Source organism: Pseudonocardia yunnanensis (genome assembly GCF_039534065.1).
GTDB classification, from domain to species: domain Bacteria; phylum Actinomycetota; class Actinomycetes; order Mycobacteriales; family Pseudonocardiaceae; genus Pseudonocardia; species Pseudonocardia yunnanensis.
The window spans coordinates 169,122-226,116 of record NZ_BAAAUS010000064.1; the positions used below are offsets into that span (position 1 = coordinate 169,122).

A 56,995-nucleotide genomic window follows, 5' to 3' on the forward strand; every position below is an offset into this window, starting at 1 on the left:
TGAAGGGGCGGAACCGGGCGAAGGTGCGCACCACGGAGACGATCTCCCGGAAGGAGCCCTTGCCGCCCTTCTCCAGGTCGACGGCGACGACCGGCGTGAGCCCGACCCCGATGTAGGAGTGGGCATGGTGAACGCGGGCGTCGGCGCCGGTGCCGACGGTGAGGCGGAGCAGGTCGATGCGGCGCACGTCGCCTGCCACCACCGCCTCGACCAGCGGGCGTTCCCGGGTGGTCCGCCGGTGGTCGTTGGCGTTGCCCGCCGCCATCACCGCACACACGGCGTCGTCGTTGCCGGCCTGCATGACGCCGTCGACCACCTCGTTGTACCCGCCGTCGCCACTGACCGAGACGATCAGCGGGCGGCCGCCACCCGCGGCCGCCTCCCGTGCCAGGTCACGGCCGTGCCCGGCCCGCTGCGTCGGACTCATCGTCACGGGCAGCCCGGGCAGCCGCTCGGCCAGGCAGGCCCGCAGCTCGTCGGCGAGCTCGGGTGCCTTGCCGGTGCTGTTCGGGTTGAAGATCACGACGACGCGGTCGAACGCGGGGAGCAAGGACCGCCGGGCCGGCCCGAATCGATTCACACCGGCGTATACCCCGGTGCGGTCCGATTCATCCGGCCCGAGCGCTTCGTGCGCCCGTCACTCACCCGCCGGTGCGTTCAGCTTCCCGATCCGGATCGCGTTGCCGAACGGGTCGCGGATCCCGAAGTCGACGCCGTAGGGCTTCTCCGTGGGCTCGTCGGTGATCTCCACCCCGCGTGCCTTGAGCGTCTCGTACGACTTCTGCGCGTCGTCGGTGCTGATGCACAGCCAGCCGCCCATCGCGCCCTTCGTGACCAGCTCGCGCACCTGCGCCGCGGTCGCCTCGTCCATCGCCGGGGGTCCGGGCTTCTCCAGCAGGATCTGCCGGCTCGGGTCGCCGGGGACGTTCACGGTGAGCCAGCGCATGAAACCGAGGTCCTGGTCGGTGTTCAGCTCCAGCCCGAGCTTGTTGACGTAGAAGTCGAGTGCCTCGTCCTGGTCGAGCACGACGATCGAGGACTGCGTGATGTTCTTCAGCATGCGGATCACGCTAGGGCCTGGGATCGGCGTCCTGCTTATCCGAAACTGCTCCGTCCGACGGCATCGTGGCCGCGGGGCGCAGCCACGCCTTCGCGAAGCAGGTCGGCACGGCATCGATCGTGCCGCCGCCGCGCCTGCGGTACTCCGACGGCGACTCCCCGACGATCTCGCGGAACGTCCGGCTGAACGTGCCGAGGCTCGAGAAGCCGACGTCCACGCAGATCTCGGTGACGCTGCGGTCGGAGGTGCGGAGCAGGAACATCGCGCGTTCGACGCGGCGGCGCTGCAGGTAGCGGTGCGGTGTCTCGCCGAACGTCGCCCGGAACGTGCGGATGAAGTGGGCGGGGGACACCAGCGCGATGCGGGCGAGTGCGGCGACGTCGAGCGGTTCGGCGTAGGTGCGGTCCATCGCATCCCGCGCGCGGAGCATCCGCCGGTTCGAGTCCTCCACGGCGCTGCGCTCACCAGGCCGCGTCACGGAGGCAGAGTAGCCCGCCGTGCGCCGTGATCCGACGCGCACCTCGCAGCGCGTGGGGCTTCCTCGCAGCGTGCCGGCCTGCTGCGAACACGCGCGAGACGCTGTGACGACTTAACGGGCCGGTTCCAGCTGGAGCTCTCGTTCCTGGCCCGGTGCCAGCTCGACCGGCTGGCCCTGCACGAGGAGGTTGACGGGTGTGGTGCCACCCGGTCGCACGCTGAGGTGGATGCGGGTCTCGCCCAGGTCGACGTCCAGCCGCTGGCCCCGGTAGTGGACGCTGAAGCGCAGCTGCTTCACCTCCGGCGGCAACGCCGGGTCGAAGCGGAGCACCGGCCCGAGGGCGCGCATGCCGGTGAGGCAGCGCAACACGATGTCGACCGTGCCCGCCATCGCCCCTAGGTGGATGCCTTCGGCGGTGGTGCCGCCCTGGACGTCTGCCACGTCGCTCTCCAATGCGTGCTGCAGGAACCGCCAGGCCTCCTGCGGGCGGTAGCGGGCCATCACCCAGGCGCTGACCACGCCACTGAGCGTGGAGCCGTGCGAGGTCCGCTCGAGGTGGTATTCGACGGTGCGGGCGAGCTGTTCCTGGCTCACCTCGTAGCCGAGGTTGTGCAGCAGCCCGCGCAGCTCGTCACGGGAGAGCAGGAACAGCAACATCAGCACGTCGGCCTGCTTGGCGAGCTTGTACCGGTTGGTGCTGTCGCCCTCGGCCTCGAGCAGCCGGTCCAGCCGCTGGATGTTGCCGTAGCGCTCCCGGTAGCCCTCCCAGTCGAACTCGGGCAACGCCTCGTAGCCCTCGAACTGCGTGAGGACACCGTCGTCGTGGAAGACGACCTTCATCTTCGTGGTGATGTCCCGCCAGCGCTCCGGCTCCTCGTCCCGGATGCCGAGCTCCTGGACGAGCTCCTCGCGGTAGTGCGGCGGCATGACGTCGAGAGTCTCCAGCGCCCGCTGCAGCACCCATACGGCCATGACGTTGGTGTAGGTGTTGTTCCGCAGTCCGGGCTCGTCGGAGTCCGGGTAGGCCTCGTGGTACTCGTCCGGGCCCACCACGCCGTGGATCTCGTAGCGGTCCTCGCCCGGGTTGTAGGTGGCGACGCTCGCCCAGAACCTGGCGATCTCGATCAGCAGCTCGGCACCGGTGAAGCGCAGGAACCCGATGCTGCCGGTCACCATGTAGTGCTGCCACACGTTGTAGGCGATCGCGATGTTGACGTGGCGCTGGTTGTGCGAATGGTCGGGGAGCCAGCGCCCCGACTTCGGGTTGAGGTGGACCTTCTGGGTCTCTTCGCGGCCCGTTGCCCCGCTCTGCCAGGGGAACATCGCGCCCTCGTACCCCGCGGCGCGGGCGGCGGCGCGGGCCGTGTCGAGCCGTTCGTAGCGGTACCGGAGCAGAGCTTCGGCCAGGCTCGGGCGTTCGAAGTTGAAGAACGGGAAGATGAACATCTCGTCCCAGAAGACGTGACCGCGGTAGGCCTCCCCGGTCCAGCCGCGCGCAGGGACGCCGACGTCCAGGTGTTGCGTGTGCGGCGAGATGGTCTGCAGCAGATGGAAGATGTGCAGGTGCAGGACCGTCTCGGTCCACTCGTTGGCGCTGTCGAGCTCGATGTCGAAACGGTTCCACAGGCTGTTCCACGCGCCCTCGTGCCGGGCCAGCAGCGGGGAGAAGTCCTCCGCTGTCGCGGCGGCGAGCCTGGCGTCGTCGCGGCTCTCGGAGATCCCGCGGTCCCGCGACGTGAACAGCGCCACCACCTTCTCGACGCTCACCGCGCGGCCTTCTTCGAGGTCGAGGACCAGCTCGTGGGCGATGAACCCGCGCTCCTCGACCAGCCTCCTGTAGGCGATCTGCCGCTGCCCGTCGCGCACCACGCGCGTGCGTGCCGCGACGGCGACCCGCACGTGCGACTGCAGCGTCTCGACTTGCAGATCGACGGTTTCCGCGGCGATCTCGCCCTGGACCAGCACATTCAGGTGGCGGCTGTTGAGGTCGCGGTAGCGCTTGACGCCCGTGTTCTCGACCCGGCCGTCCAGCCCGGAGACGACCTCCATACGGCCCGACCAGTTCTCCGCCGTGAACGTGGTCTCCAGACCGGCGAAGTGTTCGTCCTTCATGCTCACGAACCGGCGCTGGACCATGCTGGTCCGCCGTCCGTCGGCGTCCTGCCAGGTCATGTGCCGGGTCAGCACGCCGCGGCGGATGTCCAGCTCGAAGCGGTGCTCGCTCACGTCCGCGCGGCGGGCGTCGAACCATTCGCCGCCCTCGATGCGGAAGCGCAGCGGCAGCCAGTTCGGGACGTTGACCAGGTCCTCGTTCTCGACCATGCGCCCGGCGACCTCGGTCTCGGCGCGGTCGTAGAGCCCCGCGACGTACGTGCCGGGGTAGTTCACGTCGTCGGCGTCCGCCTCGGGCAGGGCGCCGCGGGTGACCATGTACCCGTTGCCGAGGGAGAGCAGCGCCTCCCGCAGCCCCTGCCGGGCGGGGTCGAAGCTCTCGTACACGAGCGTCCAGACGCTCGGCGGCTGCTGCGTGTGCCGCTGCCTCATCTCACCCGCTGCCCGGCGCTCCTCCAGATATCCATGGAGGACAGCACGCCGGGAGACGTCGTCCAACGTGGTCACGACGAGATCGGCGCCGGCGTCGAGCAGCAGGTCGCGGTCGTCCAGCCGGGCCACGCCGAGCCCGGCCATGCCTCCGGCCTTCGCGGCCTGGATGCCGCTGGTGGCGTCCTCGGTGACGAAACAGTCGGCCGGGTCGACACCCAGCTCCTGCGCGGCGGTGAGGAAGATCGTCGGATCCGGCTTGCCCTTGGGGAAGTCACGGCCGGAGATGTCGGCGTCGAAGACCTGCGCGAGCGTCATGCCCGGCGTGATGAACTCGTAGTCGATCCGCTGCTCGGCGGCGAACAGGTCCAGGCGGATCCGATCCAGGAACAGCTTGGCGTTCTTCGACGAGGACGCCGCCGCGATCGGGATGCCCAACGCCTTGACGTCCAGCACGAACCGCAGCGCGTCCGGGAACGCCATGAAGCGGCCCTCGTCGATGAGCCGGAGCACGTGCTCCTGCTTCGCGTCGGCGTACTGCTGGATCCGGGAGTCGATGTCGGGCACCCCGAAGTGCTCCATCGCCGCCCGGGCCCCGGCCATGCGTGGCATCCCGGCCATCACCTGCTGGTAGACCGCAGGCGTGAAGCGCTCGGGGGTCCAGCTCGTCTGGTCCCGGATGTCGCTCCATTCGGTCTCCATCAACGATCGGAAGGCCTCGCGCCAGGCCAGCTCGTGGGGGGAGTCGACGAGCACCCCGTCCACGTCGAAGATGGCGCCACCGAAGCCTGAGGACCGATTCATCGCTGACTCCCTTGTTCCGGTGCGACCCCCGGTGACGCGGCGAGCTCCGGGTCTCCCATCGGCGGTGAGATCCCACGTGAGGTACCGAGCGGCGCCGTCCTGGTCGTGGACGTCCGCGCGGCGTGGGTGGCGTCGACCTCGGCACGCGTCGGCGGATCCGCGCCCGGGCGTGAGCAGGTGATGGCCGCGACGAGAGCGGCCGCATCCAGGACGCTGATGAGCGTCGACTCGTCGATCGACGCCAGCGCCGTGCGGCGCGGACCGCCGATCAGGTCGGCGCGGCGGAGCCCGTCGAGCAGCCCTGAGGTGAAGGAGTCGCCCGCGCCGACCGTGTCCACCAGGTCGATCGGCAGAGCGGGGCGACTCAGCTCCAGGTCAGCCGTGGTCGCGTACACGCCCTGACCGCCGCGGGTCACGACGACGACGGCGGGCCCCCGCCCGAGCCACTCCCGGGCGACCTCCTCGTCCCGGCGATCGGGGTAGAGCCAGTACAGATCCTCGTCGCTGACCTTCACGACGTCGCACAGGCCGACGATGCGCTCGATGGCAGGGCGGGCCTGAGCCGGCGAACCGAGCAGTCCGGGACGCACGTTGGGGTCGTAGGAGATGGTGGCCCGGCCCCGCTTGCGCTCCCGGCCCATGAGGTCCTCGACGTTCGTGGCACCCGGAGCGAGTGCGGTCGCAAGGGAGCCGGTGTGCAGGCAACGGGCCTCGATCGGGAGCGGGGCGAGCGCACCGACGTCCCACTCGATGCGGAAGTCGTAGGTCGCGATCCCCGCGGCGAGGGTGGCGATCGCGAGGCTCGTCGAGGTGCCCTGGCCGGGGCCGCCGTCGACCCGCACGCCGTTCGACCTCAGATGCGCCGAGACCATCTCGCCCAGTGCGTCCCGGCCCAGCCGCGTCACGAGCGTCACCTGGTTGTCGAGCCGGGCGAGCCCGAGCGCGACGTTGGCCGGGCTCCCGCCGGGATGTGCCACGAGCGTGCGGCTGCCGCGCTGCCCGACCAGGTCCACGAGCGCTTCCCCGACGACGACGAACATCCGCCCACTCCTCTCGAGGAGAATCGACGTTCCGGGTGCCCGAATCCGGCCCGGGTCACGTGCTCACGGTGGCGCGCCCTCACTCACGACTGCACCCCCGTGGCGGGTGGTTCGGAGGTCGAACAGCGCATAGCAGGCCACGAGTCCGAGGCAGACGGCCGGCACGATGAAGGCCGGCGCGGCGCCCGCGGTGTCCATGATCCGGCCCTGGACCAGTGGGAGAAGTGCCCCACCGAGGATGGCCATGACCAGGCCCGCCGCACCGAACTTGGTGTCCTTGCCCAGACCCTGCAGTGCGACGCCGTAGATCGTCGGGAACATCAGGGACAGCGAGAGCGAGATGGCGACGACGGCGATCAGGCCCAGCATGTTCGGCGAGAACACGGCGACGAGGGCGAACACCACTCCGAGTGCGCCCATGGCGAAGAGCAGCTTCGTCGGCCGGAAGATGCCGAGCAGGTAGGTCATCACGAACCGGGAGATGAGGAAGAGGATCAGGCTGGCCTGCAGGTACCAGCCGGAGGTCGCCGTGGGGACCCCCACCACGTCCTGCGCGTACTGGATCGTGAACGTCCAGGTGCAGACCTGGGCGCCGACGTTGAGGAACTGGGCGGCCACGCCGTACCGATAGTGCCGGTTGCGCCAGAGGCGGCCCAGCGCCCCGGACTTTCCCCCCGCGTCCAGCCCGAACGCTGAATGCTCTTCCGGCACGTTGATCTTGCGGAACGCGATCAGTAACCAGATCAGCAGGAGCACGAACGCGATGCCGGTGTAGGGCCCCAGCACGAGTGACAGATCCTGCTCCTGGGCGGCCCTCAGCTGGTCCGGCGTCATCGACGCCTTCGCCGATTGCGGCGTGATCTGGGGGAGGATCAACACCGCGCCGAGAAGAACGCCGATGTTCGCGCCCACCGGATTGAACGACTGGGCCAGGTTCAGCCGCTGGGTGGCGCTCTCTTCCGGGCCCATCGCGATCACGAACGGGTTTGCCGACGTTTCCAGGATCGAGAGTCCGGAGGCCAGCACGAACAGGGCGAGCAGGAAGAACCCGTAGGTGAGCAGCATGCTCGCCGGAATGAACAGGAGCCCGCCGACCGTCGCGCAGGCCAGGCCGGTGAGCACGCCGGCCTTGTAACCGAAGCGTTTGTTGATCAGCGCGGCGGGGATGGCGAGCGAGAAGTACGCGCCGTAGTACGCGAACTGCACCAGTGCCGACTCGAAGTTCGACATCGAGAAGATGTGGCGGAACACGCCGACGAGGACGTCCGTGAGGTTGGCGGCCGACCCCCACGCGGCGAAGCAGAGCACGACCAGGATGAACGGGATGGTGAGGCCCGGGTAGACCAGGCCCGGCTTCCGCGCACCTTCCTCGTGTGGCTGTACCCGGGTGACCGAGCTCCGGGCCATGGGATCACCCCTCCCGGACCGCTGATCGAATGCGCGTGTGACATGGGACACATGCCGGCTCGAACGCTAGCCCGCGCCTCTACGGGATTCCAGTTGGGCGGTCACAAATTACGTTCTGTGTTCGTTCGGGTGGGCTGGGCGACGTGATGGCCCAATGGTTCGGTCGAGAATCCCCCACGTGCCCTGAGTGGCTACTTCTCGTCGAGCAGGCGGAGGTCCGACGGTTCCCGGAGCAGATCCTGCAGAATGATGTTGCCCTCCACGTTGTAGGGCTGCTGCATGTGCTCGTCCCACGCGGCGCGGGAACGGAACATTTCCAACATCACCCAGGTGTCCGGGTCGTCCTGCGGCTGCGTGAGGTGCATGAAGACGCACCCCGGCTCGGTGAGCGAGTTGCTACGCATCGACTGCAGCTGTGCCTCGGCCTCCTCCATCCGATCCGATCTCGGCTTGATCGTGACAACGAGGAAGAGTGGGCGGTCAGGTTCGCTCATGTGGGCCTTCCTACCGTCTACTGCTGGTTTTTCGAGGTCATTCTCACCCCCTGCGATGAGCGGTACTGTTCCCCGCGTCGGCGTTGTGCCGGAAACCGCTCATCCGCGGCAGGGCCACGCCCGATACCGAGGAGGCGTCATGCACCGTTACCTCGTGGTTGCGAACCAGACGCTCGACAGCGACTCCCTCATCGACCTCGCCAGAGAGAGGATCGCCGCCGGTCCTGCCGAGTTCTGGCTCGTCGTGCCGGCCACCCCCGTGAAGGACCTCGTATCCAGCGCGATGGCCATCCCGATGCCGGTCATGGGCGGGGTCCCCACGATCCCGGGGCCGCACGCGGAGGCGCGCAGGCTGGCGCAGGTCAAGCTCGACGCCGCGCTGAAGAAGCTCACCGCCGCCGGCGCCACGGTGGGTGGTGAGGTGTGCGACCCCGACCCCATGCGCGCGGTCGAGGCGGCCATGTCCGGCCGGGAGTTCGACGAGATCATCGTGTCGACGCTGCCGAAACGCTTCTCCCGCTGGTTGCGCCAGGACCTGCCCGACCGCCTCGTGCACAAGTTCCACCTGCCGGTCACGCACGTCGCCGCGAAGGACATCTGAACCCCGCTCAGCCCGCGCCGCCCTAGGGTGGCCGCATGGCCAGCACGAAGGAGTGGTTCGAGTCGGTCGCCGAGGCGCAGCGGCGGGCGAAGAAGCGGCTCCCCAAGTCGGTCTACATGGCATTGGTGGCGGGGTCGGAGCAAGGCATCACGCTCGAGGACAACGTGCGGGCGTTCGGCGAGATCGGGTTCCGCCCGCACATCGCCGACCTCCCGCAGCAGCGCGAGCAGGCCACCTCGGTGCTGGGCCAGGCGATCGCGTTCCCGGTGGTCATCTCACCCACCGGCGTGCAGGCGGTGAGCCCGGAGGGCGAGGTGGCCGTGGCGCGCGCCGCCGCGGCGGCGGGCACGGCCATGGGGCTGAGTTCCTTCGCCAGCAAGCCCGTCGAGGACGTCGTCGCCGCGAACCCGGCGACGTTCTTCCAGACCTACTGGGTGGGTGGGCGCGACCGGATCCTGCAACGGGCGGAGCGCGCGCGGGCCGCGGGAGTCACGGCCCTGATCGTCACCCTGGACTGGACGTTCGCCACCCGGCGGGACTGGGGGAGCCCGCCGATCCCCGAGCGGCTCGACCTCAAGGCGATGCTGCGGTTCGCGCCGGAGGGCATCCTCCGGCCCCGCTACCTGCTCGACTGGGCACGCCACGGCGCCCTGCCCGACCTGACCACCCCCAACCTGGCGGGGCCGGGAGAGGACGCGCCCACCTTCTTCGGGGCCTACGGCGAGTGGATGCAGACCCCGCTGCCGACCTGGGAGGACATCGCCTGGCTGCGCGAGCAGTGGGGCGGCCCGTTCGCGATCAAGGGGATCATGCACCCCGACGACGCCCGGCGCGCCGTCGACGCCGGTGCCACCGCGATCAGTGTGTCCAACCACGGTGGCAACAACCTCGACGGCACCCCGGCGTCGATCCGCGCGCTGCCGGCCGTGGTCGAGGCCGTCGGCGGGCAGGTGGAGATCCTCGTCGACGGCGGCGTCCGGCGTGGCAGCGACGTGGTGAAGGCACTCGCCCTCGGCGCCCGGGCCGTGCTGATCGGCCGGGCCTACCTGTGGGGGATGGCCGCGAACGGCGAGAAGGGCGTCGCCAACGTCCTGCAGATCCTCCGCAGCGGGATCGACGAGGCACTGCTCGGCCTCGGCCGGTCGTCGGTGCACGACCTCTGCCCCGAGGACCTCATCGTCCCGCCGGATTTCACGCGGTTGCCTCAGAAGTAGCGGCCCGGTGGGAGCCCGGCACCAGCTGCAGGGTCACGCCGAACCGGTTCCATGCATTGATCGTCGCGATCGCGGTGACGAGCGCGGCGAGCGTCTCCGGGTCGTAGTGCGCGGACGCCTCGGCCCACACCTCGTCGCTCACGCCGTGCTTGCCGAGCTCCGTGGCCTCCTCCGCGAGGGCGAGCGCCGCGCGCTCGGCGGGTGTGAAGAACGGTGCCTCCCGCCAGGTGACGACGGAGAAGAGGCGCTCGTCCGCTTCGCCGAGCGACTTGAGATCGTGGCTGTGCATGTCGACGCAGTAGGCGCAGCCGTTCATCTGGCTGACGCGCAGCTTCACCAGGTCCAGCGTGATCTTCGGCAGCGGGCTCGCCGCCAGGTACTTCTCGAGCGCGAACATCGCCTTGTAGGCCTCGGGTGCGAGCCGACTGACGTCCATGCGCGGTTGCATGTGTGCTCTCCTCTGTCGCTGGATCTTCCGCACGATTGTGTGCAGCACGGGGACGAGATCACGACCGCAGATGTGACGGCGTGGACGCCCGGTCCTGATGTGACATGAAACGCATTCGGGATGTGTCGGGCGATGTCGATCTCCCCGTGCGTCGATGCGCGTGTCGAAGCCTGATCGGCGGCTAAGCTCGGTCAACTCGTCGGGAAGGAACGACCAGCGTGATGCAGATCGGCGAGGTCGCCGAACGGGTGGGCCTGTCACTGCGGACGATCCGGCACTGGGACGAGGTCGGCCTGGTGGTGCCCTCGAAGCGATCGGCGGGGGGCTTTCGTCTTTACGGCGAGGCAGACATCGACCGTCTGGTCCTGGTGAAGACCCTCCGACCGCTCGACCTCAGCCTGGAGCAGATGCGCGAGCTCCTCGCCACCATCGACGGTCTGGAGGACGACGAAGGCGACGATCCTGCGCGCACAGCCGAGCTGGCAGGGCGGCTCACCGTGTTCCGGGCCGCGGTCGACAGCCGGATGGAGGCCCTGCGTGCGCAGGTGCAGAGCTTGGAGATGCTCTCGCGGGACCTGCGCCGCCTGGCCGGGGAGCGTCGGCGCCCGGCGCCCGGGTGACCACCCGCGCGGGAACGGTCAGCGGGCCATCGAGCGCGTGAGGAACCGGAAGGCAGGGGTCGGCACCTCCGGGGCGAGCTCGACCGAGCAGGTGCGGGCGAGGATCTCCAGCGTGGCCGGGCAGGCGTCCGGCCCGTAGTCGATCTCCCGGTGAGCCCAGGCGTGCGGGTCGAACCGCGGGTGGAACGAGCGCTTCGCGATCACCGACTGCCAGTTGGTGTAGACGTGGCGGCCGCTCTCGATCAGTCTGCGGGCCCCGCGCACCTCGCCGAACCGGCGGGCCTGCGCCGGGTCGTCGAAGGTCAGGGCGAGTCCGACGGCGTCGGCCTCGTCGTGGTGGCGGGCCGTCGTGACACCGGTCCACGACCCGGAGGCCACGCGGTCGAGCACCATCCGCCTGCGCTCGCGCCTGCGGTCCAGCTGGGCGTCGAGCGCGGCGAGCTGCGGGCGCAGCACCGCGGCGGAGAGCTCCGGCATGCGGTGGTTGACGCCGGGGAACAGCGCCTCGGTCTCGATCCAGCCGGGGCGCTCGTAGCTGCCCACGTCGTGGTGCATCGCGGCCCGCGCGTAGATCCGCCGGTCGTTCGTGACGACCGCGCCCCCCTCGCCCGAGGTGATGTTCTTGTGCTGGTTGAAGCTGAACGCCCCGACGTGGCCGATCGAGCCGACCCGGCGGCCGTGGTGGCGCACGCCGATGGCCTGGCAGGTGTCCTCGATCACGACGAGGTCGTGGTCCGCGGCCACCTTCATGATCGCGTCCATGTCGCAGACCAGGTTGAGCATGTGCACCGGGATCACCGCCCGGGTGTGCGGGGTGATCTTGCGCGCCAGGTCGGCCGGATCCATGGTCAGGCTGTCGTCGATCTCGACCAGCACCGGCACGGCCCCGACGGCCAGCGGTGCCGCGGCCGTGGCGACCCAGGTGTAGGCGGGCACGAGCACCTCGTCACCAGGCCCGATCCCGGCCCCGACCAGTGCGCCGATCAACGCGCTCGTGCCGCTGTTGACCGCCAGCGCGTGTTCGACGCCGAGCATCCGGCCGAGCTCGCTCTCGAACCGGGCCGTCTCGGACGCCCCACCTCCGCTGTACCGGGCCAGGTCGTTTCGAGCCAGCACCCGTACTGCAGCGGCCATCTCCCGAAAGCGCATCTCGTACCTCCGGGGCCCGAGTGTCCACGGAACCGGAACCGGGGCATGAACCGGGCTCCTCTACCCTCGTCGATCGTGCTGATCGATGCTCGCGGGATCGCGCCGGGAGGCCGTGTCGCGGCTGATGTCTGCGTCATCGGCACGGGCCCCGCGGGCGCGGTGGTGGCGCGCGAGCTCGCCCACCGCGGCGTCGATGTGGTGGTTCTCGAGGGCGGTGGCCAGCGGTTCGGTCCGCGGCAGGCCGATACCTACCAGGGCGAGACGGCCGAGTCCCACGACCCGCTCGAGGCTGTGCGGCAGAAGCGTCTGGGCGGCACCAGTGTCGTGTGGGGAGGTCGCTGCGCGCCTCTCGACGAGCTCGACCTCGGGCCGCGGGAGTGGCTGGGCAGCGCGGGATGGCCGATCTCGGCCGAGGACCTGGCGCCGTACTACCGGCGCGCGCAGCGTCACCTGCAGGCGGGCGAGTACGAGTACTCGGCGGCCGGTTCGGGCTTCCCGCCGGTCGAGACCCCGCCCTCGGACACGCTCGACGTCGACACGACCTGGCGGTGGAGCCCGCCCACCAGCTTCGCCGGACGGATGCGCGCGCTGGCAGGCGCGCCGAACGTCCGGCTGCTGGTGGAGGCAGGCGTGGTGCGGCTGGAGCGCCACCCGGTGAGCGGCGCGGTCGTCGAGGCCATCGTCGTGCCGCGCCCCGGCGTCGAGATCACCGTGGCGGCGCGCACCTTCGTCCTCGCCGCGGGTGGCCTGGAGTCGGCCCGGATCCTGCTGGCGTCCGACCACCAGTCGCCGGCCGGCATCGGTAACGAGTACGACCAGGTCGGCCGCAACTACATGACCCACCCCGTTGGTGAGGTCGGCACCGTCGTGCTGAGCGACCTCGGCCGCGGCCTCGCGCTCGGCTACGTCCCGACCCGTGACGGCGTCTACGCCCGCCGCATGCTCGTGCTCACCCCGGCCGCGCAGGCCCGGAACGGGCTGACCAACCTCAAGGCCGCTCTGTGGTTCCCGGACCCGATGGACCCCTCCCACGGCGATGGGCTGCTGTCGACCTTCTCGCTCACCTATTACGCCCTCAACCGGGCCCGGCTCGGCTTCAAGTCCGCCGGCACCCACGCGAGGTACGCAGGCACGTCCGGCCTGGGGCGACACGTCGGCAACGTCGCACGCGACTGGCGCAGGGTCGGCAGGTTCGCCGCGTCCTGGGCCACGCCCCGGATCATCGGCGGGCGCGTCCTGCCCTCGTTCATGCCGCTGGACGCAGCCACCTGCCGTCTGCGGTTCGACGCCGAGCAGTCGCCGGACCCTGCCAACCGCGTCACGCTGTCCCGTCAACGTGACCACCTCGGTCAGCGGCGCCTGCAGGTGCACTACGGCGTGTCCGCAGGCGACCGCAGCCGGATCCGTCGCAGCATGGAGCTGATCGGCGAGGAGTTCGCCCGGCTCGGGTACGGCACGGTCGCGATGCACGACGCGGCCCGCATCGACGACATGCCGTTCACGGACGGCACGCACCAGATGGGCCTGCTGCGCATGGCGCGATCGCCGCGGGACGGGGTCGTGGACGCCGACTGCCGTGTGCACGGCAGCGCCAACCTCTTCGTGGCGAGCAGCGCCGTGTTCCCCACCGCAGGCGCGGTCGGACCGACGCTGACGATCGCCGCGCTGGCCTGCCGGGTGGCCGACCACATCGCGGCGTCCCGCTCGGTCCGGGAGCCACTCCCCGCGGCCTAGGCGGCACGGGGGCATCCCGGCCGCGAGCGTCACGGGCCGTGATCACCGGCACGTCGGTCGGGCCCTTCTCGGGACGTAGGGTCAGCGGGGCGACGCGAGAAGGGTCCGTTGATCGTGGGTCTGCGGTTCGGGATGTTCGTGCCACAAGGGTGGAGTCACGACCTGGCGGGCATCGACCCGGCAGCGCACTGGGCCGTGATGAAGGGCCTGGCGCAGCACGCCGACGCCGGTCCGTGGGAGTCGATCTGGGTCAACGACCACCTGCACGCGCTCCCCACGCCGCCTCCTGTCGAGACGGGCACGCACGAGGCGTGGAGCCTCGTCGCGGCGCTGGGTGCGGTGACCGAACGCGTGCGGCTGGGCCAGGTGTGCACCTGCATGGGCTTCCGCAATCCCGCGTACCTCGCGAAGGTGGCCGCGACCTGCGACATCGTCTCCGGCGGCCGGGTCGAGATGTGCGTTGGTGCGGGCTGGGACGAAGGGGAGTGGACCGCGTACGGCTACGGCTTCCCACCGGCCCGTGAGCGGCTCGGCATGCTCGAGGAGGGCGCCGAGATCATGCGGCAGGCCTGGACCACGGGCGTCGCGACGCTGCACGGCAAGCATTACCAGGTCCAGGACGCGATCGTGCGTCCGCTGCCCCTGCAGGACGGCGGCATCCCGTTGTGGATCGCGGGAGGCGGCGAGAAGGTCACCCTGCGGATCGCCGCCAAGTACGCCCGATACAGCAACTTCGACGGCTCGCCCGAGGGTTTCGTGCGCAAGTCGGCGGTGCTCGCCGAGCACTGCCGGGACGTCGGCACCGACTTCGACGCGATCGTGCGCTCCTCTCTCTACTACGTGATGGTCGGCACCACGGAGGCCGAGGTCGAGGAGCGGATCGCGGCGCACGAGGCGCGGCTCGTGCCGATCCTCGGTGCCGACGGTGCGGCGCAACTGATCCGGCGGTTCCTGCGCAACGACGGTCTCACCCTCCGGGGGACACCGGAGCAGGTCGTGGAGCGGCTCGAGGAGATGCAGGCCAGGGGCTTGGCCTACGGGATCTTCGTGTTCCCCGGCGCGGCCCACGACCGCTCGAGCCTCGAGCTCTTCGAGCGTGAGGTCATTCCGGCGCTGCGCTGATCCCAGCGCCGAGTTGTGGACGACCGGCGCGGCGGTGCGGACCTATCGGACGGGTGTTCCGTTCGTCCGGGTGGCTGCCCTGCGTGGGCGGTCCGCGCCGCCGCGTAAAGTCGTTGGTCTGATGTCTGGAGCTGTGGTGGAGAAGTCTGCGGGGGAGTCGGCGCGGGTACCGGGCGAGGCCCGGGTCGAGGCCGAAGCGGGGCGGCGGCGCACGTTCGCCGTGATCAGCCATCCGGACGCGGGCAAGTCGACGCTGACGGAGGCGCTGGCGCTCTACGCCGAGGTGATCGACGAGGCCGGCGCGGTGCACGGCAAGGCGGGCCGGCGCGGCGTCACGTCGGACTGGATGGAGATGGAGCGCAAGCGCGGCATCTCGATCACGTCGGCCGTGCTGCAGTTCGCCTACCACGACTGCGTGATCAACCTGCTCGACACTCCCGGCCACGGCGACTTCTCCGAGGACACCTATCGGGTGCTCGCCGCCGTCGACGCCGCGGTGATGCTGCTCGACGCGGCCAAGGGCCTGGAGCCGCAGACGCTCAAACTGTTCGACGTCTGCCGCACCCGTGGCATCCCGGTGCTGACGTTCGTCAACAAGTGGGACCGGCCGGGCCGCGAGGCGCTGGAACTGCTCGACGAGGTGGAGCAGACGATCGGGCTGCGGCCGATGCCGCTCACCTGGCCGGTGGGCGTGGCCGGGGAGCTGCGCGGGCTGGTCGAGGTGGCCACGGGAGAGTTCCGCCGCTACTCGCGCACCGCAGGTGGGGCCACCCGCGCCACCGTGGAGCTGGTGCCGGCCGAGGTGATCGCTGCCGAGGAGCCGCAGTACTGGGCCACCGCCCAGGACGAGATCGCGCTGCTCGAGGAGATCGGCGCCGGGTTCGACGAGAAGGACTTCCTCGCCGGGCAGGCCACCCCGGTGCTCTTCGGGGCGGCGCTGAACGGTGTGGGCGTCGCCCGGCTGCTCGACGCGCTGGTGGAGCTCGCCCCCTCCCCCGAAGCCCGCGACGACGCCGACGGCAAGCCACGCCCCCTCGACGCGCCGACGTCCGGGCTGGTGTTCAAGGTGCAGGCCGGAATGGACCGTGCCCACCGCGACCGGATGGCGTTCGTGCGGATCTGCTCCGGGCGGTTCGAGCGCGGCATGGTGCTCACCCACGCGGGCACGGGGCGCCCGTTCGCCACGAAGTACGCACAAGCGGTGTTCGGTCAGCAGCGCACCACCGTGGAGGAGGCGTTCCCGGGCGACATCGTCGGGCTGGTCAACGCCGGCGCGCTGCGGCCGGGCGACACGCTCTACTCCGAGTCGCCGGTGCATTTCCCTGCCATCCCGAGCTTCGCGCCAGAGCACTTCGCCGTGGTGCGCGGCGCCGACGCCGGTACGTTCAAGCAGTTCCGGCGGGGGATCGAGCAGCTCGACAGCGAGGGCGTGATCCAGGTTCTCACCTCCGACCTGCGCGGCGACCAGGCGCCGGTGCTCGCCGCCGTGGGCCCGCTGCAGTTCGAGGTGGTTACCGCCCGGCTCGAGTCGGAGTTCCGGGCGCCCGTCACGCTGGAGCACCTCGGGTACTCGGTCACCCGCCGCACCGACGCCGCCGGCGCCGCGCTGCTCGCCGGGCAGAGCGAGGTGGAGGTGCTCACGCGCCGGGCCGACCACGCCATGCTGGCGGTGTTCAGCAACAAGTGGCGCCTGGAGACGATTCGGCGGAAGTTCGAGGGGATCATGCTCGAGGCATTGCCCGCGGGCTCCACCGCGCACTGACCTACTGCATGAAGTGGCCCGGGCCGTTGATCTGGTAGGCCGTTGCGGCAGGTTCCTTGATCGACGCGTAGTCGACGGTGAAGGTGAGCACCTGGGACGTCGACCGTTTGATGGCCCAGAGCGTCGGCTTGCTGTCGCCGGCGCGGTCCCACGCGATGGCCTGGCCCTCGACCCCGGGGAGGTGGACCGTGGCGATCCACTTCAGGTCCGAGCCGGCGTCGGGCATCTCCATGACGTAGACCTCGTCCAGGTCGTGGCCGATGATCCAGAGGCGGTTGTCGGGGCCCCAGGAACCGCCGGAGTTGCTCATCGGCCTGAAGCGGTCGAGGATCTCCCGCGGCACCCCCCAGGCCTGCTGGACCTGGAAGTCGTCGTTCATCGTGACGATCTCGGTGTTGTCGGTGCCGCCGTAGGGCTGGGTCTGCCCGTCCGGGACCTCGTCGTAGTTGGCGAAGCCTGCCCACCAGCGTCCGTCGTGGCGGTCCAGCCAGGTCAGTGAGCCGATGAATCGGCCGAAGCTGTGGGTGCCGACGTGTTTCAAGGTTCTGGTGTCGAAGATCTCGATCGAGCTCTCCTCCGGTGCGTTGTCGTAGTCGGAGGTGGCCACGTACAGCCGGTGGCCGACCACGGTGCCGCTGTCCATGTGGATGATCGGACCGCCCTCGGGCGACACGAACTGGAGCACGGGCATACCACTGTTGCGGTCGTACTTCGTGATGATCCGGTTGTCCAGCGCATAGAAGTACTTCGCGTCCACCGCCACACCCTGATTGGCGTGAAAGGCGTCGAACGTCTTTTTCACGGTGGCGGTGGACGTCGGGGGAACGGCGGCCGACGGGGTGGCCGGTGCATTCGCCGCCGGTGGCGGGACGGGCGCCTGCGCCGTCGCGAGTGCCGTATTCCAGACGAGTGCACCCGCGATCGCTATGGCGGCTCCAGCACCGATGACCGTGTTCCTGTTCTTCATCTCCATCGCTTTCCGACCGCCGCTCGTTGATCCCCGCATCGCTACGACACTGGTGTGCGGAGGACTCCGCGGCGCGAATGCGAGCCGACGCGGCGGTGAATGGGCACCGGCGATGTCCCGCATGACGTCCACCGAAACGGCGACGGTGCGGGCGGGCCCCTGTGGTGAGGAATGCACGGGATCGAGTTGCCGTGCGAGAGCATCGAGGTGGAAGGATCCGCGTACGGAGTGCGCCGGAGCCGGAGGACGCGGGTGGATCTGCAGCGGTTCAATGCCCTGCCACTGCAGGAGGTCGAACGGGAGTTGCTCTCCTGCTGCTCGGCGCCGCGGTGGGCGCGCAAGGTGGCGGCCGGCCGCCCGTACGCGTCGGTCGCCGCGCTGCAGGCCGCCGCACGCGGCGCGCTGGACGACGCCGATCTCGACGCCGCGCTGGACGGGCACCCGCGCATCGGTGACCGCGGGGCGAGCGGGGCGTCCCGCCGTGAGCAGAGCGGTGTCGCCGCGGCCGGGGCCGGCGTGCTGTCCGCGCTGGAGGAGGGCAACCGGGCCTACGAGAAGCGGTTCGGGCACGTCTACCTGGTGTGCGCCACCGGCCGCAGCGCCGAGGACCTGCTGGCCACCCTGCAGGCGCGGCTCGGCAACGACCCGGCCACGGAACGGGGCGTCGCGATCGCCGAGTTGGCCGCGATCAACGAGATCCGGCTCCATCGGCTCGTCGCGCCGGAGTCGCCGGCATGACCCTGTCCACGCACGTCCTCGATGCGGCGCTCGGGCGTCCCGCCGCCGGTGTCGGGGTTCGGCTGGAGGCGCTGCCCGGTGGTGATCTGCTCGCCGAGACGACCACCGACCACGACGGCCGCGTCCGCGAGCTCGCCCTCGACCTGGCGGCGGGCCCCTACCGGATCACGTTCGACACCGGCGGCTACTTCGCCGCCACCGGCCGGCAGGGGTTCTACCCCGAGGTGGCCGTCACGTTCGTCGTCACCGACCCGGGGGAGCACCACCACGTGCCGCTGCTGCTCTCCCCGTTCGCCTATTCGACCTACCGCGGGAGCTGAGACTGATGGGGATCGTGCTCGGAGGCCACCAGTACGGAAAGGCGGAGAACCGCCTCGTCCGGATCTACCGGGAGACCGACCGGCACGAGATCCGCGACGTCACCGTGACCACGACGCTGCGCGGCGACTTCGCCGAGGCGTACCTGCACGGCGACCAGGGCTTGGTGCTGCCGACGGACTCGCAGAAGAACACCGTCTACGCGTTCGCGAAGGAGAAGGGCCTGCGGGAGATCGAGGACTTCGCTCTCGCTCTCGCCCACCACTTCGTCGACACCGTGGAGCCGGTGCGGGGCGCCCGGATCGCGGTGGACGAGTTCGCCTGGGAGCGGGTGCCGGTGGGCGGGGAGGGCCACGCCCACACGTGGGTGCGCCGCGGGCCGGAGGTCCGCACGGCCGTCGTCGACGTGGAGGGAGGCCGGGCCGAGGTGGTTTCGGGGCTGCGTGACCTCGTGCTGCTCAAGTCGACCGGTTCGGAGTTCGCCGGCTTCCTCAAAGACGGCTACACCACGCTCCCCGAGACCGACGATCGGATCATGGCCACCGCGCTCGTGGCGCAGTGGCGCCACACCGACGGCGGCTACGAGGCGATGGACTGGGCGAAGAACTGGACCGACGTCCGGCGGATCATGCTCGAGCAGTACGCCACGGTGCACTCCCGCGCCCTGCAACAGACGTTGTGGGAGATGGGCCGGGCCGTGCTCGAGGCCCACCCCGGGATCGCGGAGATCAATCTGCAGGCCCCGAACAAGCACCATTTCGCCGTCGACCTGTCGCCGTTCGGGCTCGAGAACCACAACGAGGTCTTCTACGCGGCCGACCGCCCCTACGGTCTGATCGAGGCGACGGTCACCCGCAGCAGCTGACGGCGCTCACCGTGCCGTCAGGCTGGCTATCAGATCCTCGTCCGTGATCGTCCACGCCGCAGGACCGAGCCGGATTCCGAGCTGCACCACGTCGCCGTCGTAGTGCGCGCGGACCCACGGGAAGATCCTGCGGACGAGGCCGAGCATCGCGACGTTCTCCGGGAGCACGGCGCCGGAGAGGGCGGTGTAGCCGAGGCTCTCGGCCAGCTCGGCGATGGCGGTGACCAGGCGACTGCCGATGCCCCGCCGCTGCCAGGCGTCCGCCACGGCCACGGCGATCTCGACCGACTCCGGCCCGCTCCGGGCGAAGCGCGCGATACCCACCGGGCGCGGTCGGTCCGGCCCCCCGACCACCGCCACGACCGCGGCGCGGCACCGGCCGTCGAGATCGACGAGACCGGCCCGGACCGGACCGACGAGCCGGTGAACGGGTGAGTGGAAGCGGAGGTAGCGGCTGCGTGGCGAGAGCTGGGCGAAGACGGCGTCGACCACATGCCCGGCGTCCTCCGGGGCCAGCGGGTGCACGGCGAAGGCAGGATGCCCCGGACTGGCACGAACGATCGTACTTTTCGGAGTGGAATGAGGCATCAGCGGGCTCCAGGGTCTGCTCGAGGCGGTCGAGGTCAGGCGGGGTGAGCGGGCGGAGTCATCGGGGGGCCGCGGCGGCCAGCAGTGCCTCGAGGCCTCGGTGGGCTCGTGCGGCGGCGTCGGGATCGGCCAGGAGTCGGCTGGCGACGTGATAGGCGAGCATCACGCCTTCGATGTCCTGGGCGAACTGGCGTGGATCGGTGTCGGACCGGAAATGTCCTTCGGCCACGCAGATCGTGGCCATCGTGGCGAGTGTGTCGAACCAGGCGTGCTGGTCGCGTACCAGGCGATCACGTACGGGTCCGGGCTGATCGTCCAGTTCGAAGGCGGCGGCGACGAGCGGGCATCCGCCCTCGGTGGAGTCCCAGGCGAGCCAGCGGTCGAACAGAGCGCGCACGCGCGGCTCCCCCCGTGGCGCCGTGAGCGCCGGGCGCACCACCTCGGCGGTGAACCGCTCGGTGGCGTGGTCGAGTACGTCGAGCTGTAACGACTCCTTCGAGCCGAAGTGGGCGAACAAACCGCTCTTGGACATCCCGGTGCGGGTGGCGAGCGACCCGATCGTCAGTCCGGCGAGGCCGACCTGCCGCGCGAGACCGCCCGCTTCCTCGAGGATGGCCTCCCGCGTCGCGTCGCCCTTGCCCATGTCATCCGTTTTAGCACGATCGTTCGTGCATGCCCAGGTTCAGAGGGATCGGAGCGCCAGAAAGACGTCCACGCGGTCCGGAAGCGCACCGAGGTCGCGGCCGGTGAGCTCCTCGACCCGGCTGATCCGGTAGCGAACGGTGTTGACGTGCAGGTGCAGCCGCTCGGCGGTGCGGGTCCAGGAGCCGGAGCAGTCGAGGAACGCCTCGAGCGTGACACGCAGACCGGCACCGGTGCGGGCGTCGTGGTCGAGCACCGGGCCGAGCACGCGTACGGCGAAAGCGCGGCGCACGTCGTCGGGCACGGCGGCGAGCAGTGCGATGTGCGAGGCGGTCTCCGCGTCGGTGACGATCTGCAGCGCTCCTGCACGCATGGCCGCGACGTCGTGGGCATGGCGGGCCTCGTGCAGCGCCCCGGTGAGTGCCTCGGTCCGCGAGGACCTGCTGACGCCGACCGCCAGCCGCTCGCCCACCAGCCCGGGGACCAACCGCTCCAGCGCCCGCTGCAGCACCGAACCGGCCCGGCCGGGATCGTTGTCGGGCAGCAGCGCAACGGCCGTACCGGCGTGCACCCCGACCATCGGTGGACCGAGGTGTGCCGCGGCATCCACGATCACCGCGCACGCGATCTCCGCCCGGTCCGGCCGTCCCACGAATCCGGCCACCACCACGACCAGCGGTTCCGCCGGGTCGAGGCCGGCATGCCGTAGTCGCGCCGAGGTCTCCGGCACGTTCGCCGCTCCGGCCGCGATCATCGTGACCGCTTCGTCGGCGATCGCCCGGGCCACCCGCACCCCCTCGCCTCGACGAGCGCGGTCCAGGGCGGCGATCGCGGCCAGCTCGTTCACGACGTCGGCGGTGTCGGTGTCCCAGCCGTCCGGATCGCCCTCCACCACCACCAACCAGGACGACAACCGCTCCGCGGCGGGGCCCACGGGAAACACGGTGCAGCGGTCGCGGCGGAGGGTCGCGGGTAGCTGGTCCGCCGTGAGAAAGGTCGACACGAGGCGGTCGACCACGTCGGCAGGCAGCGGTTGTGGCCCCGGGACGATCTCGCGTCCGGTCGTGCTGATCACCCGGCACACCGTGCCGGTGGCCTGCGACACCTGCGTGGCCAGCTCGTCGAGGCCCAGTCCTTCGGCCACAGCCGAGAGGAGCCGGCGCTGGCGACCGACGGTGTGCGCCAGCCGAGCGCCTCGCGCCGCGGTCAGCTCGGTGATCACCAGCTCGGTGATCGTGGCGAACGACACGTCCTCCGGCACCTCGACGAGCGGCACGTCGTGGCGCCGGCAGGCCTCGACCACGTCGTCGGGGATGCCGTGGAACACCGCGGCCCCCGCCGCGAGCGCAGCGGCGCCCGATCGGGCCACCGCGGAGACGAAACGATCACTGTCGGACGGCTCGCGGCGCCACACCAAGCCGCTCACCACCAGCTCTCCGCCCGACAGGTAACGGCCCGGATCGATCAGATCGGTGGTGTAGACCCAGCGCAGCGGCCGGTCCAGCGCGGCATCGTCGCCGTGCAGCAGTCGCAGCCCGAGCCCGTGCTGGGCGACGAGGTCCCGCAACAGCATTGGAGGAACCTACAACGGGCAAGCAAGCCACCATCGACTATTCATCGACGCGGTGACTTTCCGTGGAAACATCCCGGCGCTGTACTTCTGTCATGGACTTCCTCGCCCCGGCGACCTGGGCCGACGCCCTCGCGGCCAAGGCGGAGCATCCGGACGCGGTGCCCGTTGCCGGTGGCACCGACGTCATGGTGGAGCTGAACTTCGACCACCGCCGACCCCCTGCTCTGCTCGACCTCACCAGGGTGGCAGAGCTGCGCGAGTGGTCTCCGGATGCGGACGGGGCGATCCGGCTCGGCGCCGGCGTCACCTACGCCCGCGTGATCGACGAGCTCGGCGACGTCCTGCCCGGCCTGGCGATGGCGTCCCGGACGGTCGGGTCACCCCAGATCCGCAACCGGGGCACGGTGGGCGGCAACCTCGGCGCCGCCTCCCCGGCCGGAGACAGTCACCCGCCACTGCTCGCGGCCGACGCGGTGGTCGAGGTGGCGTCGGCGGCGCGCGGCACCCGACTCGTACCGGTGGCCGAGTTCTACACCGGGGTGAAGCGCAACGCCCTCGCCGCCGACGAGCTCATCGCGGCGGTGCTGGTCCCCACGGCGTCCGGGCCTCAGCAGTTCTGCAAGATCGGCACCCGCAACGCCATGGTGATCGCCGTGTCCGCGTTCGGGTTCGCGCTGCACCCGGACCGCAAGGCCGTGGGCACCGGCATCGGCTCGGCAGCGCCCACCCCGCGGCGGGCAGGCGAGGCGGCGGCGTTCCTCTCGGGTGAGCTCGAGGCGGCCGGGCTGTGGGAGTCGCGGGGTGAGCTGCCCGAGAGCCTGGCCCGGGAGTTCGGCCACCGCGTGCGCGATGCGGCCGCCCCCATCGACGACGTGCGGGGCAGCGCCGCCTACCGCCTGCACTCGCTCTCGGTGATGGCGCGCCGCGCCGCCACGTGGGCATGGAATGACTACCGGAGGGCGGCCTGAGATGCGCATCGAGCTGACCGTGAACGGCACCACCCACGAGGTCGACGACGTCTGGGAGGGCGAGAGCCTGCTCTACGCGTTACGGGAACGGATGGGGCTCCCCGGCTCGAAGAACGCCTGTGAGCAGGGCGAATGCGGCTCGTGCACCGTGTACTTGGACGGGCTGCCGGTGTGTTCCTGCCTCGTCGCGGCAGGCCAGGCGGTGGGACGCGAGGTGACCACCGTCGAGGGACTCTCCGCGCAGGGGGAGCTGCATCGCGTGCAGCGGGCCTTCATGCAGGCCGGAGCCGTGCAGTGCGGCTTCTGCACGCCCGGGCTGATCGTCACCACCCACGACCTGCTGGAGCGCAACCCGCAGCCGTCCGACCCGGAGATCCGTGAGGCGCTCGCCGGGAACCTCTGCCGCTGCACCGGCTACGAGAAGATCATGGACGCCGTGCGGCTGGCCGCCTCTGCTCAGGAGCGGTCAGCATGACGATCACGGTGATCGAGGGCGCCCACGTCGTCACGGTCTCCGGCGCCGAGCACGTGGGTGGCCACGTCGTCGTCGAGGGCAACCGGATCACGGCGGTCGGTGCCGGGCCCGCGCCCCGCGTCGAGGGTGCCACGGTCGTCGACGGCCGGGGCTGCCTGCTCACACCCGGCTTCGTCAACACCCACAACCACCTCTACCAGTGGGTCACCCGCGGCCTGGCCGTCGACGCGACGCTGTTCGAGTGGCTCACCACGCTCTACCCCGTGTGGGCGGGCATCGACGAGCACGCCGTGCACGTCTCCGCGAGCGCGGCGCTGGCCCAGCTCGCGCTCACCGGCTGCACGACCAGCACCGACCACCACTACGTCTTCCCACGCGAAGGCGGGGACGTCCTCGCCGCGGAGATCAGCGCCGCGCAGGACGTCGGGCTGCGGTTCCACCCGTGCCGCGGCTCGATGGATCTCGGCCGAAGCGACGGCGGCCTACCTCCCGACGACGTCGTCGAGGATCGCGACACCGTGCTCGCCGCCTCCGAGGCAGCGATCGACCGCTGGCACGACCCGTCGCCCGAATCGATGGTGCGGGTCGCCCTCGCACCGTGCTCGCCGTTCAGTGTCACGGGCGAGCTGATGCGCGAGTCGGCCGAGCTGGCGCGGCGGCGCGGCGTGCTGCTGCACACCCATCTCGCCGAGACCGTGGACGAGGTGGACTTCTGCCGCGAGAGGTTCGGCTGCTCGCCGCTGGAGTACGTCGAGCAGCTCGGGTGGATCGGTGCGGACGTGTGGTTCGCCCACACCGTGCATCTCGACGACGACGGCGTGAAGAAGATCGGGGCGACCGCCACAGGGGTGGCGCACTGCCCGTCGTCGAATGCGCGGCTCGGGGCGGGGATCGCCCCCGTCCGTAGCCTGCGCGACGCCGGCGCCCGCGTTGCGCTCGGTGTCGACGGTGCCGCCAGCAACGAGGCGGGGAGCCTGCTGGAGGAGGTGCGGCACGCGCTGCTGTTCGCCCGCGCCGTGGGCGGCCCGCAGGCGTTCAGCGTCCGCGAGGCCCTGGAGCTGGCCACCCTCGGCGGTGCCGCCGTGGTCGGGCGGAGCGACGAGATCGGCTCTCTGGAGGTCGGGAAGCTCGCCGACCTCGCTCTGTGGCGCATCGACGGCCTCGCCCATGCCGACGTCGACGACCCGGTCGCCGCGCTCGTGCTGGGGACGCCGCCGCCGCTGGAACTGCTGCTCGTGAACGGGCGTCGGGTCGTCGAACGCGACCGCGTCCGCACCGTCGACGTGGACACCCTGGCGCGCGAGTGCGTGGCCGTCCATCGCACTCTCCTGGAGAAGGCCCGCCGATGAGTACGACCACGACGACGACGGCGGTGACCACCGCGACCATCGGCCCGGGGCGTATCGGCGACAGCGCACAGCGACCGGACGCGGCGCTGAAGGTCACCGGCGAGTTCGCGTACGCGAGCGACCTGTGGCACGACGACATGGTCTGGGGTGTGACGCTGCGCAGTCCGCACCCACACGCCCGCATCGTCCGGATCGACATCGGCGAGGCGCTCGCGGTGCCGGGCGTGTCCGCCGTCCTCACGGCCGACGACGTGCCGGGCAGCAACGCGGTCGGCCTCGAACACCTCGACACACCTGCCCTGGCCACCGGGGTTGTCCGCTACGAGGGCGAGCCGGTGGCGCTCGTCGCGGCCGATCATCCCGAGACCGCGCGGCGGGCGGCCAAGAAGATCGTCGTCGACTACGAGGTGCTGCCGGCGCTCACCGACGCGCGCCGCGCGCTCGACGCCGACGCTCCTCTCGTGCACGAGAGCAGGCGCGACGAGGGCGGCAACCTGGTGCGCCGGGCGCAGATGCGCCGCGGCGAACCGGCCCCGACGGCGCCGGTGGTGGTGGCGCTCGACTTCGAGGTCGGCATGCAGGACCAGGCCTTCCTCGGCCCCGAGTCCGGGCTCGCCGTCCCGGACGACGAGGGTGGCATCGACCTCTACGTCGCCACCCAGTGGCTGCACGTCGACCAGAAGCAGGTCTGCCGGGTGCTCGGGCTTCCGCCGGAGAAGGCGCGCCTGCACCTGGCCGGGGTCGGTGGCGCCTTCGGCGGGCGCGAGGACCTCTCGATGCACGTCCACGCCTGCCTGCTCGCCCTGCACACCGGCAAACCGGTGAAGATGAGCTACTCCCGCGAGGAGTCGTTCTTCGGGCACGTGCACCGGCACCCGGCGTGGATGCGTTACGAGTTCGGCGCCGAGCCGGACGGCAGACTCGTCTACGCGAAGGCCGACATCCTCTTCGACGGCGGCGCCTACGCCTCCTCCACCGGCGCGGTGGTCGGCAACGGCGCCTCGATGGGATTGGGCCCGTACCGGATCCCGAGCATCAGCGTCGACTGCACCGGGGTCTACACCAACAACCCGCCCTGCGGCGCGATGCGCGGTTTCGGGTGCGTGCAGGCCGCGTTCGCACACGAGGCGTTGATGGACTCACTCGCCGACGCCGTGGGCGTCGACCGGGTGGAGATCCGCGCCCGCAACGGCATGCGGGAGGGCGACCGGAACATCACCGGGCAGCTGGTCGACTCGGCGGCGCCCGTCGAGGAGCTCATCCGCATCGTCGCCGACATGCCGCTGCCCGCCGAGCACCCCGACGGCGAGTTCGACATCAGGAACCTGCCCGGGGGCGTCTCGAACACCACCCACGGCGAGGGTGTGGTGCGCGGGATCGGTTACGCCGTCACCTACAAGAACGTCGGGTTCTCCGAGGGCTTCGACGACTACTCGACGGCCCGGGTGCGGCTGCAGATCACCGGCGGCGAGCCCGTGGCGACGGTGCACACCGCCGCGGCCGAGGTGGGGCAGGGCCTGATCACCGTCGAGCAGCAGATCTGCCGCACGGAGCTCGGCGTCGACCGGGTGGTGCTGCACCCCGCCGACACGTCGGTGGGGTCCGCCGGGTCCACGTCGGCGTCCCGGCAGACCTACATGACGGGCGGGGCGGTCAAGGCTGCCTGCGAGGCGGTCCGCGCGGCCGTGCTGCACCGGGCCGCGGACCTGCTCGGGCGCTCCTCGGTGGAGCTGCGGCTGGACGGCGACAAGATCGTCGACACGACCGGCGAGGTGGGCGCCGCCCTCGCCGAGGTGCTCGGTGACGACGTCGTGGAGGAGACCGTCGAGTTCCGGCACCGGCCCACGGTGCCCTTCGATCCGGAGACCGGCGCGGGCAACGCCCACGTGCAGTACGCCTTCTCGGCGCACCGCGCGGTGGTCGACGTCGACGTGGATCTGGGGCTCGTGAAGGTCGTCGCGCTGGACACCGCCCAGGACGTCGGCAAGGCGATCAACCCCGACGCCGTGGTCGGCCAGATCCAGGGCGGCAGCGCGCAGGGGATGGGGCTCGCGCTGATGGAGGAGGTGGTCGTCACCGACGGGAAGGTGCGCAACCCCTCGTTCACCGACTACCTCATCCCGACGATCCTCGACATGCCGCCGATGCGCATCGAGGTCCTGGAGTACGCCGACCCGCACGCGCCATACGGTGTGCGTGGCGTCGGTGAGCCCCCGACGATCTCCAGCGGTCCGGCTGTCGCGGCCGCGATCAGAGCGGCGACGGGGAAGGCTCTGCTGCGCGTTCCCGTGCGGCCCGAGCACATCACCGGCACCTGACGAGCACGACGAAGGAGCGCAGGATGCCCTTGATGTTCCTCAACGGCACCGCCATGTCCGGCGGCGCCGACCACCATCTCGTCGGCGACGCGCCGCTGGTCACCCGCACCACCACAGCTCCGCGATACCGCTTCCACGCCGTCGGCGGGCGCTATCCGGCGCTCGAGGACGTCGGCGACGGGGGAGCGGCGGTGCACGGCGAGGTCTACGACATGTCCTACGAGCAGCTGCGCGAGGTGCTGCTTCCCGGGGAGCCCGACGGGCTGGAGCTCGGCGTGATCGAGCTGGCCGACGGCACGGGTTCGCTGGCGATGATCCTGCGCCGCGAGTACGCGCAGCTGCCGCCGTTGACCGACATCTCAAAGCAGGCGAGCTGGCGCGCCTACCAGGAGCGCGTGTGATCGTTCTGCGCGCACGGCGCGCCGTCGTCGACGGTGCCGAACGTCCCGCCGCGGTACTCGTCGAGGGCGAGCGGGTCGAGGCCGTGCTGCCGTACGACACCCCGATCGACGGCCGGGCCGATGTCCGCGAGGTGGTGCTCGCCGACGACGAGGTGCTCCTTCCCGGGCTCGTCGACACGCACGTGCACGTCAACGAGCCCGGCCGCACCGAGTGGGAGGGCTTCGCCTCGGCCACCCGCGCCGCGGCGGCGGGCGGCGTCACGACGATCGTGGACATGCCGCTCAACGCGCTGCCGCCCACCGTCGACGTGGCCGCCCTGGAGGTCAAGCGCAAGGCGGCAGCAGGGCAGTGCACCGTCGACGTCGGGTTCTGGGGCGGGGCTGTCCCGGGCAACGCCGGGGAGCTGCGGGCCCTGCACGATGCGGGCGTGTTCGGCGTCAAGTGCTTCCTGCTCGACAGCGGAGTCGCGGAGTTCCCGCCGCTGGTGGGGGAGGACCTCGCCGCGGCTCTGCGCACGGTCGCCGGGTTCGACGGGCTGATGATCGTGCACGCCGAGGACGGCACGCTGGTCCGGGAGGCGAGCGGACGGCGTTACCTCGACTTCGTGGCGTCCCGGCCGCGCGCCGCCGAGGACAGCGCCATCGCCGGGCTGCTGGCGCTGGCCCGTGAGACCGGGGCCCGGGTGCACGTGGTGCACCTGTCCTCGGCCGATGCGCTGCCGCTGCTCGCCGCCGCCCGCGCCGACGGCGTCCGCGTCACCGTGGAGACGTGCCCGCACTACCTCGCGCTCACCGCCGAGGAGGTGCCCGACGGCGACACCCGCTTCAAGTGCTGCCCACCGGTGCGGGAGGCCGACAACCGGGACGCCTTGTGGCGCGGTCTGGCCGATGGCGTCATCGACATGGTCGTGAGCGACCACTCGCCCTGCACCGCCGATCTGAAGCAGCTGGATCGAGGCGACTTCGGCACTGCGTGGGGCGGGATCGCGTCGCTGCAGCTCGGGCTCCCGGTGGTGTGGACCCAGGCGCGTGAGCGGGGGCACTGCCTTGCGGACGTCGTCCGGTGGATGGCGGAGCGGCCGGCGGCGCTGGTCGGGCTCGAACGCAAAGGCCGGATCGCAGCGGGTGCCGACGCTGACCTCACGATCTTCGCCCCCGATGCGACGTTCCGGGTGGGGAAGCTGCACCACCGCAACCCGATCACCCCGTACGCGGGGCGGGAGTTGCACGGCGTGGTGCGCGGCACCTGGCTGCGCGGCGAGCCGGTGGACGTCGGCGGGGTGCCGCGCGGGCGCCTCCTGTCGCGGGAGGGCGAGTGAACCGATGACACAGTGCTTGAAGCACGGGCCGAGCGCAGTGAGGGCGAGCGATGACTGATTTCCGGCAGCTGCCCGACCTCGCCCTGCGGACGCTCGGCGGCGGCGTCGTCTGGGCCAACGACGAGGCCTTCGCCGCGCGCGAGAACCTGATCACGCCCGGGCCCGCGGCCTACGAGCCCGCCACCTTCGGGCCCAAGGGCCAGGTCTACGACGGCTGGGAGACCCGCCGTCGCCGCGAGCCGGGCCACGACGAAGCGATCGTCCGGCTCGGCGCTCCGGGGATCGTCCGGGGCGTCGTGGTCGACACGGCGTGGTTCACCGGCAACTACCCGCCCGAGGTGGCGGTCGACGGACTCGCCGCGGCCGGGCACCCGTCGGTCGCCGACCTACTGGCCGACCCGGGCTGGGAGCCGCTGTTGCCCCGCTCGGCCGTCAAGGGCGACACCGAGAACGTGTTCGCGGTGACGAGCGAGCGTCGCGTCACGCACGTGCGCCTGCGGATCTTCCCGGACGGCGGGGTGGCGCGGCTGCGGGTGCACGGCGAGGCGCTGCCCGACCCACGGCTGCTCGACGCGCTCGGCACCGTCGACCTGGCGGCGATCGAGAACGGCGGCCGGGTGGTGGGCTGCTCGAACCTCTTCTACAGCTCCCCGAACAACCTGCTGGTCCCCGGCCCTCCCCGCTCGATGGGCGAGGGCTGGGAGACCGCCCGGCGCCGCGACGACGGCAACGACTGGGTCGAGGTTTCCCTCGCAGGCGAGTCGGTGATCGCAGTGGCGGAGATCGACACGAGCTACTTCCTGCACAACGCTCCGGGCTGGGCCACGTTGCGTGGCCGGCGGGGAGACGGCGAGTGGTTCGACCTCGTGCCACGCACAGCGCTGCAGCCCGACACCCGCCACCGCTTCGCGCTCGGGCCGCCGCCGGAACAGTCCGGGGAGGCCCGGCCCGTCACGCACGTCCGGCTGGACATCTTCCCCGACGGCGGCGCCGCCCGGCTGCGCATGCACGGCCGGCTGACCACGTCGGGCCGGGAGGCCCTCGACCACCGCTGGCAGGCCGCGACCCCTCGAGCGTGATCCACGCCCGAGGCGGTCCAACTGCCGGACGAGCGGCGCGTTCGTCCAGTAGATCCGGCTGAACGGCACTTTCGTTCAGCGGGAGGGGGTTCGTGGAGGGCTCGCGGGGGTTGGGACCAGCGGCGCGTTCATCCGGTAGGTCCGGGGCGAAGGGCGCCCTTGCTCAGCGGGAGAGGCGGGGCAACGGGCGTGCTCGGCTCGCGAGCGCGACGACCGGCGCGTTCGTCCAGTAGGTCCAGCTGAACGGCACTCTCGTTCAGCGGGGGGAGCGGGAGCAGGGGCGCGCGTCAGGCCCGCGCGTTGACGAGTGGCGCGTTCGTCCGGTAGGTCCGGATGATCGGCACTCTCGTTCGGTGGGGGTGGGCGGGGCGGGGTGGCTTTCTTTGGCGCCCGCTCGCGGTGTCGCCCCGTGCACCGCAAGGATCTGTCCCATGGCCCGCTATACCGTCAACTGCTCGATCCTGTTCACCGAGCTGCCGCTCCTGGAACGTCCGGCCGCTGCCCGGGCCGCCGGGTTCGACGCCGTCGAGTTCTGGTGGCCGTTCCCCACGGCCACGCCCGAGGATGCGGAGGTCGACCGGTTCGTCCGTGCTGTCGAGGACGCCGGCGTGCGGCTGACCGGACTCAACTTCGCGGCGGGGGACATGCCGGCGGGCGACCGGGGGCTCGTGTCGTTGCCCGGGCGGGAGACGGAGTTCCGGGCGAGCGTCGACGTCGCCGCGGGCATCGGGGGGCGCCTGGGCACCGGCGTGTTCAACGCCCTCTACGGCAACCGCATCGCCGGCACCGATCCCATGGAGCAGGACGACGTGGCGGCGGAGAACCTCGCCTACGCCACCGGCCGGGTCGACGGCGCCGTCGTGCTCGAGCCGGTCAGCGGGGTGGACCGCTATCCCCTGCGCACGGCCGCCGACGCGATCGCGGTGGCCGACCGCGTGGCCGCGCGGAATCTGAAGCTGCTCGCCGACCTCTACCACCTCACCGTGAACGGCGATGACGTCGCCGCGGCGATCGAGCGGTACGCCGACCGGATCGGGCACGTGCAGATCGCCGACGCGCCCGGCCGGCACGAACCCGGAACCGGCGAGATCCCCTTCGACCAGCACCTCGCAGCCCTCGACCGCGCCGGGTACACCGGATGGATCGGCTTGGAGTACCAGCCGTCCACCACGAGTGACCGCGCTTTCGACTGGCTGCCGTCCGCGCAGCGCGGCGCCACGACCCAGGAGAACGCATGAGTGAGCGTGCGAGCCAATCATTGAGACAGCGCCCGCGTGGAGCCGCGGCCGAGCGCAGGGAGAGCGAGCGATGACCACACCGCAGCAGACCACGATCGCCTTCATCGGGTTGGGGATCATGGGTGCGCCAATGGCAGGCCACCTGATCGACGCCGGGTACGACGTCGTGGGCTACAACCGTTCCAGTCCCGCGGTGGACCGGCTGGTCGAGCGCGGCGGGCGGGCCGCGCAGAGCGTGGCCGAGGCCGTGCGCGATGCCGACGTCGTGATCACGATGGTCCCCGACAGCCCGGACGTCGAGGAGATCGCCCTCTCCGACGAGGGGATCTACGCCTCGGCGAAGCCAGGCACGCTGCACATCGACTGCTCCACGATCCGTCCGGACGTCGCCCGCCGCGTGGCTGCGGCCGGGGCCGAGCGCGACATCCGCGTGGTCGACGCCCCGGTCAGCGGCGGCGAGGCCGGTGCGAAGGAGGGCTCGCTGTCGATCATGGTCGGTGGTGCGGCCGAGGACGTCGAGGCCGCCCGTCCGTACCTGGACGTCGTCGGCGCCACGGTGGTGCACGTCGGCCCGGCGGCTGCGGGCCAGACGGTCAAGGCCGCGAACCAGCTGATCGTCGCCGGCAACATCCAGTTGCTCGCCGAGGCGCTGGTGTTCCTCGAGGCGCACGGCGTGGATACCGAGTCCGCCACCGCGGTGCTCGGCGGCGGCCTCGCGGGGAGTGCCGTGCTGAACCGGAAGGCCGCCGGGATGCGGGCCCGCGAGTTCGCCCCGGGCTTCCGGATCGACCTGCACCACAAGGACCTCGGCATCGTGACGGCGGCGGCCCGCGAGGCCGGCGTCGCGATCCCGCTGGGTGCGCACGTGGCTCAGCTGGTGGGGGCGCTGCGCGCGCAGGGTCATGGGGGGCTCGACCACAGCGCGCTGCTGTTGCTCGTGGAGCAGCTGTCGGGGCGGGACCAGCGCGGCTGACCGGCCACGCCGACCTCATCAGCGGCGCCGGCCGGACCGCCCACGAGCGCGGGGATCGATTTCGACCTACCGGAGCGTTAGGAACTGTGTCCGGGTCCTAGAACAGCGTCCGGTCAGTGTTGATCCCACTACATGCTCGACGACGAGGAGCACCTTCAGCCATGGCTGACATCAAGGGTGTGTGCAGCGACCGCTTCGACGCTGTCCGGACCGCGCTGGAGAAGAACCTCGACTCCGGTGAGGAGCTCGGAGCATCGATCGTGCTCGACGTGGACGGCGACGTCGTGGTCGATCTGTGGGGTGGCTTCGCCGACGAGGCGCGGACGACGCCGTGGGCGAAGGACACGATCGTCAACGTGTGGTCCTCGACGAAGACCCTCACGAGCCTCTCCGCGTTGATCCTGGTGGACCGCGGGGAGCTCGACCTCTACGCCCCGGTGTCCACCTACTGGCCGGAGTTCGCGGCGAACGGGAAGCAGGGCGTCGAGGTCCGGCACCTGCTTGCGCACACCTCCGGTGTGTCGGGCTGGGACCAGCCCGTCACCACCGAGGACATGTATGACTGGGAGCTCTCCACCTCCCGGCTCGCCGCGCAGGCTCCCTGGTGGGAGCCGGGCAGCGCGTCGGGCTATCACGCGGCCAACCAGGGTCATCTGGTCGGTGAGGTGGTGCGGAGGGTGAGCGGGAAGCCGCTCAAGCAGTTCGTCGCCGAGGAGATCGCCGGTCCCCTGGGTGCCGATGTCCAGATCGGCGCCGTCGAGAGCGACTGGGCGCGGATCGCCGAGGTGATCCCGCCTCCTCCGAGCCCGATCGATTTCGGCTCGCTCGATCAGAACGGTCCCGTCTACAGGACCTTCACGGGGCCTGGTCTCAACGCTGCCACGGCCAACACACCCGCGTGGCGCCGTGCCGACATGGGCGCGGTCAACGGCCACACGAACGCCCGCGGGATGGCTCGTGCGCTGTCGGTCGTCGCCCGCGGCGGTGAGGTCGACGGTGTCCGCCTGCTGTCGCCCGCGACGATCGACATGATCTTCGACGAACAGGCGAACGGTGTGGACCTGGTGCTCGGCGTGCCGCTGCGCTGGGGCATGGGCTTCGGGCTTCCCCAGCTCGACACCCTCCCGTACGTGCCGGACGAGAAGATCTGCTTCTGGGGAGGCTGGGGTGGGTCGGTGATCATCATGGACCTCGGCCGCCGCATGACGATCTCCTACATGATGAACAAGATGGCGCCGGGCATCATCGGCTCCGTCCGCAGCGAGTCCTACGTGCGGCCGATCTACGAGGCACTGGCGGCGTAGCGTCCGGCGTCACCGCCCGCTCGTCAGCACTCCGATCTGCTCGGCCGACAGCACGCGTTCGATGCCGAGTACGGCGGCTCCGGCCAGGCCTGCGTACTCGCCCAGAACGCTGTTGGTGAGCACGAGGTTGCGGGTGGCGAGCGGCAGCGCCCGCTGATAGACGACGCTGCGCACGCCGGCGAGAAGCTCGTCGCTCGCCGCGGTGAGCGATCCGCCGATCGTCACCCGCGCCGGGTTGTAGAAGTGCACGAGCGTGGCCACGAGCTCGCCGATCAACCCGGCGGCCTCGCGCACGGCGCCGAGTGCGGTGGCGTCGCCGCGGCCGGCCAGGGCGCGGACGTCGGCGATCGAGATCGGCTCTCCGTGCATGCGCCCCAGCCGGCGGGCGATCGCTCCGGCGGACGCCACGGCCTCGATGCAGCCCACGTTGCCGCAGACGCAGGCGTCGTCGGGTGCCCCCCGCACGCGGACGTGGCCGATGTCGCCCGCCGCGCCGTCGGCGCCGTGGTGCAGCACGCCCTCGCCGGTGACGAGGCCGCCGCCGATGCCGGTGCCGACCTTGACGAACAGCAGCGGCACCTGGTCGGGCGGTAGCGCGCGCGCTTCGCCGAGCGCGCGGAGGTTGACGTCGTTCTCCAGGACGGCGGGGCAGCGGTAGGTCTGCTGCAGCCGCGCCGTGACGGGGTAGGCGTGCCAGCCCGGCATGATCGGCGGGCGGACCGGCACCCCGAGCTGCCCGTCCACCGGGCCCGGCAGCCCGATCACGACGGCGCGCACCGGGACGTCACCGGGTGCCTGCGCACGCAGCGCGGTGAGGTGCGACTCGACGATGTTCAGAACGACCTCGGGGCCTTCGGTGACGTCCACCTCGACATGCGCGTGGCCCAGCATGCGCTGGCTGAGGTCGACGACGGCCAGGTGGGCGGCGCTCGCGCCGACGTCAGCCAGCAGGACGTGCCCGCCCCGGGGGGAGAGCGCCAGCCGGTCGGCGGGCCGGCCGCGCCCGGCCGTGGGCCGTGTTCCGTCGAGCCGCAGCACGCCCCGGGCCAGCAGTTGGTCGACGGCGGTGCTCACGGTGGTGCGGGCGAGACCCGCGGCGGGGACGAGATCGGCCTTGCTCACGGCCGTGCCGGAGGCGACCAGCCGAGCCACGGTGCTGAGGGTGACGGCCGACTCGAAACGGCCCGAGAGCGCGGGTGTGCTCAGGCGCAGCGGGGGCAGCAGGGGTGGCGGGGAGGGCAGGAGCATCACGGTCCGATTTCGACGGAAAAACAGCGCAAAGACGCATTATTCGGTCGTTGTACGGCACTGGTCAATGCTCCTACGGTTCCCCCGCCGGTGAACCACATCGAGGTGGGGGATGACAGCCAGAATGGCGGAGGAACCGCTGCTCACGATGCGCGGCATCGTCAAGCAGTTCCCGGGCGTGCGCGCCCTGGACGGGGTGGACCTCGACGTCGCCGCAGGCGAGGTGCACTGCCTCCTCGGGCAGAACGGGGCCGGCAAGTCGACCCTGATCAAGGTGCTGGCCGGCGCGCACCTACCGGACTCCGGAGAGATCGTCTGGGCGGGGGAGCCGGCCTCCTTCGGCTCGCCCCAGGCCGCCGACGCGGCGGGGATCGCCACGATCTACCAGGAGCTCGACCTCGTGCCCGGGCTCAGCGTGGCCGAGAACGTGGTGCTCGGTCATGAGCCCGCGCGCCTGGGCTTCACCCGGCCCCGCGACGCCGAGAACCTCGCGCGGACGCTGCTGCGCAGGCTCGGCCATCCCGAGATCCCGCCGCGACGCGAGCTCGGGCGGCTCTCGGCTGCGGGGCAGCAGGTGGTGAGCATGGCCCGCGCCCTCGCGCGGGACGCGCGCCTGATCGTCATGGACGAGCCGTCGGCGGTGCTCGACCCCGAGGAGGTCCGCAACCTCTTCCGGGTGATCCGGGAGCTCACCGCGGACGGCGTGGCCGTCGTCTACATCTCCCACCGGCTGGAGGAGATCCGGGAGATCGGCGACCGGGTCACGGTGCTCAAGGACGGGCGCAGCGTCGCCCGCAACCTGCCGGCCCGCACCACGCCGACCGCCGACGTCATCCGGCTGATGACCGGCCGGACGATCGAGTACGTCTTCCCCGAGCGCCCGGACACGCCACCGGGCGACGTCGTCCTGGAGGTCGACGGCCTCGCGCGCACCGGGGAGTTCGCCGACGTGTCCTTCACGGTCCGCGCCGGGGAGATCGTCGGGCTGGCGGGGCTCGTCGGGTCGGGCCGCTCGGAGATCCTCGAGACGGTCTACGGGGCACGCAAGGCGAGCGCCGGCACCGTGCGGGTGCGGGGCACGGCGCTGCGCGCAGGCTCGGTGCCCGCCGCCGTCCGGGCGGGGATGGGGCTGGCGCCGGAGGAGCGCAAGAGCCAGGGCCTGCTGATGGGCGAGCCCGTGTTCCGCAACGTCTCGCTGTCGGCGCTCGCCCGGTTCGCCCGGTTCGGCTTCCTGACCGCGGACGCCGAGCTTCCCGCCGCCGGGGCGATCACCGCGCAGCTCGACGTGCGTCCGGCCGACGCCACCCGCCCGGTCCGGACGCTCTCGGGCGGCAACCAGCAGAAGGTCGTGCTGGCCCGCTGGCTGCTGCAAGGGTGCTCGATCCTGCTGCTGGACGAGCCCACCCGCGGTGTGGACGTCGGGGCGCGCAGCGAGATCTACGCGCTGATCCAGCGGCTCTCCGCCGAGGGGGCGGCGATCGTGCTGGTGTCCAGCGAGGTGCCCGAGGTGCTCGGCCTCGCCGACCGGGTGCTGGTCGTGCGCGAGGGCCGAGTGGTGCACGAGGCGCCGAGCGCCGAGCTCGACGAGGGACGGGTTCTCGACCTCGTCATGGAATCGCTCGACGAGTCTTCGAAGGAGAGAGCGGGCCATGAGTGACAAGGGCGCTGTGAGCGGCACGGAAGCCGCGCCGGCCGCGCCGCCGCCGGATCGGGTCCCCGCCGCCGACGAGCGGGGCCGGGTGGAGCAGGCCGCGCGGGCCGCCGAACCCGCCCGGTCGCGGTGGAGCCGGCTGCTCGACAGCGGCGCGGGCCGCAACCTCGGGCTCGTCGCGGTGCTCGCGCTGCTGTGCGTTGTGGGTGTCGTCTCTGCCGACACCTTCCTGACCACGTCGAACCTGCTGACGATCCTCACCTCGGCGTCGATCATCGGCGTGCTGACCGTCGGCGTGACGTTCGTGATCATCGGCGGCGGCATCGACCTCTCGGTCGGCAAGGTGATGGCGCTCGCCTCGGTGTGGGCCACCACCGTGGCCACGCAGTCCTACGGCGCGGCCGTGATGGTGTTCTGTGCGGTCGCCGTCGGCGTCGGCGCGGGACTGGTCAACGGGATCCTCATCGCCTACGGCCGGATCGTGCCGTTCATCGTCACGCTGGCGATGCTGATCTCGGCGCAGGGCCTGGCCGAGCAGATCTCCGACCGGCGCAGCCAGATCGTCACCGACCCGGTGATCGCGGGCATCGCCAACACCCGCCTGCTCGGTATCCCGCTGCTCGTCTACATCTTCGCGGCGGTGGTGGCCGTGGGCTGGGTGGTGCTCAACCGCACGACGTTCGGCCGCCGGACGTTCGCGATCGGCGGCAACGCCGAGGCGGCCCGTCTGGCCGGGGTCGACGTGCGCAGGCACACGATGCTGCTCTACGCCGTGTCCGGTCTGTGCGCCGGCATCGCGGCGATCATGATCGCCTCGCTCACCACCACGGGTTCGAGCACCCACGGCACGCTCTACGAGCTCGACGCGATCGCCGCGGTGATCATCGGCGGCACGCTGCTCACCGGCGGTCGCGGCACGCTGATCGGCTCGATCCTCGGCGTGCTCGTCTTCACGACGATCACCAACCTCTTCGTGCTCAACAACCTGGCGACCGAGGTCCAGAACATCGCCAAGGGCGTGATCATCGTCGTCGCCGTGCTGATCCAGGCTCGCGCACAGCGCTCGTCTGCTGCCGGTTGACACCGCAGGACCGAACCACAACAAAGGAGTTGATCATGCCCGACCCCATTGCCGTTCCTGGTGTCCTGCGGCGCCGCGGCTTTCTCGCCGGTGCCCTCGGCGTCGGAGCCGGTGCCGCGCTCACCGCGTGCACCAGCAACGAGGCCCCGTCCTCGGCCACGGCCCCGGCGCCCGCCGCAGCAGGCGGAGGTGACAACGCCGCGCCCGGCCAGCCGGTGACGATCGGCTTCTCCGCACCCGCCGCCGACCACGGCTGGATCGCCGCGATCGCGAACAACGCGAAGGCGCAGGCGGACCGCTACACCGACGTGACCTTCGAGGCCGTCAACCCCACCAACGACATCACGCAGCAGATCGCCGCCGTCCAGACCCTCATCAACAGGGGCGTCGACGCACTGGTGCTCCTGCCCAACGACGGCAGCCAGCTCACGTCCGTCGGGCGGGCCGCGATGCAGGCCGGGATCCCCGTGATCAACCTCGACCGTGTCTTCGACTCGCCGTTGGCCTACCGCACCTGGATCGGCGGGGACAACTACGGCATGGGTGTGAGTGCGGGCAACTACATCGGCGAGCGGCTGCGCAGTGCCGGCGTGGCCAACCCCGTGATCGGCGAGATCGCGGGCATCGACAACCTCCCGCTGACCGCGGCCCGCAGCCAGGGCTTCGCCGACGCGCTGAGCAGCTTCGGCTTCCAGGTCGGCCCCCGCCAGGCGGCCGACTTCACCGCCCAGGGCGGCCAGCGGGTCACCGCCAACCTGCTGCAGGCAGCACCGCGGCTCGACGCCGTCTGGAACCACGACGACGACCAGGGCATCGGCGTCCTCGCCGCGATCAACCAAGCCGGGCGCAACGAGTTCTTCATGGTGGGCGGTGCCGGGTCGGCCAACGCCATGCGCGACATCCAGGCCGACAACACGGTGCTGAAGGCGACCGTCACCTACAGCCCGTCGATGGCCTCCTCCGCCGTTGCGCTGGCGCGGCTCGTGGCGCAGGGTCGAGGCATGGGCGATCTCGCGGAGCAGGAGGTGCCGGCGTCGATCACGCTGGCGTCGGCAACGATCACGAAAGAGAACGTTGCGACGTACCTGCCACTCGGCTTCGAGTCCTGACCGCCGTGGGTGGAGAACGGACCCTCGGGGTCGGGATGATCGGCTACGCCTTCATGGGCGCGGCCCACTCCCAGGCATGGCGCACGGCACCGCGTTTCTTCGACCTGCCCCTCGAGCCGGACATGGCGGTGCTCTGCGGCCGCACACCCGACGCGACCACGGCGGCGGCGCAGCGATTGGGGTGGCGAGCCACCGAGACCGACTGGAAGGCGCTGATCCAGCGCGACGACGTCGAGCTCGTGGACATCTGCACGCCGGGTGACACGCACGCGGAGATCGCGATCGCCGCGCTGGATGCCGGCAAGCACGTGCTGTGTGAGAAGCCGCTGGCCAACACGGTCGACGAGGCGCGTGCGATGGTCGCCGCCGCGGAGCGTGCGCAGGCCAAGGGTGTGCGCAGCATGGTCGGGTTCAACTACCGGCGGGTGCCCGCCGTGGCGCTGGCCCGGCGGCTGGTGGAGCAGGGCCGGATCGGGCAGGTGCGCCACGTCCGTGCCCAGTACCTGCAGGACTGGATCGTGGATCCGGAGTTCCCGCTGGTCTGGCGGTTGCAGGCGGAGCGGGCCGGGTCCGGGGCGCTCGGCGACATCGGTGCCCACATCGTCGATATGGCGCAGTTCGTGACCGGTGACCGGTTCGCCGATGTCACGGCGCTGACCGAGACGTTCATCACGGAGCGGCCGCTGCCCGGGGCGTCGAGCGGGCTGACGGCGTCCGGTTCGAGCGAGCGCGGCCCGGTCACCGTCGACGACGCAGCGCTCTTCATCGGGCGGTTCGCCGGCGGCGCCGTGGCGAGTTTCGAGGCCACCCGGTTCGCCACCGGGCGCAAGAACTCGATCCGGCTGGAGATCAACGGCAGCACCGGCTCGCTGGCGTTCGACTTCGAATCGATGAACGAGCTGTCCTTCTACGACGGCACGGACGACCCGGAGACAGCAGGCTTCCGCCGGATCCTCGTCACCGAGCCGACGCACCCGTACGCCGGTGCGTGGTGGCCGCCGGGCCACCTGCTGGGGTACGAGCACTCGTTCACCCACGAGGTCGTCGACCTGCTGCGCGACATCGCGGCCGGTACCGATCCCACGCCGTCGTTCGCCGACGGCCTGCAGGTGCAACTCGTGCTCGACTCGGTCGTCCGGTCCGCGCAGAGCGGTAGCTGGCGCCAGATCCCATCCTGATCACGCTCGCGAAAGGGGCACGGCGCGATGGCGCGACCGATCACGCTGTTCACTGGCCAGTGGGCCGACCTGCCGTTCGAGGAGGTCGCCCGGCTGGCCGGGGAGTGGGGCTACGACGGGCTGGAGATCGCCTGCTGGGGCGATCACTTCGACCCATGGGCAGCGGTCGAGGACGACGGTTACGTGCAGGGCCGCCGCGACATCCTGGCCAAGCACGGGCTGGAGGTCTACGCGATCTCCAACCACCTCACCGGTCAGGCCGTCTGTGACGACCCGATCGACGAACGCCACCACGCGATCCTGCCCGCGCGGGTGTGGGGCGACGGCGAGCCCGAAGGGGTGCGGCAGCGCGCGGCGGAGGCGATGAAGACCACCGCCCGTGCCGCCGCCAAGCTCGGGGTCGACACGGTGATCGGGTTCACGGGTTCGAAGATCTGGAAGACCGTGGCGATGTTCCCGCCGGTGCCGCAGTCCATGGTGGACGACGGCTACCGCGACTTCGCCGACCGCTGGAACCCGATCCTCGACGTGTTCGACGAGGTGGGGGTCCGGTTCGCCCACGAGGTGCACCCGTCGGAGATCGCCTACGACTACTGGACCACCGTCGCGGCGCTCGAGGCCGTCGGGCACCGGCCGGCGTTCGGGCTGAACTGGGACCCGAGCCACTTCGTCTGGCAGGACCTCGACCCCATCGGGTTCCTGTGGGATTTCAAGGACCGGATCTACCACGTCGACTGCAAGGACGCGAAGCGCCAGGTCGGCAACGGCCGCAACGGGCGGATGGGCTCGCACCTGGCGTGGGCCGACCCGCGACGCGGCTGGGACTTCGTCTCCACCGGCCACGGTGACGTCCCGTGGGAGGCGTGCTTCCGCATGCTCAACACGATCGGCTATGCCGGGCCCATCTCCATCGAGTGGGAGGACGCAGGGATGGACCGGCTCGTCGGGGCGCCGGAGGCACTGGAGTTCGTGCGTCGTCTGGCGTTCGACCCCCCGTCTGCGGCTTTCGACGCGGCTTTCAGCAGCAACGGCTGATCCTGCGGCTTGGCCCCGATGTCCGGCGTGACTTACCGTCGCGCTGATCACGGGACGGAGGCTGCATGGTGGAGCTGGATGCGGTGCGGGCTTCCGGTGGCGGCCGTGCCCGCCGGTGGCGCGGCCCCAGACGGGGGGCGGATGCGATGCAGACGCTCGCCGCCGGGCGCAATATCGCGGCCGGCCTGCGCGGCGGCATCGACGGCTCGGGAGCCGGTGGTGCCGCGCGCGGGCTGCGCCGGCTGCTCGACGCCGACGCCGTCGGGCTCGGTGGTCTGCACGGCGAGCTGGCCTGGTCGGGGCGGCCCTCCGACGTCCGGGCCGCCGAACAGCTCGCCGAGACCGCGCTGCGCACCGATGCGCGGGTGGCAGGTGGCGGGGCGGTCGCGCTGCCCGTCCACGCGCGGGACGAGCTCGCCGGGGTGCTGGTCGTGGTCGGACCGGTGCCCGGCGCGGCCGTGCGCGAGGCCGCTTCGTGGGTGGGCGAGGCGCTGGAGCGGGCATTGCTCGAGAACTCGGCCGCCGTCGCCCAGCAGGCCGAGCTCCGCGCACTGCGGGCGGAGATCTCCCCGCACTTCGTCTACAACAGCCTCACCACGATCGCGTCCTTCGTCCGGTCCGACCCGGAACGGTCGCGGGACCTGATGCTCGACTTCGCCGAGTACACCCGGCACAGCCTGGCCCGGCACGGCGACTACACGACGATCGCGGGGGAGTTCCGCGCGATCGAGGCCTACCTCGCTCTCGCGCGCGCCGTGCTCGGTGACCGCCTGCGGGTGCAGGTGCGGATCGCCCCGGAGATCCTGCCCGTCGCACTGCCGTACCTGCTCCTGCAGCCGCTCGTGGAGAACGCGGTGCGCCACGGGGTGGAGCTGCCCGGTTCCAGCGGGCTCGTGCAGGTCAGCGGGGAGGCCGACGGCACCGACTGCGTGATCATCGTGGAGGACGACGGGCCCGGTATGGACCCGGAGTACGCTTCCGCCGTCCTAGCGGGGTGTGGGACACCGGGGAGCCTCGGACTGGTCAACGTCGACCGTCGACTGCGCACCGTGTTCGGTGCCGGTTACGGCCTGGTGATCGAGACGGCGATCGGCGCGGGCGCCCGGGTCGTGCTGCGCATCCCGCGTTTCCAGCCGGGGGTGGTTGTGTCATGACCGGGGGGCCGGGGCTGCGCGTGCTCGCAGTGGACGACGTCACTCCTGCGCTGGAGGAACTGCGCAGGATGCTGGTGGAGTCGCCGGAGGTGGCCGAGGTGGCGGTCGCGGCCGATCCGATCTCGGCGCTGCGGCTGATCCAGGCCGGGCCGCTCGACGTGGTCTTCCTCGACATCTCGATGCCGCAGCTGACGGGGATGGAGTTGGCGTCGCTGCTCAACCGCATGACCGACCCGCCCGCGGTCGTGTTCGTCACCGCCTACGAGGAGCATGCCGCCGCGGCGTACGGCATCGGCGCCGTCGACTACCTGCTCAAACCGGTCCGCTCGGAGCGGCTCGCCGCCGCGCTGGCCAGGGTGCGGCGCTTCACCGCCGCCGCTACCGCCGGTCCGGACGCGCCGCCCGCCACGGCGATCGATGCGCTCGCCGCGGTTCCCGTGGACCTGGCAGGCTGCACGCGCTTCGTCAGGCGCGACGACGTCTGCTTCGTCGAAGCGCAGGGCGACTACGTCCGGCTGCACACGCCGACGGGCGCGCACCTCGTGCGGATCCCGATCTCCCGGCTCGAACAGCACTGGCAGGCGGCGGGGTTCTTCCGGGTGCACCGCAGCTACCTGCTCGCCGTGCACGCCGTGCGGGAGCTGCGCAGTGACCTCGGCGGCGGACTGCTCGCCCACACCGATCTCGGTGACGTCCCCGTCAGCCGCCGGCACGCCCGCGACCTGCGGGAGCACCTGCTCGAGGCGGCCCGGCGCGGAGCGTTCGACCTGGCGAACCGGCAGCGACTTCGGTGACGAGGACGGCCCGATGACCCGGCAGCGCCGGGTCGCTGTGACGAGCCCACAGACCAGACTCTCGCTCGCGGGGCGGCGAACGGGCGCGCCCGCCGCGGTGCCGCACCTCGCCCCTGCCGACGCCGAGCGGGCTCGCCGGATCCACCGCCGGCAGCTGCGCTACGCGCTCACCGTGCTCGGTCTGCTCGCCGTCCTGCTGCTGGGTCTGCCGGTGCTGCTCGCCGCCGCGCCCTGGCTGGACCAGGTTCGGCTCGGCGGTATTCCGATCTCGTGGCTGGCCGTGGCCGTGCTGCCCTACCCGGTGCTCGTCATGCTCGCCCAGTGGCAGCTGCGCAGGGCTGAGCGCACCGAGCGGTCGGAGAGGTCCGGGCCCCGGGTGGGGGCCGGGGAGTGATCCTCGCGATCGTCCCGGTGCTGTTGATCACCTTGCTGATCGGCGCACGCGGGGTGGCGGCAATGCGCACCACCTCGGACTTCCTCGTGGCCTCGCGCCGCATCTCCCCGACCGTGAACGCCGCTGCCGTCTCGGGCGAGTACCTCTCGGCCGCGTCGTTCCTCGGCGTCGCCGGGCTCGTCGTCAAGGACGGCGTCGGCGCGCTCTGGTATCCCGTCGGTTTCGCGGCGGGCTACATCGTGATGCTCGCGTTCGTGGCCGCACCGATGCGCCGCACCGGTGCGCTCACCGTGCCGGACTTCGCGGAGGCGAGGCTGGGTTCGCCGGCGCTGCGCCGGCTCGCGGCGGTGATCGTGCTGGTGATCGGGCTCCTCTACCTGGTGCCGCAGTTCACCGCTGCGGGGCAGGTGCTCGCCGCTGTCGGTGGCAGCCCGTACTGGCTCGGGGTGGTGATCGCCGGCGCGGCCGTCAGCATCACGCTCGCGCTCGGCGGCATGCGCGCCGCCACCTACGTCCAGGCGTTCCAGTTCGGCCTCAAGCTCCTGCTGTTCATCGTCCCGGCGATCTGGCTGGTGCTGCACGTCGGCCCGAGCACCCGCGCCAACGCTCTCGAGCCTGTCGAGTTCACCCGGTTCACCGTCGCAACGCCGGTGGAGTTCCGTCTCGACACCGAGCTCACGCTCACCGAGCCCACTCACGCGTCGATCGGCGGCCACCCGCAACAGCTGCTCGCGCCGGGGCGCTACACGGCCGAAGCCGGGAGCACCTGGGTGTTCGCAGCCGGGGCTCCCGTGCCGCGCGTCGGGACGGGGCAGCCCCCTGGTGGTGACGAGTGGGCGCGGCCGCTGCTCGATCCCGGTGGCTACCCGGTGCTCGCCACGTGGTCGGTGCTGGTGGCGACCGTGCTGGGGACGATGGGGCTGCCGCACATCCTCGTCCGGTTCCACACCAGCGCAGACGGTCGCGGCGCCCGGCGTACGGCCGCCATCACCGTCGGGATGCTCGGCGTGTTCTACCTCTTCCCTGCGGTCTACGGGCTGCTCGGTGCGGTGCTGCTGCCGCAGCTCTACCTGTCCGGTGGCACCGACACCGTGGTGGTGGCCCTCCCGGCCACCGTCGACCAGGGCTGGGCGGGAACGACCTTCACGGCGCTGCTCACCGCCGGAGCCTTCGCGGCGTTCCTCGCGACGTCGCTCGGACTGCTCCTCGCCGTGTCCGGGGCGCTCGCGCACGACCTGGTGCCCGGCACGCTCCGGCGGCTCCGGTTCACCCCGCTCGTCGCCGCGCTCGCGGTGGTGCTGCTCGCGCTGCCCGCCGAGCGTCTCGACGTGGGTGTCCTGGTGACATCGGCGTTCGCGGTGGCGGCGTCCACGTTCTGTCCGTTGCTCGTGCTCGGGATCTGGTGGCCGCGACTGACGGCGCAGGGTGCACTCGTGGGCATGGTGGTGGGGCTGATCTGTTCGGCGGGTGTGATCGCCGTCGACCTCTTCCTCGGCGCCCCGCCCGGCCTGGTCGACATCGTGCTCGGGCAGCCGGCTCTGTGGTCGGTGCCGTTGGCGTTCGCGACCATGGTGCTCGTGTCGTTGCGCGGCAGGCCCCCGGCCTGGGCCGCGGCGGCGATGCTGCGGCTGCACCTGGACGAGAACCGGTCGGGATCCACCACGACCGATGATTTCTCCCCGCCGCGGACGTCTTAACGGGCAGTGGGCTCCCAGGGTCCACCCGATGCTGGGAGGCCCGGTGAATCGCTTGTTGTCCGACGTGGTCGTGGTTCTGGACTGCGCCGCGCTCGGCCACGGGTGAGGCTGCATCCATGGACGTCGAGCCCCTCTCGTTCGGCCGGCCGTCGGGGCCGTCGTTCCGCACCACCGTCGTCACGATCGCCTGCGGCGACACCCGCGCCTACGACGACGCGGAGTGGCGCGACGCGCTGGTCATCGTCGAGGCGGGGGAGGTCGACCTGGAGTGCGAGGCGGGTGGTCGTCGCCGCTTCCGCACCGGGAACGTGCTGTGGCTGACGGGGCTGGGCCTGCGCGCCCTGCACAGCGTCGGTGCGGAGCCCGTGGTGCTCGTGGCCGTGTCGCGCCGGGATCCCACCCCGGATCCGGCGCCGCCCTGACACAGGCCGCGCGCATCCGCTGCGGGAGTCCGGAGCACCGCGCACGGCGGGATCGGCCGCTCGTCGGCCGGTCGATGGCACTCCGGGAAGCTGAATCGCGCCGACACGGGCGCCGCCCACACCCGGGCCTGGTGGCGCTCCGCCAGGGCGACCGTCTCGGCGAACATGTGACCCCGGTCGACGCCGGCGCCGACCACCAGGCCCGGGCGGTCGGCGTCGGCCAGGGACGAATGCCGTCGCGATGGGCAGGAACCGGCGAAGAGCTCATGGCCGTGTTGCGCCGAGACTCTGCCGCGGCTCCCGGGTCGCGCCGTCGCGGGCCGTGCACTCGCCGGCCGTGGTCCGCGCTGCGCTCGGGGCGCGGAATGATCGTTCGCAGCTGGACGTCAGAGGTCGTTGACGCCTGACGAGACCAGGTCGGTCACCGACGACAGCAGGGAGCCTCCGCGGCCGGAGTCCCCGCCCCGGTCGGAACCGCCGCTGGAGTCGCTCCGGTTCGAGTCGCTCCGGTGGGAACTGCTCTGGCTGGAGTCGCTCCTGCCGGAATCGCTTCGGTCGGAACCGCCGTGGTTCGAGTCGCTCCGGTTCGAATCGCTCTGGTCGGAACCGCCCTGATTGGAGTCACCCCTGTCGGAATCGCTCCGGGCGGAACCGCCTTGATTCGAGTCGCTCCAGTTCGAGTCGGCCCGATTCGAATCATTTCGGTCCGAATCGTTTCGGTTTGATTCGGAGGCGCCGTCGCCGTTGTTCGCCCCCGCAGAGGCGGAGGAGCCGCGGGCATCCGAGTCGCCGTTGGCGAAGCTGCCGCCGTCGTTGTTCCGGGAGCCGTCGTTGTCCACCGCGTTGTCGTTCACAGCGGAGTCGTTCTCAGCGGAGCCGTTCACGGTGGAGTCGTTCTCGGCATTGCCGGACGAGCCGGCGCCGTTGTCGGACCGGCCGGAATCCCCACCGGAGTCGGAGCCGTTGGCGCTGGTGGTGTCGGAGTCGGCGGGGGCGTTGTCCGGGCCGGAGTCGTTGCCGTTGCTGATCTCGGCGTTCGAGCCCTCGTTGTTGTCGTTGCCGGCGCTGTTGTCGGAGCCGGCATTCTCGGCAGGGCCGTTGTCGTCGTTGCTGCCGACGATGTCCGAGGGGCCGGCGTTGTCGTCGGTGCCGAACGTGCTCGCCCCGTCGCCGCTGCTTCCGGAGACCTCGTCGCCCTGCCCGCCGTCGTTGTTGTTGTCGGCAGCGCCGGACGGGCCGTCGTTTCCGGTGGAGCCGCCGTCGGCGGTGTCCGAAGTGGAGCCTCCCGCCGAGTCGTCGGCGGCGGTGGCGCCCGCCGGGGGACCTGACGGCTGGTCCGACGCGGAGCCGTCATTCGCGACGGTCGGCTCGCCCTGACCGCCCGGTGATGCGGGGGGCTCCTGCTGGGTCTGCGGCTGGTTTGCCGGCCCCGCCTCGGGGGACCCGGAAGCGACTTGTGACTCGGGTTGATCCGAGTTGCCCTGGTCCACCTGCGGTTGAGGCTGCGCGGCCGGCTGTGAGGGGCCGTCCGGCTCCGACTGCGGGGTGCCGGAACCCACCTGCGGCTCAGGCTGGTCGGCACTGTCGGAGCCGGTATCCGCGGTGGGCTGGGCCGGCCCACCGGGCACCTGCTCGTTCGGGGTCTCGCCGGTTCCCGTCTCGCCTTCCGGATCGACTGCGGCGCTGGTGGGTGTGCCGGTGGCCGGCTCGTTGTCGGTGCTGGTGGGGGTCTGGCCGGCTTCGGTGCCGGCAGGCGTCTCGTCACCCGGTTCGGCCTCGGTGCTGGACGGTGTGTCGATCACAACGGGTGCCTCGACGCCTGCTCCGGGCGCGCCCGGCGGAGGGCTCGTGGGGACGGAGGGGGACGGGGCGGGTGTGCCGGCGCCCGCCGAGCGGCCGGGGCTGATCGAATCCGCAGGCGGGAGCACTCCGCGGGAGGCACCAGGCAGGGGCGGGGAGGCGAGCGCGGCGCTGCCGGAGGGAGCGGTGGTGGGGGTGGGGGTGGCCGTGCCGGCCTGGCCCGACGGTGCCGTGGAACCGGAGTTCGGGCTGCGCCTGTCGGGGGTGTCGCCGAGAGCGGAGAGCAGAAGTTCCTGCTCGTGGACGAGCTGGGCGCGGCCCTCGGCAGGCCGGACCTCCTCGAGGCGGGGCGTGACCTTCGCGATGGCGCGAGCGGCGTCGTCCGGGCGGCCCTGGCGGATCGCGGTGCGTGCCACTTCGAGGCCCGAGTTGACGTCGGCGGCGGCCTCGAGCGACCGGGCGCGATCGGCGTAGAACACCTTGGAGATGGGCCAGAGGACCTCGCCGGGCGAGGCTTCGGACGACCCGACCGCCAGCCCGGACGTGCCGATCAGTATCAACGCCGCAGCGATGGCGATCCGGCGGGCGTAGGGCGCTGCGGCCCGGTGCTTCCCGTGGCCCTGTTTGGCGAGTGGAATCGGAATAACGGATGCGGGGTGGTCGGGATCGCCGTTGTCGTGCCCCGATGCCGCCGCGGGGGTGGCCAGCTGCGCCTCGTCCTCGGGCCGGACCTCGGCCACCCACGCGGCGAGCATGGCCACCAGCTCGTCGTCGGTGCTGCGTGTCTCGCGGGGGAGCTGGCCCAGGGCTACGAGCCCCGCAGCCAGCTCCTCGACGAGGGCGTCGTCGGCCCGGAGCGCGGCGAGATCGATCGTGTGGTCGCCGCCGCGCCCCGGCGCGTCGCGCTCGTGGTTGTTGCTGTCCATGGGGTCGCGGTCCTCGGGATCAGGTCCCTGCCGGGCATCGTCCTCGTCGCCGAGCCGCACCCCGACCTCCGTTCGTGAGGCTACTGTCGGCCGGTGAGCCACTGGCGGGTAAGACTACCCCGTCCATACCGTCTACCGGGCCTGTCCCACTTGGAGTCGGTTCAACGCGTCAGGGCGTTTCTCCGAATCACGTCCGCATAGAACAACGCGCTGTCCTTCGGCGTGCGGACCTGCGTGTTGTAGTCCACGTGGACGATACCGAAGCGCTTTCCGTACCCCCACGCCCACTCGAAGTTGTCGAGCAGGGACCAGAGGTAGTAGCCGGTGACCGGGGCGCCCGCCGTGATCGCCTCGTGCACAGCGGCCAGGTGTCCACGCAAATAGTCGATACGATCCGTATCGATTACACGGCCGTTTGCGTCCACCACATCGGGAAATGCAGCCCCGTTCTCGGTCACCATGATCTCGCAGCCCGGTGCCTCGCGCGCCACGCGCAGCAGCAGCTCGGTCATCCCGCGCGGGTCGATGCTCCAACCCATGTCGGTCTTGCGGCCGTGCTGGAACGGGAACTCGACGTCGTCGCAGGCGATCCACGGGCTCGCCTTGCCCTCGCCGTGGCCGTCGGCGTGCTCCTTCGGGCGCTCGCGCGTCCAGTGCCGCACGTGGGTGGGGGAGTAGTAGTTGACGCCCAGGACGTCGATCGGCGCCGAGATCACCTCGAGGTCGCCGGGCTGCACGAAGGACCAGTCCGTCACGGCCGCGGTGTCGGCCTGCACGTCGGCGGGGTAGGTGCCCTGCAGCACCGGGTCGAGGAACACACGGTTCTGCAGGCCGTCCACGCGCCGAGCCGCTTCGGCGTCCTCCGGGGAGTCGGTCTCCGGCCGGACCCACGCCAGGTTGAGCGTGAGGGCCACGCGTGAGGTGGGTGCCGCGCGCCGGATCGACGCGGCCGCCAGCCCGTGCGCGAGGTTCAGGTGGTGCACCGCGGTGAGTGCGGCGGCGTCGTCCGTGCGGCCGGGGGCGTGCACGCCGCTCGCGTAGCCGAGGTAGGCGCTGCACCACGGCTCGTTGAGCGTGATGAACAGGGGCACGCGGTCGCCGAGCGCCGCGGCGACGACCTCGGCGTACTCGCCGAACCGCTCCGCCGTGCGCCGCGACGTCCAGCCGCCGGCGTTCTCGAGGGCCTGCGGGAGGTCCCAGTGGTAGAGGGTGATCGACGGCGAGATGCCGGCGGCGAGGAGCTCGTCGACGAGGTCGGAGTAGAACCCGATGCCCTCCGGGTTGACCGGCCCGAGGTCGTCCGCGGTGACCTGCGGGGTGATCCGTGGCCAGGACACGGAGAACCGGTAGGAGGTGAGCCCCAGCCGCGCCATGATCGCGACGTCCTCGCGGAACCGGTGGTAGTGGTCGTCGGCGACGTCACCGGTCTCGCCGCGCTCCACGCGGCCGGGGGTGTGGGAGAACGTGTCCCAGATGGACGGGGTGCGGCCGCCCTCGGTGACAGCGCCTTCGATCTGGTAGGAGGCGGTGGCCGAGCCCCACAGGAACCCCGCGGGGAACTGCAGGGCATCGGTCGACGGAGCAGCCTGGGTGGTGGTCAATGGATCCTCTCAGATCGGGTTACGACACAGCACGAGTTCTCGCCCATCAGCCCTTGACCGCCCCGGCCATGATGCCGCCGACGATCTGGCGTCCCAGCAGCACGAACACGACGAGCACCGGCAGCGTGCCGATGAGCGTGCCGGCCATGATCACGGCCGTGTCCGGGACGTAGCCGCTGCCGAGGTTGTTGAGCGCCACCTGGACGGTGGGGTTCGAGGAGTTGAGCGTGATGATGGGCCAGAAGAAGTCGTTCCAGGCCGTCATGAAGGTGAGCATCCCGAGCACGGCGGCGCCGGGCCGGGCGATCGGCAGGACGATGCTGAAGAACGTGCGCAGCGTCGTCGCGCCGTCGACCTTGGCCGCCTCGAGCAGCTCGTCGGGCAGCGCCTGGATCAGGTACTGCCGCATGAAGAACACGCCGAACGCCGTGACGAGCGTCGGCAGGATCACCGAGCTCAGCGTTCCGGCCAGGTCGAACTCGGCCATGATCGAGTAGAGCGGGACCACGGCGAGGCTCGGCGGGATCATCATCGTGCCGAGCGTGATCGCGAAGAGCACATTGCGGCCGCGGAAGCGCAGCTTCCCGAACGCGAACCCGGCCAGGGTGCAGAACAGCACGGTGGCCGCGGTCGTGACGGTCGAGACCACGAGCGAGTTCCACAACGCGAGGCCGATGTTCTGCTGGTGGATGGCCGTGGCGATGTTGTCGAACAGGTCGGGCCCGGGCACCAGCGGCGGCGGGAAGGTGTTCATCTCCGACATCGGCCGGCTCGCGGCCACGAGCATGTAGTAGAACGGCGCCACGAACAGCAGGGTGGTGACGGTGAGGATCGTGTAGGTCAGCCATCCTGCGGCGTCCTGCGACGGCGCCCGTCGCCGGCGCGGGGCCGGTACGAGGGGCGTCGCGATCCGGTGCACGTCCACGGTCGTCACGACAGGGTCCCCTCGGTAGCGGGCCTGCGTCTGCGCGCCAGCCAGGTGTTGAGCAGCACCAGCCCGATGATCAGCACGAACATCACCCAGGCGACGGTCGCCGCCCGGCCGAGCTGGCCGTACTGCCAGCCCTGCTGGTACATGAACAGGCCCACCGTCTGGTACTGGTTCACCGACCCGCCGTTGGCCTGGCCGCCGCCGAACAGCAGCGGCTCGCCGAACAGCTGGCTCGCCCCGATCGTCGACACGATGATCGTGAACAGGATGGTCGGACGCAGTCCCGGAATCGTGACGTGCAGGAACTGGTGCCACCGGTTGGCGCCGTCGATCGCCGCGGCCTCGTAGAGATCCTTGGAGATCGACTGCATGCCGGCCAGGTAGATCAGCGCGTTGTAGCCCGTCCAGTGCCAGATCACGATCACCGAGATCGCGATCTGGGCCGTCCAGTTGCCGTTGCGCCAGTCCACCGGCTCGATTCCGACCACGCCGAGCAGCCCGTTCACGATGCCGCCGTCACGACCGAAGATCAGCGCGAACACCAGCGTGGCGGCCGCGACCGAGGTGGCGTAGGGCATGAGCATCGCGACACGCAGGAAGGTGCGGCCGCGCAGCCGGTAGTTGAGCAGGTGGGCCAGGCCCAGGGCGAGCAGCAGCTGCGGGACGGTCGACAGGATGCCGATCGTGAACGTCTTCCACAGTGCGTTGTAGAAGCTCGGGTTCGAGAAGAGCCAGACGAAGTTGTCGAACCCGACCCATCGCATCCGGCCGCCGAGCCGGTAGGAGTGCAGGCTGATCCACGCCGTGTAGATCAGGGGGAACAGTCCGAAGGCGAAGAAGACCAGGAAGAACGGCGCGATGTAGACGTACGGTGCCGAGCGGCCCTCGAACGCGTAGAGACGCGAGCGCCACGGGGGACGAGCCGGTGTCCCGGCCGCCGGGGGCGTCCCGCGCTCCCCGGCGACCGGACGATCGACCTGCGTCGTCATGGCGTCAGCCGGCCTGGTTCTTCACGTTGCCCACTGCCGTGTTCCACGCCGCGTCGGGGGTGGCGCCGGTGGTCTCCACCGAGAGCAGCGCCTGCACCATTGCGTTCTTGATGACGCCGTCCTCCGGGCCGAGGATCTGCACCGGTGCGTTCTTCGCCGACTCCGAGAAGATCTTGCCGATGGGGGCGTTGTCGAAGTATGGGTCGGTGGCGTCGGCGACCGAGGCGATGGCGTCGGTGGTGGACGGGAAGTTGCCGACCGCGCGGAAGACCTTGGCCTGCTGCTCCGGGGCGGTGAGCCACGCGATCAGCTTGGCGGCCTCGTCCTTGTGCTTGCTGGCCTGCGGGATGCCGAGGTAGGCGCCACCCCAGTTGCCGCCGGCGCCGCCGGGAAGCGACGTGACGTTCCACTTGCCGGAGCCGCCGTCGCCGGCCTTGCCCTTGATGTAGCCGATCATCCAGGACGGGCAGGCGATCGTCGCGAAGCTGCCGGAGGAGAAGCCCTGGTCCCACCCGGGGTCGACGTACTGCTCGAGCTTCGCGGTGAGCCCGGACTGACCGGCGTGCGCCGCGGTGTCGAACGCCGAGCGGACCGCGGGGTTGCTGTCGAAGACCAGGTCGCCGCCCTGGTTGTAGTAGATCTGCTGCTGCTGCGAGACGATCGCGTTGTAGAGGCCACCCGCGGAGTCGTGCCACGCGGTGCCGGCGGGGGCCGCCGCCTTGAAGCGCTCGCCGAGGGCGAGGAAGGCATTCCAGTCGGGCATCGCGGCGGAGAGCGCGGCCGGGTCGGCGGGCAGGCCGGCCTGCTGGAGGAGATCGCTGCGGTAGCAGAGGCCCATGGGGCCGATGTCGGTGCCGAGGCCGAGGACCGCGCCGTCGGGTGTGGTCGCGGCGGCCTCCTTCCAGCCGATGTAGCGGCTGACCGCGTCGGCGGCGGGGGTGTCGCGCAGATCGGTCCACTGGTCGGGCTGGTTCGTGACGACGTCGGAGATCCGGGCGACCTCGATGCCCTGCACGTCGGCCACGCCGCTGCCGGACGCGAGCCGGGTCTGCAGCGCAGGCCAGTACTTGTCCTCACCCTGGGTGGACTCGTACTTGATCGTGACGCCGGGGTTCTGGGCCTCGTACTCCTTGAAGAGCCCGACCTCGTCGTAGCCGAACGTGCCGAACAGGCTCACCCCGAGCTCGACCGGACCGCCCGCGGCGGCGTCGGCATCGCCCGAGCCGCCGCCGCAAGCACTGAGCAGCAACACGCTGCTCGTGGCGACGGCGGCCAGCGCGGCCGCCGTTCTCCGTGGGGTTGGCATTGATCCTCCAGTTTGTCTAGATGAGAGCGCTCTCACATCACGGGCGGGACCACCCGGACGAGCGGCGCTCTCGCCCCATAGGTGCAGACGAACGCGCCGCTCGTTCGGATGGTGACTGCCCTGCGCCCCTGTCAGCCGGCCTGGTTCTTGACGTTGTTGACGGCCGTGTTCCACGCGTCGTCCGGAGTGACCCCGGCCGTCTCGACCGAGAGCAGCGCCTGCGACACCTCGTTCTTGATCACACCGTCCTGCTGTCCGAGGACCTGGATCGGTGCGGCGTTCGCCGAGTCGGAGAAGATCTTGCCGATCGGCGCGCCGTTGAAGTAGGGGTCGGTGGTGCCGGCCACCTGCGCGATCCCTTCCTTGGTGGACGGGAAGTTGCCGACCTTCGCGAAGAGCTGGGCCTGCTGTTCGGGTGCGGTGAGCCAGGCGATCAGCTCGGCGGCCTCGGTCTTGTGCTCGCTCGACTCGGGGATGGCGAGGTAGGAACCGCCCCAGTTGCCGCCCGCCCCGCCGGGGAGCGACGTGATGTTCCACTTGCCGGAGCCGCCGTCGCCGGCCTTGCCCTTGATGTAGCCGATCATCCAGGACGGGCAGGCGATCGTGGCGTAGCTACCGGAGGAGAAGCCCTGGTCCCAGCCCGGGTCGGCGAACTGCTCGAGCTTCGCCGTGAGGCCCGCCTGTGCCGCCTTCGCCGCGGTGTCGAACCGCGAGCGCAGGTCCGGGTTGGAATCGAAGATCAGGTTGCCTGCCTTGTCGTAGTTCTTCACCTCCAACTGGGAGGTCATCGCGTCGTAGATCCCGCCGGCGGCGTCCGCCCACGCGGTGGTGGCAGGGGCGGCGGCCTTGAAACGCTCACCGAGGGCCAGGTAGGCGTCCCAGGTGGGCATCTGGGCGGCCAGTTCGGTGGGGTCGGTGGGCAGGCCGGCCTGCTGGAGCAAGTCGGTGCGGTAGCACATGCCCATCGGGCCGATGTCGGTGCCGAGGCCGAGCACGGCGCCGTCGGGCGTGGTGGCGGCCGGTTCCTTCCAGTCGATGTAGCGGCCGATGGCGTCGGCGGCCGGGGTGTCGCGCAGGTCGGTCCACTGGTCGGCCTGGTTCGCCACGACATCGGCGATGCGCGAGACCTCGATCCCCTGCACGTCGGCCATGCCGCTTCCGGAGGCCATGCGCGTCTGGAGGGCAGGCCAGTACTTGTCCTCGTCCTGGGTGGACTCGTAGCTGATCGTGATGCCGGGGTGCTGCGCCTCGTACGCCTCGAAGAGGCCCAGCTCCTGGTAGCCGAAGGTGCCGAACAGGTTGACCTTGAGCTCGACGGGGCCACCCTGGGCACTGGCGTCGCTCTCGCCCGAGCCACCGCAGGCGCTGAGCAGGAGCACGCTGCTCGTGGCGACGGCCGCCAGCGCCGCCGCCATTCTCCGTGGGGTCTGCATTGATCCTCCAGATCGTGTGAGAGCGCTCTCACCGCGTGGAAGGAGGGTCCCGATCGAGTGATGTCTTGTCAATGAAGTGTCCGGCTGCGTGACCGAACTGTGCTCCCGGCGCGCGAAGCCGGAACCGTCAGGCCGTGTCGCGCAGCACGAGCTCGGTGCCCATCACCATCGGCTCGAGCGGCTCGCCCCGCTCGATCAGCGCGAGCAGCCGGGTGGCCAGCGCCTCGCCCATGCCGATGATCGGCTGCCTTACGGTGGTGATGGCGGGGTGGCTCGACGACGCCGTCGGAGAGTCGTCGAAGCCGACGACCGCGACGTCGCCCGGCACGCTGCGACCCGTCTCGGTGACGGCCTGCATCGCGCCGAACGCCATCAGATCGTTGGCGGCGAACACGCCGTCGATCAGAGGCTCGGCCGCGAGCATCTCCAGCATGGCGTGGCGTCCGCCCGCGATGGACCAGTCGCCGTCCAGGACGCCGTGGCTGCGCAGACCCTGGGCGGCGAGCTCCTGCTGGAAGCCGGCACGCCGGTCGATCGCCGCCGTCATGTCGAGCGGGCCGGTGATCGTGGCCAGCCGTCTCCGTCCGCGCTCGACCAGGAGGCGTACGGCCGCCCGTGCGCCCCCGACGTTGTCGGCGTCCACATAGGACAATCCGGCGGTCTCGGTGAACGGGCGGCCGGAGAGGATCACGGGGACGCCGGCTTCCTGGAGCCGCCTGGGTAGCGGGTCGTCGCCGTGCAGGGACACGAGGATCACGCCGTCGAGGTGGCCGCCACGGGCGAAGCGCTCGAAGCGGTCGCGGTCGGCGCCGGTGCTCAGGATGCTGAACACGAGTTGGACGTCGTGCGCGGCGAGCACCGCGTGGGCGCCGCGAAGGACCAGCGCGAAGTGCGGGTCGCCGAAGAACCGCTCCTCCGACTCGGCGACGACGAACGCGATCGAGTCGCTGCGGCGCGTCATGAGCGAGCGTGCGGCGCGGTTGGTCACGTAGGACAGCTCGGCGGCGGCTCGCAGCACGGCCTCGCGCGCCTGCTCACCCACGGTGGTGGAGCCCGCGAGTACCCGTCCCGCGGTCGCGCGCGACACGCCCGCTCGCGCCGCCACCGACTCCAGCGTCGGTGCTGCTCGTCCCGCCGGTCTTGCTGTCATGCCGAAGAGGATGTCAGGACGAGGCGGTTTGTCGCCTCCACTTCCTCACGCGCGTGCCGGAATCTCCCCGCGCCCCGTGTGCCGCCCGGATGCGTGTACAACTGGAAGCGACCACAGCGGGGGGCTGCTGACCAGCGGAAGAACGCACATTTCGGCCGTAGGGGACGCTATCGGTTGCTTGACCCGCCCCGGTCACGATGGTTCCATTCCAGGCTCGCCGATGAGGTGCGACGGGGCTGGCGGTTCGCCCTGACCGTCTTCGGGGCTGCGGAGGTCGCCGATGAGCGATGCGGCCGGTCGACCTGAGGGGGGTCCCACCGGCCTGGTCGGGCGTGACGCGGAGCTGGACGTGATTCGTTCGTTCCTGTCCGCGGTGGCGGTCGACGGGCGTGCCCTCCTGCTGGTCGGTGACGAGGGCCTCGGCAAGACGACGTTGCTCGACGTCTCCGCGGAGATGGCATCGGCGGCGGGTATGCGGGTGCTGCGTGCCGCCGGTGTGCAGTTCGAGGCCGACGTGAGCTTCTCCGGACTCCACCAGACGCTGCTACCGCTCCTCGACGGGCTGGTCCTGATCGACCCCCAGCACCGCGACGCACTGTCCGTGGCGATGGGGTCGGGGGACGGCCCGTCCCCGGAGCGGTTCGTGGTGGTCGACGCAACGCTCTCGCTGCTGCGCGCGGCGGCCGTGCCCCAACCGGTCGTCGTGATGATCGACGACCTGCAGTGGCTCGACCGCGTGAGCGCCTCGGTGCTCGGGTCCGTCGCCCGGCGCCTCACCGGCAGCCGGATCGGGATCCTGGCCGCCTCGCGACCGGACGGCGGGGGCTTCATGGAACTCGCGGGCCTTCCCGCCCACCGGCTCGACCCGCTCGTCGACGATGCGGCCATCGACCTCGTGGCGCGCCGGTTCCCCGTGCTGGACCAGCGTCTGCGGCGCCGCGTCCTCAGCGAGGCGCAGGGGAACCCGCTTGCGCTGCTGGAGCTGCCGACGGCGCTGTCCGGCACCAGGCGGAACCCCGTACCGGGGCTGCCGTCGTTCCTGCCGCTCACCCGCCGCCTCCAGTCGCTGTTCGGGGCACGGGTGTCCGATCTTCCGTCGGCCGGTCGCGAGGCGTTGCTCCTCGCCGCGCTGGACGGGACGGATGACCTCCGGACCCTGCGTGCGGCGGTCGGGCTTCGCACGGAGGGCGACCCACTGGTGCACGCCGTGCGCGCCCGGTTGGTGTGGGTCGACGAGCACCGCGGGCGCCTGTCGTTCCGGCACCCGCTCATCCGCTCCGCAGTGGTCGAGCTCTCCTCCGACGAGGAACGCCGACGCGCCCATCGGACGCTCGCCCTCGTGCTCGCCGACCAGCCGGACCGCCGGACCTGGCATCTGGCCCAGGCGGCGATCGAGCCGGACGAGCAGGTGGCGGGCCTGCTCGAAGAAGTGGCCCACCGGGTGCTGCGTCGCGGCGACGGCACCGGCGCCGTGTCGGCGCTGACACGCGCAGCGGACCTCAGCCCG

51 protein-coding genes (2 of these 51 only partly in view) are annotated in these 56,995 nt (G+C 71.2%); 30 read left to right on the forward strand and 21 right to left on the reverse strand.

Going from position 1 to position 56,995, the window contains the following annotated elements:
• From ABD743_RS42385 to ABD743_RS42415, 7 genes are all read right to left on the reverse strand, one after another.
• Positions 1-580, reverse strand: partial view of a diacylglycerol/lipid kinase family protein gene (locus ABD743_RS42385; RefSeq protein WP_344730085.1) — the 5' portion only. The gene continues 338 nt to the left of window position 1, outside the view; the window shows 580 of its 918 coding nt (coding positions 1-580); it begins with the start codon at positions 578-580; its stop codon lies beyond the left edge, outside the window.
• 57 nt (positions 581-637) lie between these two features.
• The gene (locus ABD743_RS42390; RefSeq protein WP_344730086.1) at positions 638-1,060 is read right to left on the reverse strand and encodes a VOC family protein; all 423 of its coding nucleotides are present in this window, start codon (positions 1,058-1,060) and stop codon (positions 638-640) included.
• A gap of 10 nt (positions 1,061-1,070) precedes the next feature.
• Positions 1,071-1,490, reverse strand: coding sequence for a helix-turn-helix domain-containing protein (locus ABD743_RS42395; RefSeq protein WP_344730165.1), 420 nt, complete (start codon positions 1,488-1,490; stop codon positions 1,071-1,073).
• A 159-nt stretch (positions 1,491-1,649) separates the two neighbouring features.
• Positions 1,650-4,883: an HAD-IA family hydrolase gene (locus ABD743_RS42400; protein WP_344730087.1), complete on the reverse strand. Its 3,234-nt coding sequence runs from the start codon at positions 4,881-4,883 to the stop codon at positions 1,650-1,652.
• Positions 4,880-5,923, reverse strand: coding sequence for a carbohydrate kinase family protein (locus tag ABD743_RS42405; RefSeq protein WP_344730088.1), 1,044 nt, complete (start codon positions 5,921-5,923; stop codon positions 4,880-4,882). The genes ABD743_RS42400 and ABD743_RS42405 overlap by 4 nt, the downstream gene beginning before the upstream one ends.
• 63 nt (positions 5,924-5,986) lie before the next feature.
• Positions 5,987-7,330: an L-fucose:H+ symporter permease gene (fucP, locus tag ABD743_RS42410; protein ID WP_344730089.1), complete on the reverse strand. Its 1,344-nt coding sequence runs from the start codon at positions 7,328-7,330 to the stop codon at positions 5,987-5,989.
• 191 nt (positions 7,331-7,521) lie between these two features.
• Entirely contained in the window at positions 7,522-7,824 is a 303-nt protein-coding gene (locus ABD743_RS42415; protein ID WP_344730090.1) for a putative quinol monooxygenase, read from the reverse strand.
• 139 nt (positions 7,825-7,963) lie between these two features.
• Here ABD743_RS42415 and ABD743_RS42420 point away from each other — a divergent pair, with 139 nt between their 5' ends.
• Both ABD743_RS42420 and mftD read left to right on the forward strand, forming a co-directional pair.
• Entirely contained in the window at positions 7,964-8,425 is a 462-nt protein-coding gene (locus ABD743_RS42420) for a hypothetical protein (protein WP_344730092.1), read from the forward strand.
• A gap of 35 nt (positions 8,426-8,460) precedes the next feature.
• Complete coding sequence (gene mftD, locus ABD743_RS42425) at positions 8,461-9,639, forward strand: pre-mycofactocin synthase MftD (protein WP_344730094.1); 1,179 nt, start codon at positions 8,461-8,463, stop codon at positions 9,637-9,639.
• Here the strand turns inward: mftD and ABD743_RS42430 are convergent.
• On the reverse strand, positions 9,617-10,087 hold the full coding sequence (locus ABD743_RS42430; protein ID WP_344730095.1) for a carboxymuconolactone decarboxylase family protein: 471 nt from the start codon (positions 10,085-10,087) through the stop codon (positions 9,617-9,619). The genes mftD and ABD743_RS42430 overlap by 23 nt on opposite strands.
• Positions 10,088-10,308: 221 nt before the next feature.
• Here ABD743_RS42430 and ABD743_RS42435 point away from each other — a divergent pair, with 221 nt between their 5' ends.
• Positions 10,309-10,707: a MerR family transcriptional regulator gene (locus ABD743_RS42435; protein ID WP_344730166.1), complete on the forward strand. Its 399-nt coding sequence runs from the start codon at positions 10,309-10,311 to the stop codon at positions 10,705-10,707.
• 18 nt (positions 10,708-10,725) lie between these two features.
• Here ABD743_RS42435 and ABD743_RS42440 read toward each other — a convergent pair whose 3' ends face one another.
• Entirely contained in the window at positions 10,726-11,856 is a 1,131-nt protein-coding gene (locus tag ABD743_RS42440) for a DegT/DnrJ/EryC1/StrS family aminotransferase (RefSeq protein WP_344730096.1), read from the reverse strand.
• 75 nt (positions 11,857-11,931) lie between these two features.
• On the opposite strand from ABD743_RS42440, the gene ABD743_RS42445 reads away from it, so the two are divergent.
• The 3 genes from ABD743_RS42445 to ABD743_RS42455 all read left to right on the forward strand — a co-directional run bounded on the left by ABD743_RS42445 (position 11,932) and on the right by ABD743_RS42455 (position 16,474).
• The gene (locus ABD743_RS42445) at positions 11,932-13,590 is read left to right on the forward strand and encodes a GMC oxidoreductase (protein ID WP_344730098.1); all 1,659 of its coding nucleotides are present in this window, start codon (positions 11,932-11,934) and stop codon (positions 13,588-13,590) included.
• Positions 13,591-13,710: 120 nt separating this feature from the next.
• Entirely contained in the window at positions 13,711-14,712 is a 1,002-nt protein-coding gene (locus ABD743_RS42450) for a TIGR03560 family F420-dependent LLM class oxidoreductase (RefSeq protein WP_344730168.1), read from the forward strand.
• 121 nt (positions 14,713-14,833) lie between these two features.
• On the forward strand, positions 14,834-16,474 hold the full coding sequence (locus ABD743_RS42455; protein WP_344730099.1) for a peptide chain release factor 3: 1,641 nt from the start codon (positions 14,834-14,836) through the stop codon (positions 16,472-16,474).
• A gap of 1 nt (position 16,475) precedes the next feature.
• Here ABD743_RS42455 and ABD743_RS42460 read toward each other — a convergent pair whose 3' ends face one another.
• Entirely contained in the window at positions 16,476-17,441 is a 966-nt protein-coding gene (locus ABD743_RS42460) for a hypothetical protein (protein WP_344730100.1), read from the reverse strand.
• Positions 17,442-17,693: 252 nt separating this feature from the next.
• Between ABD743_RS42460 and uraD the strand changes: the two genes are divergently transcribed.
• From uraD to pucL, 3 genes are read left to right on the forward strand one after another with little or no spacing between them, the layout of a single operon-like run.
• Positions 17,694-18,179 carry a 2-oxo-4-hydroxy-4-carboxy-5-ureidoimidazoline decarboxylase gene (uraD, locus tag ABD743_RS42465; RefSeq protein ID WP_344730102.1) on the forward strand — a complete coding sequence of 162 codons (486 nt, stop codon included), beginning with the start codon at positions 17,694-17,696 and terminating at the stop codon, positions 18,177-18,179.
• Complete coding sequence (uraH, locus tag ABD743_RS42470; protein WP_344730104.1) at positions 18,176-18,499, forward strand: hydroxyisourate hydrolase; 324 nt, start codon at positions 18,176-18,178, stop codon at positions 18,497-18,499. Before uraD ends, uraH begins: the two co-directional genes overlap by 4 nt.
• Before the next feature lie 5 nt (positions 18,500-18,504).
• Positions 18,505-19,362 (forward strand): factor-independent urate hydroxylase, encoded by an 858-nt coding sequence (gene pucL, locus ABD743_RS42475; protein WP_344730105.1) that lies wholly within the window; start codon positions 18,505-18,507, stop codon positions 19,360-19,362.
• Between the two features lie 6 nt (positions 19,363-19,368).
• On the opposite strand, the gene ABD743_RS42480 is transcribed toward pucL, so the two are convergent.
• The 3 genes from ABD743_RS42480 to ABD743_RS42490 all read right to left on the reverse strand — a co-directional run bounded on the left by ABD743_RS42480 (position 19,369) and on the right by ABD743_RS42490 (position 22,165).
• The gene (locus ABD743_RS42480) at positions 19,369-19,887 is read right to left on the reverse strand and encodes a GNAT family N-acetyltransferase (RefSeq protein ID WP_344730106.1); all 519 of its coding nucleotides are present in this window, start codon (positions 19,885-19,887) and stop codon (positions 19,369-19,371) included.
• Positions 19,888-20,008: 121 nt separating this feature from the next.
• Complete coding sequence (locus ABD743_RS42485) at positions 20,009-20,593, reverse strand: TetR/AcrR family transcriptional regulator (protein WP_344730107.1); 585 nt, start codon at positions 20,591-20,593, stop codon at positions 20,009-20,011.
• 39 nt (positions 20,594-20,632) lie between these two features.
• Entirely contained in the window at positions 20,633-22,165 is a 1,533-nt protein-coding gene (locus tag ABD743_RS42490; RefSeq protein WP_344730108.1) for a PucR family transcriptional regulator, read from the reverse strand.
• A 92-nt stretch (positions 22,166-22,257) separates the two neighbouring features.
• Here ABD743_RS42490 and ABD743_RS42495 point away from each other — a divergent pair, with 92 nt between their 5' ends.
• The 10 genes from ABD743_RS42495 to ABD743_RS42540 all read left to right on the forward strand — a co-directional run bounded on the left by ABD743_RS42495 (position 22,258) and on the right by ABD743_RS42540 (position 33,589).
• Positions 22,258-23,133: an FAD binding domain-containing protein gene (locus ABD743_RS42495; protein WP_344730109.1), complete on the forward strand. Its 876-nt coding sequence runs from the start codon at positions 22,258-22,260 to the stop codon at positions 23,131-23,133.
• 1 nt (position 23,134) lies between these two features.
• Positions 23,135-23,608 carry a (2Fe-2S)-binding protein gene (locus tag ABD743_RS42500; protein WP_344730110.1) on the forward strand — a complete coding sequence of 158 codons (474 nt, stop codon included), beginning with the start codon at positions 23,135-23,137 and terminating at the stop codon, positions 23,606-23,608.
• Positions 23,605-24,957, forward strand: a complete 1,353-nt coding sequence (locus tag ABD743_RS42505; protein WP_344730111.1) for an 8-oxoguanine deaminase — start codon at positions 23,605-23,607, stop codon at positions 24,955-24,957. Before ABD743_RS42500 ends, ABD743_RS42505 begins: the two co-directional genes overlap by 4 nt.
• Positions 24,954-27,275, forward strand: coding sequence for a xanthine dehydrogenase subunit D (gene pucD / locus ABD743_RS42510; RefSeq protein ID WP_344730112.1), 2,322 nt, complete (start codon positions 24,954-24,956; stop codon positions 27,273-27,275). Before ABD743_RS42505 ends, pucD begins: the two co-directional genes overlap by 4 nt.
• Positions 27,276-27,298: 23 nt before the next feature.
• Positions 27,299-27,676 (forward strand): allophanate hydrolase-related protein, encoded by a 378-nt coding sequence (locus ABD743_RS42515; protein WP_344730113.1) that lies wholly within the window; start codon positions 27,299-27,301, stop codon positions 27,674-27,676.
• Positions 27,673-28,995, forward strand: coding sequence for an allantoinase AllB (allB, locus tag ABD743_RS42520; protein WP_344730115.1), 1,323 nt, complete (start codon positions 27,673-27,675; stop codon positions 28,993-28,995). Before ABD743_RS42515 ends, allB begins: the two co-directional genes overlap by 4 nt.
• 50 nt (positions 28,996-29,045) lie before the next feature.
• Entirely contained in the window at positions 29,046-30,074 is a 1,029-nt protein-coding gene (gene alc / locus ABD743_RS42525; RefSeq protein ID WP_344730116.1) for an allantoicase, read from the forward strand.
• A 431-nt stretch (positions 30,075-30,505) separates the two neighbouring features.
• The gene (locus ABD743_RS42530) at positions 30,506-31,312 is read left to right on the forward strand and encodes a hydroxypyruvate isomerase family protein (protein ID WP_344730118.1); all 807 of its coding nucleotides are present in this window, start codon (positions 30,506-30,508) and stop codon (positions 31,310-31,312) included.
• Positions 31,313-31,331: 19 nt separating this feature from the next.
• Positions 31,332-32,285 carry a 2-hydroxy-3-oxopropionate reductase gene (locus ABD743_RS42535; RefSeq protein WP_344730170.1) on the forward strand — a complete coding sequence of 318 codons (954 nt, stop codon included), beginning with the start codon at positions 31,332-31,334 and terminating at the stop codon, positions 32,283-32,285.
• 161 nt (positions 32,286-32,446) lie between these two features.
• On the forward strand, positions 32,447-33,589 hold the full coding sequence (locus ABD743_RS42540) for a serine hydrolase domain-containing protein (protein ID WP_344730120.1): 1,143 nt from the start codon (positions 32,447-32,449) through the stop codon (positions 33,587-33,589).
• A 9-nt stretch (positions 33,590-33,598) separates the two neighbouring features.
• Here the strand turns inward: ABD743_RS42540 and ABD743_RS42545 are convergent, their stop codons facing one another.
• A complete protein-coding gene (locus ABD743_RS42545; protein WP_344730172.1) occupies positions 33,599-34,837 on the reverse strand; it encodes an ROK family protein in 1,239 nt (412 codons plus the stop codon).
• 112 nt (positions 34,838-34,949) lie between these two features.
• On the opposite strand from ABD743_RS42545, the gene ABD743_RS42550 reads away from it, so the two are divergent.
• The 10 genes from ABD743_RS42550 to ABD743_RS42595 all read left to right on the forward strand — a co-directional run bounded on the left by ABD743_RS42550 (position 34,950) and on the right by ABD743_RS42595 (position 45,352).
• On the forward strand, positions 34,950-36,494 hold the full coding sequence (locus tag ABD743_RS42550; RefSeq protein WP_344730121.1) for a sugar ABC transporter ATP-binding protein: 1,545 nt from the start codon (positions 34,950-34,952) through the stop codon (positions 36,492-36,494).
• The gene (locus ABD743_RS42555; RefSeq protein WP_344730122.1) at positions 36,487-37,569 is read left to right on the forward strand and encodes an ABC transporter permease; all 1,083 of its coding nucleotides are present in this window, start codon (positions 36,487-36,489) and stop codon (positions 37,567-37,569) included. The genes ABD743_RS42550 and ABD743_RS42555 overlap by 8 nt, the downstream gene beginning before the upstream one ends.
• A 35-nt stretch (positions 37,570-37,604) precedes the next feature.
• Positions 37,605-38,678 carry a substrate-binding domain-containing protein gene (locus ABD743_RS42560; protein WP_344730123.1) on the forward strand — a complete coding sequence of 358 codons (1,074 nt, stop codon included), beginning with the start codon at positions 37,605-37,607 and terminating at the stop codon, positions 38,676-38,678.
• A 35-nt stretch (positions 38,679-38,713) separates the two neighbouring features.
• On the forward strand, positions 38,714-39,856 hold the full coding sequence (locus ABD743_RS42565) for a Gfo/Idh/MocA family protein (protein ID WP_344730173.1): 1,143 nt from the start codon (positions 38,714-38,716) through the stop codon (positions 39,854-39,856).
• Positions 39,857-39,883: 27 nt separating this feature from the next.
• Entirely contained in the window at positions 39,884-40,891 is a 1,008-nt protein-coding gene (locus ABD743_RS42570; protein WP_344730125.1) for a sugar phosphate isomerase/epimerase family protein, read from the forward strand.
• 65 nt (positions 40,892-40,956) lie between these two features.
• On the forward strand, positions 40,957-42,045 hold the full coding sequence (locus tag ABD743_RS42575) for a sensor histidine kinase (RefSeq protein WP_379659312.1): 1,089 nt from the start codon (positions 40,957-40,959) through the stop codon (positions 42,043-42,045).
• Positions 42,042-42,839 (forward strand): LytR/AlgR family response regulator transcription factor, encoded by a 798-nt coding sequence (locus tag ABD743_RS42580; RefSeq protein WP_344730127.1) that lies wholly within the window; start codon positions 42,042-42,044, stop codon positions 42,837-42,839. The genes ABD743_RS42575 and ABD743_RS42580 overlap by 4 nt, the downstream gene beginning before the upstream one ends.
• 13 nt (positions 42,840-42,852) lie before the next feature.
• On the forward strand, positions 42,853-43,233 hold the full coding sequence (locus ABD743_RS42585; protein ID WP_344730128.1) for a hypothetical protein: 381 nt from the start codon (positions 42,853-42,855) through the stop codon (positions 43,231-43,233).
• A complete protein-coding gene (locus ABD743_RS42590) occupies positions 43,230-44,930 on the forward strand; it encodes a sodium/solute symporter (protein ID WP_344730129.1) in 1,701 nt (566 codons plus the stop codon). The genes ABD743_RS42585 and ABD743_RS42590 overlap by 4 nt, the downstream gene beginning before the upstream one ends.
• A 116-nt stretch (positions 44,931-45,046) precedes the next feature.
• Positions 45,047-45,352 (forward strand): hypothetical protein, encoded by a 306-nt coding sequence (locus ABD743_RS42595; RefSeq protein WP_344730131.1) that lies wholly within the window; start codon positions 45,047-45,049, stop codon positions 45,350-45,352.
• Between the two features lie 386 nt (positions 45,353-45,738).
• On the opposite strand, the gene ABD743_RS42600 is transcribed toward ABD743_RS42595, so the two are convergent.
• The 7 genes from ABD743_RS42600 to ABD743_RS42630 form a co-directional block, all read right to left on the reverse strand.
• Positions 45,739-48,138, reverse strand: coding sequence for a hypothetical protein (locus ABD743_RS42600; RefSeq protein WP_344730132.1), 2,400 nt, complete (start codon positions 48,136-48,138; stop codon positions 45,739-45,741).
• Positions 48,139-48,239: 101 nt separating this feature from the next.
• Positions 48,240-49,679, reverse strand: coding sequence for a GH1 family beta-glucosidase (locus ABD743_RS42605; protein ID WP_344730134.1), 1,440 nt, complete (start codon positions 49,677-49,679; stop codon positions 48,240-48,242).
• 46 nt (positions 49,680-49,725) lie between these two features.
• The gene (locus tag ABD743_RS42610) at positions 49,726-50,613 is read right to left on the reverse strand and encodes a carbohydrate ABC transporter permease (RefSeq protein WP_344730136.1); all 888 of its coding nucleotides are present in this window, start codon (positions 50,611-50,613) and stop codon (positions 49,726-49,728) included.
• Positions 50,610-51,599, reverse strand: coding sequence for a carbohydrate ABC transporter permease (locus ABD743_RS42615; protein WP_344730137.1), 990 nt, complete (start codon positions 51,597-51,599; stop codon positions 50,610-50,612). The genes ABD743_RS42610 and ABD743_RS42615 overlap by 4 nt, the downstream gene beginning before the upstream one ends.
• A 4-nt stretch (positions 51,600-51,603) precedes the next feature.
• On the reverse strand, positions 51,604-52,905 hold the full coding sequence (locus tag ABD743_RS42620; protein WP_344730138.1) for an ABC transporter substrate-binding protein: 1,302 nt from the start codon (positions 52,903-52,905) through the stop codon (positions 51,604-51,606).
• A 131-nt stretch (positions 52,906-53,036) separates the two neighbouring features.
• A complete protein-coding gene (locus ABD743_RS42625; RefSeq protein ID WP_344730139.1) occupies positions 53,037-54,338 on the reverse strand; it encodes an ABC transporter substrate-binding protein in 1,302 nt (433 codons plus the stop codon).
• Positions 54,339-54,465: 127 nt separating this feature from the next.
• Positions 54,466-55,488, reverse strand: a complete 1,023-nt coding sequence (locus ABD743_RS42630) for a LacI family DNA-binding transcriptional regulator (protein WP_344730140.1) — start codon at positions 55,486-55,488, stop codon at positions 54,466-54,468.
• Between the two features lie 280 nt (positions 55,489-55,768).
• Between ABD743_RS42630 and ABD743_RS42635 the strand changes: the two genes are divergently transcribed.
• Positions 55,769-56,995, forward strand: the start of a protein-coding gene (locus ABD743_RS42635) for a helix-turn-helix transcriptional regulator (protein ID WP_344730141.1). Its footprint extends 1,569 nt past the window's final position; 1,227 of the gene's 2,796 nt are visible here — the first part of the coding sequence; the start codon lies at positions 55,769-55,771; the stop codon falls past the right edge of the window.

Bases quoted from the DNA above. Each gene is read 5' to 3' on its own strand.
- ABD743_RS42455 (WP_344730099.1), top strand. From the start codon at position 14,834: ATGTCTGGAGCTGTGGTGGAGAAGTCTGCGGGGGAGTCGGCGCGGGTA.
- ABD743_RS42505 (WP_344730111.1), top strand. From the start codon at position 23,605: ATGACGATCACGGTGATCGAGGGCGCCCACGTCGTCACGGTCTCCGGC.
- ABD743_RS42495 (WP_344730109.1), top strand. From the start codon at position 22,258: ATGGACTTCCTCGCCCCGGCGACCTGGGCCGACGCCCTCGCGGCCAAG.
- ABD743_RS42400 (WP_344730087.1), bottom strand. From the start codon at position 4,883: ATGAATCGGTCCTCAGGCTTCGGTGGCGCCATCTTCGACGTGGACGGG.
- pucD (WP_344730112.1), top strand. From the start codon at position 24,954: ATGAGTACGACCACGACGACGACGGCGGTGACCACCGCGACCATCGGC.
- ABD743_RS42485 (WP_344730107.1), bottom strand. From the start codon at position 20,593: ATGGGCAAGGGCGACGCGACGCGGGAGGCCATCCTCGAGGAAGCGGGC.
- ABD743_RS42440 (WP_344730096.1), bottom strand. From the start codon at position 11,856: ATGCGCTTTCGGGAGATGGCCGCTGCAGTACGGGTGCTGGCTCGAAAC.
- ABD743_RS42550 (WP_344730121.1), top strand. From the start codon at position 34,950: ATGACAGCCAGAATGGCGGAGGAACCGCTGCTCACGATGCGCGGCATC.
- ABD743_RS42545 (WP_344730172.1), bottom strand. From the start codon at position 34,837: ATGCTCCTGCCCTCCCCGCCACCCCTGCTGCCCCCGCTGCGCCTGAGC.
- ABD743_RS42395 (WP_344730165.1), bottom strand. From the start codon at position 1,490: ATGCTCCGCGCGCGGGATGCGATGGACCGCACCTACGCCGAACCGCTC.
- ABD743_RS42620 (WP_344730138.1), bottom strand. From the start codon at position 52,905: ATGCCAACCCCACGGAGAACGGCGGCCGCGCTGGCCGCCGTCGCCACG.
- ABD743_RS42540 (WP_344730120.1), top strand. From the start codon at position 32,447: ATGGCTGACATCAAGGGTGTGTGCAGCGACCGCTTCGACGCTGTCCGG.
- ABD743_RS42565 (WP_344730173.1), top strand. From the start codon at position 38,714: ATGATCGGCTACGCCTTCATGGGCGCGGCCCACTCCCAGGCATGGCGC.
- ABD743_RS42630 (WP_344730140.1), bottom strand. From the start codon at position 55,488: ATGACAGCAAGACCGGCGGGACGAGCAGCACCGACGCTGGAGTCGGTG.
- ABD743_RS42415 (WP_344730090.1), bottom strand. From the start codon at position 7,824: ATGAGCGAACCTGACCGCCCACTCTTCCTCGTTGTCACGATCAAGCCG.
- ABD743_RS42615 (WP_344730137.1), bottom strand. From the start codon at position 51,599: ATGACGACGCAGGTCGATCGTCCGGTCGCCGGGGAGCGCGGGACGCCC.
- ABD743_RS42530 (WP_344730118.1), top strand. From the start codon at position 30,506: ATGGCCCGCTATACCGTCAACTGCTCGATCCTGTTCACCGAGCTGCCG.
- ABD743_RS42570 (WP_344730125.1), top strand. From the start codon at position 39,884: ATGGCGCGACCGATCACGCTGTTCACTGGCCAGTGGGCCGACCTGCCG.
- ABD743_RS42560 (WP_344730123.1), top strand. From the start codon at position 37,605: ATGCCCGACCCCATTGCCGTTCCTGGTGTCCTGCGGCGCCGCGGCTTT.
- uraH (WP_344730104.1), top strand. From the start codon at position 18,176: ATGACCCTGTCCACGCACGTCCTCGATGCGGCGCTCGGGCGTCCCGCC.
- ABD743_RS42575 (WP_379659312.1), top strand. From the start codon at position 40,957: ATGGTGGAGCTGGATGCGGTGCGGGCTTCCGGTGGCGGCCGTGCCCGC.
- ABD743_RS42625 (WP_344730139.1), bottom strand. From the start codon at position 54,338: ATGCAGACCCCACGGAGAATGGCGGCGGCGCTGGCGGCCGTCGCCACG.
- ABD743_RS42585 (WP_344730128.1), top strand. From the start codon at position 42,853: ATGACCCGGCAGCGCCGGGTCGCTGTGACGAGCCCACAGACCAGACTC.
- ABD743_RS42435 (WP_344730166.1), top strand. From the start codon at position 10,309: ATGCAGATCGGCGAGGTCGCCGAACGGGTGGGCCTGTCACTGCGGACG.
- ABD743_RS42490 (WP_344730108.1), bottom strand. From the start codon at position 22,165: ATGCTGTTGCGGGACCTCGTCGCCCAGCACGGGCTCGGGCTGCGACTG.
- pucL (WP_344730105.1), top strand. From the start codon at position 18,505: ATGGGGATCGTGCTCGGAGGCCACCAGTACGGAAAGGCGGAGAACCGC.
- alc (WP_344730116.1), top strand. From the start codon at position 29,046: ATGACTGATTTCCGGCAGCTGCCCGACCTCGCCCTGCGGACGCTCGGC.
- fucP (WP_344730089.1), bottom strand. From the start codon at position 7,330: ATGGCCCGGAGCTCGGTCACCCGGGTACAGCCACACGAGGAAGGTGCG.
- ABD743_RS42500 (WP_344730110.1), top strand. From the start codon at position 23,135: ATGCGCATCGAGCTGACCGTGAACGGCACCACCCACGAGGTCGACGAC.
- ABD743_RS42595 (WP_344730131.1), top strand. From the start codon at position 45,047: ATGGACGTCGAGCCCCTCTCGTTCGGCCGGCCGTCGGGGCCGTCGTTC.
- mftD (WP_344730094.1), top strand. From the start codon at position 8,461: ATGGCCAGCACGAAGGAGTGGTTCGAGTCGGTCGCCGAGGCGCAGCGG.
- ABD743_RS42460 (WP_344730100.1), bottom strand. From the start codon at position 17,441: ATGAAGAACAGGAACACGGTCATCGGTGCTGGAGCCGCCATAGCGATC.
- ABD743_RS42515 (WP_344730113.1), top strand. From the start codon at position 27,299: ATGCCCTTGATGTTCCTCAACGGCACCGCCATGTCCGGCGGCGCCGAC.
- ABD743_RS42420 (WP_344730092.1), top strand. From the start codon at position 7,964: ATGCACCGTTACCTCGTGGTTGCGAACCAGACGCTCGACAGCGACTCC.
- ABD743_RS42405 (WP_344730088.1), bottom strand. From the start codon at position 5,923: ATGTTCGTCGTCGTCGGGGAAGCGCTCGTGGACCTGGTCGGGCAGCGC.
- ABD743_RS42580 (WP_344730127.1), top strand. From the start codon at position 42,042: ATGACCGGGGGGCCGGGGCTGCGCGTGCTCGCAGTGGACGACGTCACT.
- ABD743_RS42555 (WP_344730122.1), top strand. From the start codon at position 36,487: ATGAGTGACAAGGGCGCTGTGAGCGGCACGGAAGCCGCGCCGGCCGCG.
- ABD743_RS42430 (WP_344730095.1), bottom strand. From the start codon at position 10,087: ATGCAACCGCGCATGGACGTCAGTCGGCTCGCACCCGAGGCCTACAAG.
- ABD743_RS42390 (WP_344730086.1), bottom strand. From the start codon at position 1,060: ATGCTGAAGAACATCACGCAGTCCTCGATCGTCGTGCTCGACCAGGAC.